The organism is Catenuloplanes indicus (genome assembly GCF_030813715.1).
GTDB lineage: Bacteria > Actinomycetota > Actinomycetes > Mycobacteriales > Micromonosporaceae > Catenuloplanes > Catenuloplanes indicus.
In genome coordinates, this window is the sequence record NZ_JAUSUZ010000001.1 from 3,480,387 (window position 1) to 3,537,055 (window position 56,669).

Genomic DNA, 56,669 nt, shown 5'->3' on the forward strand with positions numbered 1-56,669 from the left:
TGCTCAACCAGATCGTGGTCTGGTTCGGTGGCGAGCCGAAGCAGTGGCTGCTGGAGGAGGGCTTCAAGCTCAACACCCTGCTGCTGATCGTCATCATGATCTGGATCCAGGCCGGTTTCGCCATGGTGATCCTGTCCGCGGCGATCAAGGCGATTCCGGCCGAGATCGTGGAGGCGGCGAGGATCGACGGCACGAACGCGTGGCAGATGTTCTGGCGGATCACGTTGCCGGCGATCCGGCCCGCGCTGATCGTCGTGGTCGTCACGATCACGATCGCCACGCTGAAGGTCTTCGACATCGTCCGCACGATGACGAACGGCAACTACGACACCAGCGTCATCGCGAACGAGATGTACAACCAGTCCTTCAGGTACGGCGAGACCGGTCACGGCTCCGCGCTGGCCGTCTTCCTCTTCGTCCTGGTGATCCCGATCGTGATCTTCCAGATCCGGAACATCCGCAAGCAGCGGTCGGAGGCCTGACATGACGACTACCAATCCTCCCGCCGCAGCGGTCCCGGTCACGAAGGGCGGCGGTGACCGGCCGGGCACGCCCGCCGGGCGCGTCCGGAAGAAGCTGTCCAGCCCGCTGGCGACCGGCATCGCGATCCTCATCGCGGCGTTCTGGAGCGTGCCGACGTTCGGCCTGCTGATCAGCTCCTTCCGCCCGGAGGACGAGATCAAGACCAGCGGCTGGTGGTCGTTCTTCACCGACCCGCAGCTGACCCTGGACAACTACAGCGAGGTGCTGTTCGGCGGCAGCGCCAGTTCCGGGCAGCTGGCCGGCTACTTCATCAACTCGCTGGTGATCACGATCCCGGCCGTGCTGTTCCCGATGGCGATCTGCGCGCTGGCCGCGTACGCGCTGGCCTGGATCGACTTCCGTGGCCGTGACTGGATCTACATCCTGATCTTCGCGCTGCAGATCGTGCCGCTGCAGATGGCGCTGGTCCCGCTGCTGCGCTTCTTCTCCCAGGGCGTGGAGCTGTTCGGTGTGCAGCTGCTGCCGGCCTGGGGGCTGAGCGGCGAGGAGCTGTTCATCCAGGTGTGGTTCGCGCACACCTGCTTCGCCATCCCGTTCGGTGTCTACCTGCTGCACAACTTCATCTCGGAGCTGCCGAAAGACGTGATGGAGGCGGCGCGGGTGGACGGCGCGAACCACCCGAAGATCTTCCGGACCATCGTGCTGCCGCTGATCACGCCGGTGCTCGCCTCGTTCGGCATCTTCCAGTTCCTCTGGGTCTGGAACGACCTGCTGGTCGCGCTGATCTTCGCCAGCGGCGGCGGCCGGGACACCAACCCGATGACGGTACGGCTGGCCGAGCTGGCCGGTACCCGCGGCAACGAGTGGCAGCGGCTCACCTCCGGCGCGTTCGTGTCGATGATCGTCCCCCTGATCGTCTTCCTCTCGCTCCAGCGGTACTTCGTCCGCGGTCTCCTGGCGGGCAGCGTCAAGGGATAGCGTTTCCGTACACGACAAAAGCGACAGGACGGCCGGCCGCGGGCAGAAGCGGCCGGCCGTCGTCCGCAACGCGCCTCGTGAGGGTGGCGACGTGACCAGGATCGATGATGTGGCCCGGGCGGCCGGTGTCTCCACCGCCACCGTCTCCCGGGCGTTACGTGGCTTGCCGATGGTGTCCGAGACGACCCGCCGGCGGGTGCTCGAGGCGGCGACCCGGCTGGGCTACATCGCCTCGCCGAGCGCGTCCCGGCTGGCCGGTGGCCGTACCGGCTGCGTGGGGGTGGTGGTCCCGAGGATCACCCGCTGGTTCTTCTCGACCGTGGTCGAGGCGGCCGAGGAGAGCCTGCACGAGGCCGGGTACGACGTGCTGCTGTTCAACCTCGGCGGCAGCGAGCAGGCGCGGCTGAAACTGCTGCACACCGGCGCGCTGCGGCAGCGGGTTGACGCGGTCATGATGATCTCGATGCCGCTGCTCGCCGAGGACTTCGCGGCCGTCAGCCAGCTGGAACTGCCCGGCGTGACGGTCAGCTCCGGCACGCCGGTGCCCGGCTGGCCGAGCGTCCGGATAGACGACGTGGCCGCGGCGCGGGACGCGGTCGAGCACCTGATCGGGCTCGGCCACACCCGGATAGCGCGGGTGTGCGGCAAGTCCTCGGACGAGCTGGCGTTCACCACGCACGTGGACCGGCAGGACGGCTACCACGCGGCGCTGCGCCGGGCCGGGATCCCGCCGGACCCGGCGCTGGAGGTGGAGGGCCCGCTGGACCTGGCCGGTGGCGTGGCCGCGACCGAGGAGCTGCTGCGCCGCGGCGTACCGTTCTCGGCGATCTACGCCATCTGCGACGAGGCCGCGATGGGCGCGCTCACCGCGTTGCGCCGGCACGGTCTGCGGGTACCCGAGGACGTGAGCCTGATCGGCATCGACGACCACGACCTGGCGCCGGCGATCGGGCTGACCACGGTGGCGCAACCGGCTGCGGAACAGGGCCGGCGCGCGGTCGAGACGCTGCTGTCACCGACCGCGCCGGAGGGCGATGTGCTGCTACCGACACGCCTGATCATTCGCGAGTCGACGGCCGCACCGCGCAGCACACTTGGATGAGCACGGAACAACTCTTCACGGGACGGAGAAGACCCTGAACACGCACAAGGGCAGCGAGTGGTGGCGGCACGCCGTGATCTACCAGGTCTACCCACGGTCCTGGGCGGACAGCGACGGCGACGGCCTCGGTGATCTGCCCGGCATCACCGGCCGGCTGGACCACCTGGTGGAGCTGGGCGTGGACGCGCTCTGGCTGTCTCCGTTCTACCCGTCCCCGCAGGCGGATGCCGGGTACGACGTGGCCGACTACCGCAACGTCGACCCGATCTTCGGGCAGCTGGAGGACGCGGACAAGCTGATCGCCGAGGCGCACGCGCGCGGCCTGAAGCTGATCGTCGACCTGGTGCCGAACCACACGTCCAGTGCGCACGAGTGGTTCCAGGAGGCGCTGGCGTCGGAGCCGGGCAGCCCGGCCCGCGACCGGTACGTCTTCCGGGACGGCAAGGGCGCGAACGGCGACGAGCCGCCGAACGACTGGAGCGCGGTCTTCGGCGGTTCGGCGTGGCAGCGGATCACCGAGCTGGACGGCACGCCCGGCCAGTGGTACCTGCACCTGTTCGATCCCGCTCAGCCGGACCTGAACTGGGACAACCCGGAGATCCGGGCGGACTTCGTGAAGACGCTGCGGTTCTGGCTCGACCGCGGCGTGGACGGGTTCCGGGTGGACGTGGCGCACGGCCTGATCAAGCAGCGCGACCTGGCGAACTGGCACTACCCGATCGGCGGTGCGACCGGCGACGGCGTCGAGGGGCGCCGGGCGCCGATGTGGGACCAGGACGAGGTGCACGAGGTCTACCGCGAGTGGCGTCAGGTGCTCGACTCGTACGAGGGTGAGCGGATCCTGGTCGCGGAGGCGTGGGTGCAGCCGGCCGAGCGGCTCGCCGCCTACGTGCGCCCGGACGAGATGCACCAGGCATTCAACTTCGAGTACCTGGAGGCGCACTGGTCCGCGGACGCGCAGCGATCGGTGATCAGCCGCTCGCTGGCCGCGAACGGCGCGGTGGGCGCGCCGACCACCTGGGTGCTCTCCAACCACGACGTGCTGCGGCACGCGTCCCGGCTGGGCCTGCCGATCGGCACGCCGCGGCCGGACGGCATCGGCATCGGCGACCCGCAGCCGGACCCGGTGCTCGGCCTGCGCCGCGGCCGGGCGGCCACGCTGCTGATGCTGAGCCTGCCCGGCGGCGCCTACCTCTACCAGGGTGAGGAGCTGGGCCTGCCGGAGCACATGACGATGCCGGACGAGGCGCGGCAGGACCCGACGTGGGAGCGGTCCGGGCACGAGCGCCGCGGCCGGGACGGCTGCCGGGTGCCGATCCCGTGGGAGGCGGACGCGCCGTCGTACGGCTTCGGGCCGTCGGACGCCAGCTGGCTGCCGCAGCCGGAGCTGTGGGCGGAGTACGCGCTGGATCGGCAGCGCGACGTGCCGGGGAGCACCTACGAGCTGTACCGGGAGGCGCTGCGCCGACGTCGCGAACTCGGCCTGGGCAGCGGCGACCTGACCTGGGACGCGGACGCGGGCGACGCGGTGCTGTCGTTCGTCAACGGCGGCGTACGGGTGCTGACCAACTTCGGGCCGGACGACGCGGTACTGCCGGACGGCGCGGAGGTCATCCTGACCAGCCATCCGCTGGAGACGCCGGGCCGGGTGCCGTCCGACGTGACGGTCTGGCTGCGCGCGTAACACGCGGACGATGATCGGGGCGCCGGGCATGGCGCCCCGATCATCCGGCCGTGGCGGGACAGCGGGGGCTCAGGCCGAGGCGGCGGCCGTACCCTCGGACGGTTGTTGATCTTTCGGTGTCGCGGCCCGGGCGAGCAGCGTGGCGTGCACGTCCGCGATGTCCCCCGGCGCGGTGCGTGAGGCCAGGTAGTACATGACACCGGTGGGCACGAAGAACAGCTGGAACAGCGCGAGCCCGGCCGCGTAGTTCAGCGGCGGCGGGAACGCGCCGGCCAGCGCCCTCGCGGCCACGCCGATCAGCGCGTTGCCGCCGGCCCGGCCGAGGCTGTTGACCAGGTTGCCGATCGAGTACACCGTGCCCCGGTGCTCCGGCAGGTTGACGTCGCCGATCAACGCGAACCAGTTCGGCGAGTTCGCGGACGTGAACGCGAGCGCGGTGAACGCGGTGACCAGGCTCAGCGCGACGGTCGGCTCGGTGACCACGCTGGACAGCACCGCCGCGACCACCTCGCCGCTGGAGCCGCCGTGCGGCACGGTGATCCGCATCGGTACGTAGAACAGGATCGCGTAGAACGGCAGCGCGCCGAGCACACCCACGGCCGCGACCAGCGCCCGGCCCCGCGGGGTGCGCCGCTGAAGGCGGTCGCCGATCACGCCGCCGATGATCGACAGCGCGCCGCCGAGCTGGAACAGCGTGGTGAAGATCGTGCCGACCACGACCGCGGTGGAGTCGTCGTACCCCTGGTTCCGGGCCCGCTCGGTGAACAGCACCGGCAGCCAGACCAGCGAGCCGAACGCGACCTGCGCGGTGAGCCCCTGCGCGACCAGCCAGACGTTGGACCGGTTGCGCCAGATGCGCGGCAGGTCGGCGCGGGAGATCCGGTAGTCGTAGTCCGCGGTGCCGGCCAGTTCCGGCTCCGACTCGCCGCGCCGGATGTCGTAGGTGAACAGGTACGCCACGGTGGCGACCAGCCCGGCCACGGTCAGCACCGCGAACGGGCGGCGCCAGTCCGCGTTGCCGAGCAGGCCGCCGAGCAGCGTGCCGGTGAGCGAGCCGACGCCCTGGGCCAGCCCGAAGAACGCCATCACCAGGCCGCGGCGGCGCGGCGTGATCAGGTCGGTGACCACGGAGAAGCCGACCGAGGAGACCGCGCCGAGCCCGGCCGCCGCGATCAGCTGGGCGATCACGAACATCGGGAAGTTGCCGGACAGCGCGGAGCCGGCGGTCCCGGCGGCCCAGACCAGCGTGCCGGACATCAGCAGCCGCTTGCGGTCGGTGCGGTCCCCGCTGTACGCCCAGGCGACCGACGCGACCGCGCTGACCAGATAGGTCACCGAGATGACGCCGGCGATCGCGCCGCGGCTGACCTCGAGCCCGTCGCCGATCCGCCCGTAGAGCGGCGGCGCGACGCCGATGACCACGTTGTCCAGCGAGGCGAGCACGACGAAGACCACCACGCTGTACGAGCGGTGCACCCGCCCGCCGCCGCCCCTCATGACACGGGAGGGTAGCTCAGGCGCGGGCCCCGGCGCTGTGGCTCGGCCGCCACATCGGCCAGAACGCGGCGCCGTCCGGCAGCAGGATCGGCGCGGACGACCGGTAGCCGTGCCGGGCGTAGAGGTCGCGCGCGGCGGGATTGCCGGAGACCAGGTAGGCGGGGATGCCGGCCGCGTCCAGCCGTGCGTGGTGCGCGTGGAGCAGCGCGCTGCCCAGTCCCTCACCGCGCCGGTTCGGCTCCACGGCCATGAACAGCAGGTGGTGGTGCGGCTCGGCCGGGTGATGCGCGGCGAGCAGCGTGGCGAGCTGGTGGAAGCGGGCGCCGAACTCCGCGGTGACCGCGTCCATCCGGGCGTCGTACCGCGCCGGCAGCGCGGGCCACGGGTCGCCGTGATGCGGCAGCCAGACCGCGACGCCGGTCCGGTCCGGTGTGCACAGCACCTCGCCGAGCGCCAGCGCCGCGTCCAGCGAGGCGCGGATCGCGGTGGAGAGGACCGCGTGGCGGCGGGCGCGCGGCGGGACCAGCCACACCGCGGGCGCCTGGCTCTCCAGCGAATGGGTTATCAGGTCGGTCGCCCAGAGCACGTCGGACGTATCGGCCTTCGTGACTGTCGGATGCACGCCGACCCCCCTCGTGAGACGCGCCGCTAGCAGATTGGCATCTGTGCACGCGTCCTGCAACTCCCACTATGGAGCAACTTCCAAGGCTGGAACTTCTCCAGAATTCGTGGAGCCGGTTACCCGCTCATGACCTGTATCGGCGACACTCTGCGCTATGGGAACCCATCCGACGGTGCGGCGGCGCCGGCTCGCATCCGAGCTGCGGCGGCTGCGGGAGGCGGCGGACCTGACCATAGAGCAGGCCGCTGCCGAGGCGAAGGTCAGCAAGTCCACGCTGTCCCGGATCGAGACGGCACAGATCCGGGTCCAGCCGCGCACGGTCGGCACGCTGCTGCGCGTCTACGGCGTCTCGTCGGAGGTGCGCGGCGCGCTGATGCAACTGGCCCGGGACGCGCGCGAGCACGGCTGGTGGGTGGACTACTCCGGTTCGATGCCGCCGTGGTTCGCGGGGTACGTGGCGTTCGAGGACGAGGCGTCCGGCTTCCAGATCGTCGACATCCAGCTGGTGACCGGCCTGCTGCAGACGCCGGACTACGCGCGGGCCGTGATAGCGGCGGAGTTCCCGGAGGACTCGCCGGAACGCATCGACGAGCGGGTGGAGTTGCGGCTGGCGCGTCAAGCCGTGCTGCGCCGGGAGACGCCGCCGAAACTGTGGCTGATCCTGGACGAGTCCGTGACGGAGCGCGTCATCGGCGGGCCGGACGTGATGGCGGCCCAGCTTCGGCATCTGGTGGACACCAGCCAGTTACCGAACGTCACCATCCAGGTCCTACCGTTCGGGCAGGGGCCTTATGCCGGGATGGGGGTGGGTTTTACCATTATGGAATTCGCCAACCCCGGCGATCCCACCGTGGTCTACCTGGAAAATCTCTCCGGGGCGTTGCTTTTGGACAGTCCTGAGCACGTGGCCACGCATGCCACCGCATATGACCATATGCGGGCGATTGCGCTCTCCCCGGTGGACAGCGTTAAACTACTAAGCGTGAAGGCGGACGCGTTCGCTCCCAGGTGAAGACTGCCTGGGTTCGGACGACCTCTGTTGATCTCTGTCCGTCCTCACAGCACAACGTCGGCGAGATCAACAGAGTAGGAGGGCGCACTATGGTTGCGCCGAATCCGTCCGAGGTCACGTGGCGCAAGAGCAGCCGCAGTAATGGCCAGGGACAGTGCGTGGAGTTCGCCCGGCTCGGCGACGCCGTCGTCGGGGTGCGCGACTCCAAGGACGTGCAGGGACCGACGCTGACGTTCGCCCCGGCAAGCTGGCGGACCTTCCTGTCCAGCGACCTCATCCAGCGATAACGACTTGCAAGCGGGCCCGCCGTCCATGCTCCGGACGGCGGGCCCTTTTGCTGCCTAGTGACGGTCGACGGTCAGCTCGCGGGCCGCGGCGTACTGCTCGCGGATCGCCGGGACGGGCGTGCCGCCGTACTCCTGGGTGTCCGTGACCGCCCACTCCGGAGCGCGGCCGGTCGCGACCCAGGCGGCCTGGCGGGCGGCGCCGTCCGCGACGTACTCCCCCGGCGGCGGGACCACGACCGGCAGCCCGAAGACCGCGGGCGCGATCCGGCGGACCGCCTCGGACCGGGCACCGCCGCCGACCAGGATCACCCGGTTGACCGTGGCGCCCTGCGCGACCAGCGCGTCCAGCCCGTCCGCGAGCGCGCAGAGCATGCCCTCGACCGCGGCGCGGGCCAGGTGCCCGGGCGTGCCGGTGCGCAGCGTCAGGCCGTGCACCGCGCCGGACGCGTGCGGCTTGTTCGGCGTGCGCTCACCCTCCAGGTAGGGCACCAGCACCAGGCCGTCCGCACCGGCCGGTGCGCCGAGTGCCAGGTCGGAGAGCTTGTCCACGTCGACGCCGAGCATGGTCGCGGCCGTGGTGAGCACCCGGGCCGCGTTCAGCGTGCAGACCAGCGGCAGGAACCGGCCGGTCACGTCCGCGAAGCCGGCGACGATGCCGCTCGGGTCGTTCGCCGGCACGTCCGCCACCGAGAAGACGGTGCCGGACGTGCCGATCGAGACGATCACGTCGCCGGGCTGCGCACCGGCGCCGAACGCCGCCGCCGCGTTGTCCCCGGCGCCGGGTCCGAGCAGCGCGTCCCCCCGGTGGCCGGCCGTTCCGGTGGGGCCAAGGACGGCCGGGACGATCGCCGGCTTGCCGAGCGCGCGCTCCAGCAGGTCCAGCCGGTACTCGTTCGTGGCCGCCGACCAGTAACCGGTGCCGCTGGCGTCGCTGCGGTCGGTGTACAGCGCGTCCAGGCCGGGCGCACCGGCCAGTTTCCAGGTGAGCCAGTCGTGCGGCAGGCAGACCGCGGCGGTGCGGACCGCGTTCTCCGGCTCGTGGCGGGCCAGCCAGCGCACCTTGGTGACGGTGAACGAGGCGACCGGCACCAGGCCGACCGCGTCCGTCCACTGTTGCGCGCCGCCCAGCTCGTCGATCAGGTCGACCGCGGCCTGCGCGGACCGGGTGTCGTTCCAGAGCAGCGCGGGACGGACCACCTCCCCGTGCTCGTCGAGCGCGACCATGCCGTGCTGCTGGCCGCCGACGCTGATGGCCGTGACATCGTCCAGGCCACCGGCCTGCTCCGCCGCCTCGTTCAGCGCGCTCCACCACGCGTCCGGGTGCACCTCGGTGCCGTCCGGGTGGGCCGCACGGCCCTCCCGGACGAGCGCGCCGGTGTCCGCGTCCCGGATCACGACCTTGCATGACTGGGTCGAGGAGTCGACCCCGGCGACGAGAGGCATGGGCTATCGGGCCCCGAGCACGTGCTCGACCGCGAGCTGGTTGAGGCGGACGAAGCCGAAGCCGCGCTGGGCGGCCGCGTCCACGTCGTACTCCTCGAAGCTGCCCCGGTCGGCGAGCAGGTCGGCGAGCGTCTCGCCCTGGCCCAGCGTGGACTGGTTCAGCTCGGCGACGCCGCTGGCCGCGAGCGCCTCCTGCACCTCCGGATCCGCGCGGAACGCGGCGGCACGCTCCTTGAGCAGCAGGTACGTCCGCATGTTCGCGGCCGCGGACGCCCAGACACCGTCGTAGTCCTCGGTGCGGGACGGCTTGTAGTCGAAGTGCCGCGGGCCGGAGTAGGCCTCGCCGCCGCCGGGCGCGCCGTTCTCCAGCAGGTCGACCAGCGCGAACGCGTTGAGCAGGTCGCCGTGACCGAAGACCAGGTCCTGGTCGTACTTGATGCCGCGCTGGCCGTTGAGGTCGATGTGGAACAGCTTGCCGTGCCAGAGCGCCTGCGCGATGCCGTGCGCGAAGTTGAGGCCGGCCATCTGCTCGTGGCCCACCTCGGGGTTGAGGCCGACCAGCTCCGGCTTGTCCAGCTCGCCGATGAACGCGATCGCGTGGCCGACGGTGGGGAGCAGGATGTCGCCGCGGGGCTCGTTCGGCTTCGGCTCGATCGCGAAGCGGATGTCGTAGCCCTTCTCCGTGACGTACTGCGTGAGGAGGTTCAGGCCCTCCTTGTAGCGCTCGAGCGCGGCGCGCACGTCCTTGGCCAGGTCGTACTCCGCACCCTCGCGGCCGCCCCACAGCACGTAGGTGTTCGCGCCCAGCTCGGCGGCGAGGTCGATGTTGCGCAGCACCTTGCGCAGCGCGTAGCGCCGGACCGAGCGGTCGTTGCTGGTGAAGCCGCCGTCCTTGAACACCGGATGGGTGAACAGGTTCGTGGTCACCATGGGGACCTTGAGGCCGGTCTCGTCCAGCGCCTTCTTGAACCGGCTGATCTGCTCGTCGCGCGCCACGGTCTCGGCGCCGAACGGGATCAGATCGTCGTCGTGGAACGTCATGCCGTAGGCACCGAGCTCGGCCAGCTTGTGCACGGCCTCGACCGCGTCGAGCGGGGCCCGGGTGGCGTCGCCGAACGGGTCACGGGCCGTCCAGCCGACCGTCCAGAGGCCGAACGTGAACCTGTCCGCGGGAGTGGGCTGAGCGGCCATGCGATACCTCCACGTAACATCCGCGATTTGTTTATTGGTTGAATTATTTGAGCGACGTGTGGCATTGTCAACCCCGTGATTTCCGGGATCTCCGCGGCCGGCACGCCGGTGCGGCAGGCGAGTCTGCGACAGCACAACCTTCGGCTGGTGCTGGCCCAGATCGCGCTGTCGAGCCCACAGTCGCGCGCCGACGTCGCCGCCGCCACCGGCCTCACTCGCGCCACGGTCTCCACTCTCGTCGACGATCTCGTCTCCGGCAGGCTGTTGCGCGAGGTCTCGCCGGCTCCGCGCAGCGGCGCCGGCCGGCCCGGCGTCGGGCTGGTGCTCAACGACGCGGACGGACCGGCCGGGCTCGGTCTGGAGATCAACGTCGACTACCTGGCCGCGTGCGTACTGGACCTGGCCGGTGCGGTCCGGCACCGGGAGATCCAGCCCGGCGACCGGCGCGGCGACTCGCCCGCCCGGGTGCTGGCCGCGGCCGCCACGCTGGCCGAGCGCGCCCGCCTGGCGGCGGAGGATCAAGGACTGACCATCGCCGGTACGGCCGTGGCCGTGCCCGGCCTGGTCTCGCCGGACGGCACGATCCGCCTCGCGCCGAACCTGGGCTGGCGGGACGTGGACGCGTCCGGCTTCACCCCGGGTCCACTGACCGTGGAGAACGAGGCGAACCTGGCCGCGATCGGCGAGCTGCACCACGGCTCGCCGGCCGGTTCGGCGAGCTTCCTCTACGTCTCCGGCGAGATCGGCATCGGCGCCGGCATCGTGCTGCACGGCAGCCTGTTCCGCGGCGCCCGCGGCTGGAGCGGCGAACTCGGCCACGTCGCGGTCGACCCGGACGGCCCCGCCTGCCGGTGCGGCGCGCACGGCTGCCTGGAGCAGTACGCGGGCCAGGAGGCGCTGCTCCCACCGGGCAGCACGGTCGGCGACCTCGCGGCCCGCGCGTCGTCCGGCGACGCCGCCGCGCTCGACCGGCTGTCGGCCGCCGCGTCCGCGCTCGGCGTCACCATCGCCGGCGTGATCAACCTGCTGGACGTGGACACGGTGGTGCTCGGCGGGATCTACGCACCGCTCGCGCCGTGGCTCTCCCCCGGCATCGAGGCGCAGATCGCGTCCAGGGTGCTGACCGCGGGCTGGTCACCGGTGCACGTCCGGCCCGCCGGGCTCGGCAGCGACGCGGCCGTCGTCGGCGCGGCCGGTGCCATCATCCGCGCCGTGCACGAGGAGCCCGCCGCCTGGCTCGTCGAGACCTCACCCGGTACGCCATAGAGACACGACACACATCGCGGGGGTACTCTCGGCGGACGATGGCCGTACAGCACGGGCCAAACCGGCCGGATCCCATCCTCGCCCCAGCGTCGGCGGTCCCAGCAGCGACCGCCGTCTCGGCCGACGCCGCCGCGATCGACGAGGCAGCCGAGGCACTGCTGGGTGTCTGGGACACCGCCCGGGAAAAGGCCACCAATCGCCTCTCGGGCTCGCAGTTGCGGGCCCTGCTGGTCGTTGAGCAGGACGAGGGCATCAACCTGGGCCGCCTCGCCGGAAGCCTCGGCATGATCCTCTCTTCTGCCAGCCGCCTCTGCGACCGCCTGGTCGCGGCCGGCATGCTGGAGCGCGAGCCGGGCCGCGCGGACCGGCGGGAGATCGCGCTGATCCTCACCTCGGCCGGGCGCGCGCTGCTGGACGAGGTCCGCGCCGAGCGCCGTGCCCAGCTCTCCGGCGTCCTGGCGCGGATGTCGCCGTCCTCGCGCGCCGCGCTGGTGACCGGGCTGCAGGCGTTCAGCGCCGCGACCCGGCCGGCCGCCGAGGAGTCCGCCACCGCTGCGCGCACCGCCTGACCGCGCCGGGTCAGTAGGCTCCGCGCGAGCGCACCACCGCGCCGACCGTCTTCCACAGGATGGTGAGGTCGGCGGCCAGCGACCAGTTCTCGACGTAGAAGAGGTCGAGCCGGACGCCGTCCTCCCAGGACAGGTCGGAGCGGCCACTGACCTGCCAGAGCCCGGTCATGCCGGGCTTGACCAGGAGGCGCCGGGCGAGATCGCCGTCGTACCGGGCCACCTCGGAGGGCAGCGGCGGACGCGGGCCGACCAGGCTCATGTGGCCGAGCAGCACGTTGAACAGCTGCGGCAGCTCGTCCAGCGACCACTTGCGCAGGAACCGGCCGACGCGGGTGACCCGCGGATCATTGCGCATCTTGAACATCAGGCCGTCGGTCTCGTTCTTGGCCGTCAGCTCGGCGAGCAGCGCGTCCGCGTTGGTGACCATGGTGCGGAACTTGTAGACGCCGAACTCGCGCGAGTCCAGGCCGACGCGGGTCTGGCGGAAGATGACCGGGCCGTGGCTGTCGATCTTGATGGCGATCGCGATGGCGGTCATCACCGGTAGCGCGACCAGCGTGAGCACCAGCGCGATGCTGCGGTCGAGCAGCTCCTTGATGAGCTTGCGGCCGCCGCGGAACTCCGGCGACTCGACGTGGATGAGCGGGAGACCGGCGACCGGGCGGGTGTGGATGCGCGGGCCGGCCACGTCGGTCAGCGCGGGCGCCAGCACCAGGTCGACGTCCGTGCCCTCCAGCTGCCAGCCGAGGCGGCGGAGACGGCCGGCGGTCAGTTCGCCGGACGCGGTGACCGCGACCGTGTCCACGCCGGTGGCGGCGACCGCGTCCAGGATGCCACGGAACGACCCGACCACCGGCACGTCGCCGAGACGCTGCGGTACCGGAGCGAGCAGCGCGTCCGGGATGCAGGCGCCGACCACCTGGTATCCGGCGTACGGCTCGCGGCGCAGCGTGTGTACCAGCTCCAGCACGTGCGGGGCGTCGCCGACGACCAGCACCCGGCGGGCCCAGCCGCGGCCGGTGCGGCGCTGGCGGTGCAGGTGCTGGCGGGCCGCCCACCGCGCGGCGATCAGCAGGACCGTGCCGAGCGCGAACGAGATGGCCAGGAAGCCACGGGCGACGCCGATGTCGATGATGTAGCCGGTGATCGCGACGCCGGCGGCCATCCGCCCGCTGGCCGCGAAGATCCGGCGGTACTCGTCCGCGCCGTAGCCGAGCACCCGGTCGTCGTAGCAGTGCGCGGCCTTCAGCGACAGCAGCCAGACCACCGCGAGGACCGGCAGGATCACGTAGTACGGCACGTCCACGCCGATGACCGGGGTGTCGTAGAACCGCCCGACGTAACCGGCCAGGACGGCAAGCGCGACCACGGCAGCGTCGATCACCACGAGGGTACGGACGTAGCGGTGCTGCCGGCGACGGAGCGTGGCCACCGAGGCGTCCCGCTGGGTGTCGTCCGGCTGCGTCGCGGACGACGGCGCGAGCGTCACTGACGTCATCGGACCTCCACACCCGTTGTGCCCGCGGAAGGCGGGAAGCCCATGATCGCTCAGTGGGGCCGGTCGCAGAATATCCGCGACTGATTACCGTCAGTTCCGCCGTACGGTGGAATTTCCGCTGGCCGGACGGGTTGGCGCCGGTAGCCGAGCGTTGGCTCAGCCGACCGGCGCCGGTGCCGTCGCTCAGCCGACCGTCGCGGCGCGGGAGGCGATCGCCTGCAGGAAGATCTCGTCGATCTTCGCCGGGTCCTGCGCGACGAACGCGCCACCGCCACCGGCCGCCGCGATGCTCTCCAGCTCTTCCTTGTTGACCTCGTTGCCGATGCCGATCAGGATCACCCGGACCGGGCGCTTGGCGTCCGACTTCTCCTTCAGCTGCGCGATCAGTTCGTCGCGGCTGATGCTGTTCGCGTCCTCGTTCTGGCCGTCGGTGAAGAGCACCACCGAGTTGACCTTGTCGGCCTGGTAGCCCTCCTGGACCGCGAGGTAGGACGCGAGCACGGTGTCGTAGAGACCGGTGGCGCCGCCCTCGACCGGCTGGACTTCGCCGAGCGAGGCCTGCAACGCGTCCCGCTGCTTGCTGAGCTGGCCGATCGGGACCAGCTCGCGGTAGTCCCGGGAGCCCTGCAACTCGGTGGAGAACACCCAGACGCCGAGCCACCACTCGTTGTCGAGCAGGCCCAGGCCGCGGCCGGCCGCCTCGACCATCACCTCGTTGCGTGTCTTGTCCGCGGCCGTGGGCACCGGGCTGAGCATCGAGCCGGAGACGTCGAAGACCACGAGCATGCGGCCGGGCGACGTGATCGCGGTCCAGCTGGCCAGCGCGCGGCCGATCGCGGCCGCGTCCAGCCCGTTCGCCGCGCCGCCGCCGGTGGCGGGCGCCGACGCGGCGATCGCCTCCGGGCTGGGCGCGCCGGTCGGCGCCGTGAACCCGCCGCCCGCACTGCCGTCGGCGCCGCGCAGGCCGGCCTTGGCCAGCGAGTCACGGTACGCCGGGCTGGACGCCAGCTCCCCGAAGAGCAGGTCTGCCGCGTTGCCCTTGGTCGCGTCCGCCTCCGGCATCACGGCGAACGGGTAGTCCAGCGCGACCGCGGCCGGTTCGACGTAGAGCGCGGCCAGCGAGACCGGGGGCTGCGTCGCGTTGTACGCGATCACGTCCTCCTCGGAGAGCGCGGCCAGGCCGACACCGTTCGCCAGCGCGGCCGGGTCCTCCGACTTCGGGAATTTCGCCATCAGGTCGGCGCGCAGGTTGGACCGGTTCAGCGCGAGCGTGCGCAGCACACCCACGCGGGCCGCGTCGTTGCCGTTGCCGGCCGAGGCCTGCCCGAGCGCGAGCAGACCGGACAGGCCGGACGCGTCCCGCGCCGGGTCGACGATGCCGGCCTTCAGCGGGGAGTCGCTGCTGGTCATCTGCCCGAGCAGCTCGGACCACTGGAGCTTCTTCTCCGGCCAGCCGACCATGGTCTTGGCCAGCGGCTCCGGCATGGCCACGACGACCGGGCTGGTCGCGACGGAGGCGCCGTTCAGCGGCTGGAAGCCGGGCGCGGCCTGCTCGAGGCGCTGCAGCCAGGTCGACGAGTCCGGCACCCAGACGTCGGGCAGCACGGTCGCGCCGCTGCCCTGGCCGACGCCGGTCAGCGTGGTGGCGTGCTTGGTGGCGATCGCGGCCGCGATCTCGACCGGCTCGGCGGCCTGCACGGTCACCTCGAGACAACGGCCGTCCACCCCGGCACCGGCCACGACCTTGGCATCGGCGGCGGCCTTGATCGGCTCGACGATCTCCGGCGACGCCGCGACGACCAGCGGCACCGATCCGGTGCAACTGGGCTGCGATAACTGTCGGTAACCGAGGTAGGAGCCGGAAACGACGGCGACCAGTGCCATCGCCGCGGCGATGGCACCGGCTCCGCGAAAGCTGCTGTTCATTCGATGGCGGCCTGGCACACGCCAATACTCCGCACGATCGTGGCCGAACGCCACAGACGTTCGGACGAAAGTTACGGAGACGAAACCGATCTATACCAGCAGAATCACTGTTAGTAATTGATCAGTTTCCGCGCGTCGGCACATTGGGGAGGACCGGCACAGTAGTTTAGGAAAGCTTTAAGGTTGCCGTCCAGCCCCCATCTCGGTGCTCACCCACCAAATCGGACGTAACGCCGGCGAAATATGTCGTTCAAGCGCGAAGAATGCACGTCGGGGTGCCGAGCTCCAGCACAGGGCCGCCGGCGGCCGGAATTCCGGTCTCCGGGTCCAGGCGGAACGTGATCACGGTGTCCGATCTCTCGTTCGCCACGTACAGGAACTCCGATCCGCCGGGCTCGATGCTCGTCATGATCGAGAAATGGCGCGGCCAGGCGCCGCCGGACGGCACCTCACCGATCAGTGCGGGAATGCCGGAAGTCCCGGGCAACGCGAAAACGGCGATCGTGTCCGGGCCGCGGTTGGCGACATATCCGAATCGTCCGTCCGCGCCGAGACCGATCTCGGACGGCTGCACCGGCCCGTCCGCCTCGCTGGTCCGCGCCCGGCCGCGCTCACTCAGCGTGCCGTCCGCGGCCACGTCGTAACCGGTGATCGAGCCGTCCAGCTCGCCCACCAGATAGAGACGGCCGTCCCCGCGGGCCAGGTGCCGCGGGCCGGTGCCGGGACGGACGTGGAACGGCGCCGGCGGTGGCTCCAGCCGGCCGCTCTCCGGATCGAGCCGGTACGGGAAGAGCCCGTCCACGCCGAGGTCGATCACCCACACCCGGTCGCCGTCCGGGTCCGGCGTGGCCATGTGGGCGTGCGGCCCCTCCTGCCGGTCCTCGACCGGGCCGGCCCCGGCGTGCCGCCGCAGGTCGGTCCGCTCGCCCGGCACGCCGAGCAGGTCCAGCGGGTGCACCGAGACGCTGCCGCTGCCGTAGTTCGCGGTGACCAGGTGCCGGCCGTCCGCGGTGACGGCCAGGTGGCACGGGTGCTCGCCGCCGGTGGGCTGCTCGCCGAGCAGCGTCAGGTCGCCGTCCGCCGCGATCGCCCACGCGGTGACCCGGCCCTCGGCCAGCTCACCGGCCGCGTACAGCACGGGCAGCCGCGGGTGCCGGGCCAGGAACGACGGGGACGGCGTGGTCGCGACCAGGCGCGGCGCGGAGAGCTCGCCGGTGCGCGGGTCGCGGCGGGCCACGGAGATGCCGTCACCGCGGCCGCCCGACTCGGAGGTGTAGCAGCCGATGAATACGAGTTCGCCGTCACTCATGATCCGATGAAACCAGAGTTGCCGGTGGTGCGCGCGGTCAGGTCGGCGTGGGCACGTGGGCGGGCAGCAGACCCTCGGTCCGCAGCGCGGTCCAGAGCTCGGCCGGGATCGGCAGCGCGGTCAGGTCCACGTTGTCGTCGACCTCGGCCGGGGTGCGCGCGCCGCAGACAACGGCCGCCACCGCCGGGTGGCCGAAGGCGAACTGGAGCGCGGCGGCGCGCAGCGGAATCCCGTACCCCCGGCAGATGTCCTTGATCTTGAGGGCCCGGTCGAGCAGCTCGCGCCGGGCCGGTGCGTAGTCGAAGCGGGAGCCGGGTCGCGGGTCGGCCAGCAGGCCGGAGTTGTACGGCGCCGCGGCCAGCACGGAGATGCCGCGGCGGGCGGCGAGCGGCAGCAGGTCGTCCAGGGCGGACTGGTCGAGCAGCGTGTAGCGGCCGGCGACCATGACCGCGTCCGGGCCGGGCGCGCCCATCGCGCGGATGAACGCGGCCGGCATCGACGCCTGGTTCATCCCGATGCTGATCGCGCCGACCGCGCCGGACCTGCGCAGCTCGGCCAGGGCCGGCAGCGCCTCGTGCAGCGCGGGCAGATAGTGGTCGTCCGGGTCGTGCAGGTGCAGCAGATCCACCCGGTCCAGGCCGAGCCGGTCCAGGCTCTCCTCCACCGAGCGGCGGATCCCGGCGGCGGAGAAGTCGAAGACCGCGCGCGACGTCGACTCGGCCCACAGCGGGTCGCGCGCGCCGCCCGGGACGATCAGCCGGCCGGCCTTGGTGGAGAGCACGAGCTGGTGGCGCGGCCGGTCGCGGAGCGCGGCGCCGGCCCGCCGCTCGGAGAGCCCGTGACCGTAGAGCGGCGCGGTGCCGAACAGCCGGATCCCGCGCTCCCAGGCACGGTCGACGACGGCCGTGGCGGTCTCGTCGCCGACCGGGGCATAGAGGCCACCGATCGGGGCAAGACCGAGGCCGAGCCGGGTGACCAGCACGTCGCTGCCGCCGAGCCGGATGCGTGCCGCCGGGTCCATGGCCTTCTCCTTCGCACCGTAGATCCTATAGGATCCGTCTTCCGTGGTCCGCCTCACACAGATTAGGTCCCGATGCGCCCGGTACGGAGACTCACGCTCACCGATGACGTCTACACGTCCGTGCAGACACTGATCATGGATCACGCGGTCGCGCCGGGCGAGAAGATCAACATCGACGCGCTGGCACGCCGTCTGCAGGTCTCCCCCACGCCGGTACGGGAGGCGCTGGCCCGGCTGGAGTCCGACGGGCTGGTCCGCAAGCGCGCGCTGGTCGGCTACACCGCGTCGCCGCTGCTCAGCCGCGCGGAGTTCGAGGATCTGATCGAGATGCGGCTGCTGCTGGAACCGGCCGCGGCGGCGAAGGCGGTCCACGCCGAAGACCTGCGCGCCGAGGCGGACCTGCCGGTGCAGCCGGACGCGCCGGGCTTCCAGGGCATCGCCGGGTTCACCGCGCAGGACGCCCGGTTCCACCACCGGGTCGCGGAGCTGTCCGGCAACGGCATGCTGCACGACGCGATCGTCCGGCTCCGCTCGCACCTGCACCTGTTCCGGCTCAACTTCCCGCAGAGCCACTACGGGACCAGCGCGGCCGAGCACCACCGGATCGTCGACGCGATCGCGGCCGGGGACGGCGCCGCGGCCGGTGCGGCGATGCACGACCACATCACCGCCGCCCGCGAGCGGCACCTGTCCTACTTCGGGAGCTGATGCCGTGCGGATAGCGCTCTTCATCACCTGCGTGAACGACCTGATGTACCCGGACACCGGCAGGGCCGTGGTATCCATTCTGGAGCGCCTCGGGCACACCGTCGACTTCCCGGAGGCGCAGACCTGCTGCGGCCAGATGCACGCGAACAGCGGCTACCGCGCGGAGGCGATGCCGATGGTGCGCGGGTTCGTGGGCACGTTCCGGCGCTACGACGCGGTGGTGGCCCCGTCCGGCTCCTGCGTGGCGATGGTGCGCGACTCGTACCCCCGGCTGGCCCTCGGCGATCCCGATCTGGAGCGGGGTGTGGCGGAGGTGGCGCCGCGCACGTACGAACTCGCGGAACTGCTGGTCGACGTGCTGGGCGTGACGGACCTGGGCGCGGTCTTCCCGCACACGGTGACGTATCACCCGACCTGTCACGGGCTGCGCATGCTGCGCCTCGGCGACAAGCCGCTGGCGCTGCTGCGCGCGGTGCGCGGTCTCCAGCTGCGCGAGCTGGCCGGCGCGGCGGAGTGCTGCGGGTTCGGCGGCACGTTCGCGGTGAAGAACGCCGGGGTCTCGGCCGCGATGCTGGCCGACAAGTGCGGCGCGGTCGACGACACCGGCGCCGAGTACGTCGTCGCGGCGGACAACTCGTGCCTGACGCACATCGGCGGCGGGCTGTCCCGCCGTGCCACGTCGACCGCGAGACCGATCCACTACGCCGAGATCCTCGCCAGCACCGGGAGTGCATCGTGAACGGGACCGGGAACATCGTCGCGCTGAAACCGTTCCCGGACGCGGCGCGGCTGGAGCTGGACGACGCGCAACTGCGGGCGAACCTGCGACGCGCCACGCACACGATCCGGGACAAGCGGCTGCGCGTGGTCGGCGAGGTCGACGACTGGGAGGCACTGCGCCGGGCCGGTGCCGCGATCAAGGACGACGTGCTGGCCCGCCTGCCCGAGCTGCTGGAACAGTTCGAGGCGTCGGTGACCCGGGCCGGCGCGGTGGTGCACTGGGCCCGGGACGCGGACGAGGCGTGCGAGATCGTCACCCGGCTGGTCCAGGAGACCGCGGCGCGCGAGGTGGTCAAGGTCAAGTCGATGGCCACCCAGGAGATCGGGCTCAACGAGGCGCTGGAGGCGGTCGGCATCGAGGCCACCGAGACCGACCTCGCGGAGCTCATCGTGCAGCTCGCCGACGACACGCCGTCACACATCCTGGTCCCGGCGATCCACTACAACCGCAGCCAGATCCGGGACATCTTCCGGTCCCGCATGCCCGGCGCCGCGGCCGACCTGACCGACGACCCGCCCGCGCTGGCCGAGGCCGCGCGCAAGCACCTGCGGGCCAAGTTCCTCAGCGCCACGGTCGGCGTCTCCGGCGCGAACTTCGCGATCGCGGACACCGGCACGCTGGTCGTGGTCGAGTCCGAGGGCAACGGGCGGATGTGCCTGACGCTGCCGCAGACGCTGATCTCCGTGGTCGGCATCGAGAAGATCCTGCCGACGTTCGCCGAGCTGGAGGTGTTCCTGCAGCTGCTGCCGCGCTCGTCGACCGGGGAGCGGATGAACCCGTACACGTCGATGTGGACCGGGGTCACGCCCGGCGACGGGCCGCAGGCCACGCACGTCGTGCTGATCGACAACGGGCGAACCGCGACGCTGGGTGACGAGGTCGGGCGGCAGGCGCTGCGGTGCATCCGCTGTTCCGCGTGCCTGAACGTGTGCCCGGTCTACGAGCGGGTGGGCGGGCACGCGTACGGGTCGGTCTATCCCGGGCCGATCGGCGCGATCCTGTCGCCGCAGATGACCGGCGAGGGTGCGAACAAGACGCTGCCGTACGCGTCGTCGCTCTGCGGCGCCTGTTTCGACGCCTGCCCGGTGCGGATCGACATCCCCCAGGTGCTGGTGCACCTGCGGCAGAAAGGGCCGAAACCCCCGGCGGAACGGGCCGCGTTCCGGTCGCTCGCCTGGATCATGCGGGACCGGCGCCGGTACGCCGCCGCGCTGCGTGCCGCCCGCCGGGGCAGCGCGCCGCTGCGCGGGTTCGGGCGCCTGCGCCGGCTGCCGTGGCCGGCCTCCGCGTGGACGGACAGCCGGGACGTGCCGCTGCCGCCGAAGCAGACCTTCCGGGAATGGTGGGCCAAGCGATGAGCGACGCGCGTACGGAGATCCTGGCCCGGGTCCGGGCCCGCCGCCCAGCCTCGGCGCCGCCGGTGCCCCGCGACTACCGGCGCGACGTGCCCGGCATCGACGTGGTCGAGGTGCTGGTGGACCGGCTGGCCGACTACAAGGCCGGTGTGCACCGGGCGTCCGCGGTGTCGCTGGCGGACGTGCTCGGCGGCCTGCTGACGGCCTCGTCCACCGTGGTGGTGCCGCCCGGTCTGCCGGCCTCGTGGATCCCCGGCCCGGTCCTGCGGGACTCGCCCGGCGCACCGGTCCCGGTCGCCGCGCTCGACGCACCCGGCGTCACCGTGGTCACCGGCGTCGCGGTCGCGATCGCGGTCACCGGCACGCTGATCCTGGACGCCGCTCCGGACCAGGGCCGGCGGGTACTCAGCCTGGTGCCGGACCACCACGTCTGCGTGGTCTGGATGGACCAGATCTGCGGCGGCGTACCGGCCGCGCTCGGCCGGCTCACCGACCCGGCGCGGCCGCTCACGCTCATCTCCGGGCCGTCCGCGACCAGCGACATCGAACTCAACCGGGTGGAGGGCGTGCACGGCCCTCGCCGGCTGGACGTCGTCATCGCCACGCGCTGAAGGGGGCCGCGCGCCCCCGCGGCGCGACCCCCGGCTCATCAGGCGTTGAACAGCTCGTAGAGGATCTCGGGTGTCTCCGCGGTCTCGGCCGCGGCCGGCGGTGCGACCGCGGTGGCGCCGCCGTACGCGTAGGTGACCTCGTAGGAGTACGCCGGCACGGCACCGATCGCCGGGATCTCGACGGTGAGCGCGGTCAGCTGACCGGCCGGGTCCACGGTGGCGGTGAACGGGACGGCCTCGACCGTGTCACCGGCCTTCGCCACGTCGATCTGCTCCCACCCGGTGACGCCGGTCAGGTCGAGCGTGCCGGCGTACGTACCGGTGCCGGTCCCGGTGACGCCGGACGCGGTGGCGAGCAGCGCACCGGCGTTGCCCGGGTCGACGTCGGCCGGCGTGAACGACGTGGGCAGCGCGTCGGCGTCGCCGCCGGTGCGGGCCGGGTCGACCTTCAGCCACCTGTCCGGCAGCTCCGGCAGACCCGGCAGGTCCCGGTCCGCGTCGAACGTGATGCGCACCCAGGACTCCGCGCCGACGACCCGGAACCGCATGTTCATCGTGAATCCGGCCTCCTTCTCCTCGTACGACGTGGCCAGGTCGTAGCTCTTCGCGACCGGACTGGAGACACCCGTCATGTGCTGGGGCGTCCCCTCGGCGTCCAGGCCGGCGACGGTGTAGCCGAACGGTGCCGCGCCCGGGCCCGGCGCGGACGCGGTCAGCACCTCCTCGGGGGTCTTCGCGGCCACGGCCGCGACCTCCTCGGTGAGGCCGCAGCCGGACAGACCCGCGACCATGAGGAGCGCGAGACCGGCGGCACGGGACGCTACTGCAGCAGACATGTCACATAGCTCTCTGTCGAAACGAAGGACGTGCCGGGAACCGTCGCGGACGCCGCTGCCGGATCGCTGCCGAGCCACTGCCGGATCCTGCCGATCGACTGCCACACCAGGGAAATGTGCTGCTAGAGTCGCCCCCGCGAGCCTTGGGGGGAGGAGACGCAGGTGCCGGTCCGCTATGGAATTCTCGGCCCGTTGCGGGCGACGGCCGGCGGCGGCGAGGTCGACCTCGGGCCGGCGAAACAGCGCGCGGTGCTCGCGCTGCTGCTCCTCGAAGCGAACCGCCCGGTCCCGGCCGCCGCGATCGTGGACGCGGTGTGGGCCGACGACCCACCGGAGAACGGCGCGAACGTGGTGCAGAAGCACATCGCCGGGCTGCGCCGGGCGCTGGAGCCGGACCGGTCGCCCCGCGCGCCCAGCAGCGTGCTCACCCTGGACGGTGCCGGCTACCGGCTGCTCGTCGAGCCGGGCGCGCTGGACACCGACACCTTCGACTCGTCGGTACGCGGTGCCCGCGCGCTGCTGGCCGACGGTGACCCGGGTGCCGCTGCCACCGCGCTGCGGTCCGCGCTGCTGCTCTGGCGCGGCCAGGCGCTGGCCGGGTTCGGCGGTCGCGTCTTCGACACCGCGCGCCGGCGGCTGGACGACACCCGCGGCGCGGCCTGGGAGCTGCTGGCCGAGGCGGAGCTGGCGCTGGGCCGGCACGCGTCGCTCGGCGCGGAGCTGGCCCGGGTGGTCGAGGAGTTCCCGGCGCGGGAGGAACTGCGCGGTGCGCTGCTGCTGGCGCTCTACCGGCAGGGGCGGCAGGCCGAGGCGCTGACCGCGTTCCGCGAGGCGCGCGACTATCTGCACGACGAGTTCGGGGTGGAGCCGGGCGAGCGGCTGCAGGACCTGCACCGGCGGATCCTCCGCTCGGACGCGTCGCTGGCGCTCCCGGCGGCGGCGCCCGCGCCCGCGGTGTCACCGGCACCGGCGGTCGTCGTGCCGGTGCCCGCGCAGCCGGCCGCCGTGCCGCCGGTCGTCGTGCACCTGTCCGCTCCGGCCGCCCGGCGGGTGGACCTGTCCGGCCGGGCCTGGATGAAGGCCGTCCTGTTCGGCGGCATCGCGTTCGGGTCGCTCGGCTGGCTGACCTGGCTGGTCATCGGCATCGTGGCCTGGGTGCGGCGCAGCTGGGGGCACGGCGCCGCCGCCGTCCTCTACGCGATGTGCCTGGTCGGCATGATCGTGCTCATCGAGAGCGGCAAGCTCGACCCGGAGAGCGACCTGGTCTCCGTCTGGGACGTCTACATGGCGATCTGCGTGGTGGTCCCGATGCTGGCCGGCGCGCTGCACGGAGTGCTGCTGGCGTTCGTCCCGCGGCCGGCCGGCGGCGCGACCGGCGAGGTCCTCGCGGACGAGGTGCGGGAGGCCAACCGGCAGCAGGCCCGGCAGATCCTCACCTACCGGCCGGACATCGCGGCCGAGCTGGGCATCGGCCGGCCGGACCTGATCCGCTGGTACGACGACGGTGGCCTGCTCGACGTGAACGCCGTGCCGGAGGCGCTGCTGGTGACGCTGCCCGGGGTGACCGCCGAGATGGCCCACGACCTGGCCGCGGAACGCGCGCGCGGCGGGCCGTTCGGCTCACCGGAGGACCTGGTGGCCCGCGGCGCGCTACCCCGGCGCCGCGCCGACGCGCTGCGGCCGTTGCTGATCTTCGGCGCCGGAACGCCTACGACGGCGCTCCGGCGAGACTGAGGCCGCGGCGCTCGGCCACGTACTCCACCAGCGCGATCAGCACGCTCTTGCCGGACCGGCGGTCCCGGGCGTCGCACAGCACGATCGGCACCTCCGGGTCGAGGTCGAGCGCGGTCCGCAGCGCGGCCTCGGTGATCTGCTTGTGCCCCTCGAACATGTTGACCGCGACCACGAACGGCGTGCCGCGCTGCTCGAAGTAGTCGACGGACGGGAAGCAGTCCGCGAGCCGCCGGGTGTCGGCCAGCACGACCGCGCCGAGCGCGCCGAACGCCAGCTCGTCCCAGAGGAACCAGAACCGGTCCTGGCCGGGCGTGCCGAACAGGTAGATCTGCAGGTCCTCGCTGATCGTGATGCGCCCGAAGTCCATCGCGACCGTGGTGGTGCCCTTCTGCTCGACGCCGAACGTGTCGTCCACGTCCAGCCCGAGGCCGGTCAGCACCTCCTCGGTCTGCAGTGGCCGGACCTCGCTGACGGAGCCGACCAGCGTGGTCTTCCCGGCGCCGAAGCCACCCGCGATCAAGATCTTGAGAGCCGTCGGTACGGTGACCGACTGCTCGTCATAGCGCACGGAGCCCATTAACAACCGCCTTGAGGATGTCTTCGTCATGCCGGCGAGCCGCGGGCGGCTCGTACATGGAGATCAGGTCGGCGGCCAGCAGGTCGCCGAGGAGGACCCGGATCACGCCGAGCGCCAGGTTCAGTTTCGCGGCCACCTCGGCCACCGAGAGCGGCTCCCGCGAGGCTGCGAGGATCGCGCGCTGCTCCGGGCTCAGGTGGGCCGGCCACGCGTTCTCCCCGCCCCGGGAGACGACGAACGCCACCAGGTCGAACCCGCCGGCTACCGGGCGCACCCGGCCGCCGGTCACCGCGTAGGCGCGGACGACCGGGCCGGCGTCGTCGTCCATCCAGTGCGTCTCCGGCTCGTCCGGCCGCCGCGGCATGTCCGGTGGTCTATCCCGCATCAGTGTGCACCCCCGGGGTTCGCTGGGTGGCGCTCATGGTCTGCCCCACCCGGGTGACGAGCATGGCCATCTCGTACGCGATCAGCCCGATGTCGGAGTCCGACGCGGCGAGCACGGCGAGGCACGCACCCGCCCCGGCCGCGGTCACGAACAGGTACGCGGACTCCATCTCGACCACGGTCTGCCGAACCGGACCGGCGCCGAAGTGGCGGCTGGCGCCCTTGGCGAGGCTCTGGAAGCCGGCCGCCATCGCGGACATGTGCTCCGCGTCCTCCCGGCTCAGACTCCGCGACGAGCCCATCAGCAGGCCGTCGGAGGAGAGCACCACCGCCTGGTGCGCCGTCGGGACCCGGTCGATCAGGTCGTCGAGCAGCCAGTTGAGGTTGGCGGAGGAGGTCATCTGCTGTGCCACTTATGCGTCCCTGTCTGTCACCTGGTGCGTGCTGTGCTCTGCCGCGTCGTTCTCCACGGCCGCGCTGGACTGCACGGTCGTCGGCGTGCCGACCGTGGGGATCTCGGCGTCCGGGGCCGGCGTCAGCACCGCGCCGGGCGGCGGCGTCGCGGTGGCGCGCACGGCCTCGCTCCGCTGCTGCGGTACCGCCTGGCCGGCGGTCATCGCCTCGGCCGCGCGCCGGCCGCGCTTCGTGCCCGCCTGGAGCGCGGACATCAAACTGCGGACCTGATCAGGGGTACGCGGTGCGGCCTCCGCCGGCGCGGGGGGCGCCGCGGCACGCCCCGGGCGGAGCTGCGGTGCCAGGTTCGCCTGGCGCACGCGCTTGGGCAGGCCGTCCATCGTGGTGGTCTCCTCCGGGTCGTCCCCCGGGTTCGCGTCCGTCGTCTCCCGCCCCGGCTGCGGCATGGCGAGCGTCGGCGCGTCCTCGCCGTCCTCTGTCGTCCTATTCTCCGTGTCCGATGTGATGGCTGCGATCGGGGCCGCCTTGCGGCGTTTCGTCGACCGGCGCCCGGGGAGTTCCATCCCATCGACCACGACCGTGCCGATCGTCTCACCCACCGGCCGGGCGCTGCGCGCGGGTTCGATCTCACGCGGCTGCGCCGGGCGGGCGTCGACCGCCGTGCGGCCGTTCTGCGGCGGGGTGACCGGCTGCGCCACGGCGAACCGGGGCAGCGCCGGCTCGACGACGGTCACCAGCTCGCTCGGGACGAGCACGACCGCGGACACACCGCCGTAGGGCGAGGCGCGCAGGCTGACCTGGATCTGGTGGCGCGCGGCCAGCTGGGCGACCACGAACAGGCCGAGGCGGGCGCTGTTCGCCGGGTCGAACTCCGGTGGCTCGGCGAGCCGGCGGTTCGCGTCGGCCAGTTCCTCGGGTGTCATGCCGAGGCCGCGGTCCTCCACCTCGATCGCGTACCCGTTCGGCACCGGCTGGCCGCCGACCCGGACCCGGGTGTGCGGCGGCGAGAACGACGTCCCGTTCTCGATCAGCTCGGCCAGCAGGTGGATCACGTCGCCGACCGCGCGGCCGACCACCGCGACGTCGTCCGCCACGCCGATGTCGACGCGCGCGTAGTCCTCGACCTCGGAGACCGCGCCACGGACCACGTCGATCATCGGGACCGGGTTGCGCCAGCCCCGGCCCGGGACCGCGCCCGCGAGGATCACCAGGTCCTCCGCGTGGCGCCGCATGCGGGTCGCCATGTGGTCGACGCGGAACAGGTCGGCCAGCTCGTCCGGGTCGGTGACCCGGCGCTCCATCCGGTCCAGCAGCGCGAGCTGGCGGTGCAGCAGCGTCTGGCTGCGCCGCGCGATGTTGAGGAAGACGTCGTTGAGGCCGCGGCGCAGCGCCGCCTCGTCCACCGCTGCCTGCACCGCGGTGCGCTGGACCTCGGTGAACGCGTTGCCGAGCTGGCCGATCTCGTCGGTGCCGAACTCCAGGCTGCGCGTCTCCGCGGTCACGTCGACCTCGTCGCCGCGCCGCAGCCGGGTGACCACCTCGGGCAGCCGGTGACCGGCCAGGTCGGTGGCGGCGGCGCGCAGCTCGGACAGGCGCTTGATCAGGGACCGGCCGACCTTGACGGAGATCACCAGGGACAGCACGATCGCGGCCAGGCCGAGCAGACCGGCGACGGCGAGCAGCCCGAGCGTACGGACCGCGAGCGGGACCGCGTCCTCGGCCGCGCGGTCCGCGGTGAACTGCTCGAAGCCGCGCAGCTGCAACGCGACCTGGTCGTAGGTGCGGGTCCACTGGGTCAGCCCGATCGGCACCGCCTTGCCGTCCGCGCCGGACGTGATGAGCGCGTTCTCCATGTTGTTCATGCGCTCGAAGACCGGCGATTGGATCAACAGGTTGTAGCGCTGCCGCGTCTCCGCGTCGAGATCGGCCACCGCGGTGTCGTACAGGTACCGATACGTACCGATTATCTGCACCATTTGACCGTGCTCGCTGATCTGGAACCGGCCGGCCGTGGAGGCGCCGGCGACCAGCGCGTCCACCTGGCCGAGCACCTCACGGGCCTGGCCGAGCTGCGCCATCGCGTTCGCCCGGCGGCTGAGTACCGGGTCGTCGTACTGGCTGACCAGGTCGAAGACCTTGAACATGTCGCCGATCACCGCACTGTAGAACCGCAGCGCGCCCGGCTTGTCCACCTCGCGCGAGTCGACGAACGCGCGCTGCCGCGGGACCGCGTCCAGCGACGTGTACGCGGTCTCCAGCCGGCGGCCCAGTTCCTCAGCGGCGTCCGCGTGCTCCGCGGACAGCTCCCGGAACGAGGCCATCGCGGCGTCCGTACGCTCCCGCTGCTCGGTCAGCGCCACGCTGTCCTGCCGCGCGGTGGGCGTGCTCGCGGTGCCGGCCAGATAGACCAGGGACAGCCGGCGCTCCTGCTGCAGCTCCGCCACCAGCTCCTCGCCGGGACGGCCCACCCCGTCGAGCACGTCCTGCGACGCCAGCAGGCGCAGCGCCGGGTCGACGGTCAGCACGGTGGCGAAGACCCAGAGGGCCAGCAGCGCCACGAGCGGCACCGACACCAGCGAGATGATCTTCGATCGGATCGACCAGTTCCGGATGTTCATCAGACCTCGTCCGCTGAGGGGTTCGGCAGGGCCGACGCGGCGCCTTCCCCGCTGGGCAGGATACGTAATCGACGGCGCCCGCACTACCTTGCCGGTGGTGCAAGTAGACGGACAGGGAATGCGACACCGCACGCTGACCGGGAGTGAACAGGCATTGATCAATCTTTCGGTCAGGTCACCGCCGGGCGCGGCGAACAAACCCGCGGAAGGTGGATTGGGGATCACGTTCCGCCGGGCATTAGCCCGGGGAAGGAGGAAACCATGTCCGGTACGCAGATCGCCGTCCTCATCGTCGTCGCCGTCATCGTGCTCGCCGTCGCGGCCGCCGCCGTCTTCCTCGGCCGCAACCGCTCCCGCCGGCGGCTCCAGGAACGCTTCGGGCCCGAGTACGACCGCACCGTGGAAGAGTCCGGCAGCCGCGAGGCCGCCGAGAAGGAACTGCTCGAACGCGAGCGCCGGCACGCCGAGCTGACGCTGACGCCACTGAGCGCGGAATCCCGCACCCGGTACACCACCGAGTGGGAACGGGTCCAGGCCATGTTCATCGACTCGCCGGTCGAGGCAGTGGCCGAAGCTGATGAACTTGTGACCCAGTTGATTGCCGAGCGCGGATATCCTACGGAGAACTACGAACAGCAGCTCAGCCACCTCTCGGTCGAGCACGCGAACACGCTCGGCCACTATCGGGACGCGCACGGGATCAGCGTCGCCAGCGCCCGTGGTGAGGCAAGCACCGAGCAGCTGCGCAAGGCCCTCGTTCACTACCGCGCACTCTTCGGCGAGCTGCTCGAAGCCGATCCGGTGCCGCCGGTTTCTCCCGCCAGTTCTACCGAGAACACCCACACCAGCCACCGGTGAGGAGATCCTTCGATGCGTTTCTTCCAGAGCGAGTCCCACTCCAGGCCTGACGACGACAAGAACGACGACACCGCGACCGACGACGGCGCCGCCGGCACCGTCCGCTCCGAGCCGGTGCCGGTCCCGCGCAGCTCCGGCGAGAACGACGTGACCGACCGCGTACCGGACACCGACCGGGACGGTCACGACGACGACAGCGCGCGCCGGACCGGCGAGCCGGTCGACGTAGACGTGATACCGGACCGCCGGGACGACGAGGAGCCGGTGTTCGTCGAGCCGGTGCCGCAGGAGACCGCGTTCGGCGCGGCCACGGTGGGCGGCGCGGTGGCGGCGTCGGAGCTGGCCGCACGCCGCGAGACGGACGACCCGGACACGACGGCGACGGTACGGCCGGCCTCGTCCGACGCGTTCGGCACGCCGGTCACGACGGGCGACCCGGCGGGATTCGACGGCGACGCCCAGGCCCCGCACGACTTCGGCCGCACGGCCGACGCCACCGATGACGACACGACGCCGTCGCCGGACGACACCGGCCACGAGCACGCGGCGCAGTCGCCCCACGAGTACGGGCGGACCGGCGACGACCCGGCGTTCGCGACGGACGACTCCGGCGATACCACCGACGGCGCGGCGCAGTCGCCGCACGAATTCGGCCGCGCCGGTGAGCCGGCCGGCAGCCCGTCGGAGTTCGGCCGCGTCCACGACGACGGCACCGACGCCGACCGGGAGGGCTTCGGCCCCGCGGACGGTCGTGACACGGAGCCGGTCGAGGGCTTCGGCCCGGCCACCGGCGAGGCCGGGACGGACAAGCCGCTCCGGGCCGAGGGCGTGACCGCCGCCGAGGGCCTCGGCACCGCGGACGATCCGAACCGCTCCTCCGAGCGCCTCGCCGACGAGGACCGGCCCGAGGAGGAGCAGACGCGGTCGCACGCCGCGGAGACCGCGGCGCTCGGCGTCGCGGCCGGTGCCGCCGCGGGTGCCGCCGTGGCCGGTGCCGCGATCAGGGACCGGTCGGCCGGGCACCGCGACGGCGACGACCACACCGGCGCCGCGCCCACCGCGAAGGACCGGGACGGCGACGGCTGGCCCGACGCGGAGCCGATCTCGAACGATCGGGACGGCGACGGCCGGATCGACGGGGAGTCTGCCGGTGCGGCCGGGACAGCGGCGGTGCCGATCGAGCCGATCCCGGTGCCGGCCGACGCGCGGGAGACGCCGGCCACCGTGGACGAGCCGGTCGAGTTGCTTCCCGGTGACGTGCCGGAGCAGCCGGCGCTGGCCGCGTTCTTCAGTGCGGGCACGGCCGGCGACTTCCGCGACCGGTGGCGGGAGGTCCAGCTCCGCTTCGTGGACGACCCGGCGCAGGCCGCGTCGGACGCGGGCACGCTGATCGACGAGGTCGTGGCCGCGCTGAACGCGGCGATCACCCAGCAGCGCGAGGCGCTCGGCGGCTCGGCCACCGGTCAGGGCGACACCGAGCAGCTCCGGGTCCTGGTCCGCCGCCAGCGCGACTTCCTGGACCGCATTCTCGGTCTCTGACCGCCCCCGTGCGCGGCCGCCCCGGATCCGGGGCGGCCGCTTCGCATTCCAGGATCACGGCGGGACCGGTGCCCGCGGGAGCACCGAAACGCCACCACGCCGGAAGCGGGCACAGCAGCTTGAAAGGTTTTCGTTCCGCGCCGTCCGGGCCCGATGTCGTCAGTGGCGTGGGCGGCGACGGTCGCGGAGGCCGAGAAGCGCGCCGACCTGGGCGCCGACCACGGCGGCCGCGGCCAGCACCGCGGAGACCGCGAGCGGAAGCGGACCGCGGTCGTTGCCGTCCAGGCCCTTGGCGCCGTTGAGACCGCCGAGCGGGTCCTCGCCGTGATGCGCCGGCGGCGCCGGTGTGGTGTGACCGCCGGGCGCCGGTGTGGTCGCGTTCGACCCGGGAGCCGGCGTGGTGGCGGCCGGGCCGGGCGCCGGCTTTCCGGGCGTGGCGGTGCCGGACGCGGCCGGCTCGGGTGCGGGCGCCGGCTTCTCCGGCGCGGGTTCCGGCTTCTCCGGCGCGGGCCCGCCGGGGCCGGCCACGCCGCCGGGCGCCGGGGCGGTGACCGGTGGCGGCGCGTCGACCAGGCCGGTCGCGTGCTCGCGTACGCCGCGGTCCCGGGCGTTCTCCGGCAGGCGCAGGAAGTCGCCGGCCTCGATCCGGTCCGGGTCGGCGATGCCGTTGAGCTGCGCCAGCTCCGGGTAGCGCTCGAAGTCGCCGAGGTAGCGGTCCGCGATCGTACCCAGGTAGTCGTCCTGCTCGACCCGGTACATCGGGTCGCCCGGCTGTGCCTCCTTGGCCGGTGCCCGATAGGCCTGGCCGCCGCCGGCCTCCCCCGCGGTGCTGTTCCCGGCCGCCGCGTGCATCGGGCCGGCCCCCGGCGTGCCGCTCCAGGGGCCCCGTTCCCACCCGTCCGGGGCGCTGAAACCGGCGCCGGACAGGTCCGGTGTGGCCGGTGCGGGGCCGAACCCGGCGGTGTACGCCGGTGCCGCGCTCTGGTAGCCGACGTGCAGCGGCGTGTCGCCCGGGATGCCGATGCTGGGCGCCGCCGCGGGCGCGAAGCCGGTGGCCGGTGCGTGCGTGGCGCCGAGGCCGAGCGCGGACGCGGAGGCGGCGGCGCCGGTGGAGACGATCAGCGTGACGGACGCCAGCAGCGCGGTCGCCATCCGCTGCTGGGTGCGCAAGCCGGGCAGGTGCGGCGCCGGCACGCGCAGGATCATCGCCACCAGTTCGACCAGCACGGACAGCGCGAACGTGAGCCAGCCGAGCCAGCCGACCAGCGCGAGCGCGCGGAGGAAGAGCTGCCCGTCGTCCGGGCTGGTCAGCGTATTGATCGCCTGGTCGAGCGTGGGCAGCTGGTCCGGGATCGGGTTGCCCGCGACCGCGTAGAGCGCGACCGGCGCGCCGCCCAGCAGGCCGACGAGCAGCACGAGCCCGGCCAGTCCGGTCGCGATCCGCCCGATCCTCCGCGGTACGGAGATCTGTGTGCTGGTCATGCCCCGTCGCCTTCTCTCGTGGGTCAGATGTCCTCGTCGGTCAGGAGTTCCGCGGTGGCGCTGCCGTTGACGGTGACCGTCTCCGGGAAGCCGAAGACCGGCAACATCACCATCTGGTACGTCATCCGCACGTCCACCCGCAGGCAGCGCGCGGTGTCGGCGCAGCCGGCCCCCCGGGTGATCCAGGTGGCGCTGCCGACCACGCCGGCCCGGTCCAGGTAGGCGCGTGCGGCCACCGCGGCCGCGTTCATGTCGACGACCTTCTGGCCGCCGCTCATCGCCGCCTCGACGTCGATCTGCTGGCCGCCGGCGCGGGCCGCCTCCGCCGCCAGGTTGTTGGCGCGTTGCAGCGTGCGCAGCCGCCCGGACGCGTCGAACGACAGGCCGATGATCACGAGTACGGCGAAGAGCGTGATCGCCAGGAAGATGCTCACCCGGCCGCGATCTCGATGATCAAAAATCATGACCGGCTCCGGTACGTGTCCAGCACCGACTCATAGCGGGCCTGCTGCGTCCGGTTACCGGGTACGCCCGGGAAGCCGAGATCCGCGAACGAGATCACGCACGTCACGGTCACCACCACGGACGCGGGCTGGCCGACCGGCGTACCGAACGCGCGGGTCAGCGAGTTCGGCGTACCGTAGTCGATGACGTTGGAATTCACGCAGGTCAGGCCCTGCTGGGCCAGTGCCGCCTGCACCGCGGCCCGGGCGGCCGCGTCCGCGTCGGTCACGTTCCGGGAGATGGACGCGGCCCGGGCCGCGTCGTGCGCGGCGAGGTCCACCGCGTTCGCCGCGGTGGCGGTCCGGCCGACCACGAACGCGGTCACGATCAGCGCGATGAACGCGGGCGTGAGGATCGCGACCTCGACCGAGACCGACCCGCGGTCGGCGCGGCGGATCACGGTGCACCGCCCGGCGCGGTGACGCGCTCGATCGGCCCGCTCGCCGACTGGGTGACCGTGATCGTCCAGCCCGGGACGACGGTGAGCGCGTTGCCGGTGACGTCGCAGCTGACCACGCCGTTCACGTCGTCGACGACGACGGTGACCGTGGGCTTGGTGAGCCAGTCGCCGGCGGTCTGGATGAAGGCGAGCGCGCGGGTCCGGCCGGAGCCCTCGTCCGCGTCGTACAGCCGCTGGGTACCGACCGCGGTCTGGGCGGCGGAGAGCGCGGTCGCCCGGGCCATGTACACCGCGGCGATCTGGATGGCCCCGAACAGCATGAAGAGGATGACCGGCATCAGGATGGCGAGCTCGATCGGAGAGGCGCCGCGCTGCGACCGGAGCCGCTCCCGGGCACGCACCGGCCGCGCGCGGTCCCGAATGGACCGCACGCGGCGGGCAGTGATGCGCCTTGTCATCAGCAGGCGATCAACCGGCTCCGCCCGCCGGCACGGGCGGGATGACACCGGTGTTGTGGTCCATGTAGTCCCTGGCCTTGAGGCCTGCCCAGGTGAGCACGCCGATGGCGAGAACCGCGAGGCCGGCGATGATGATCACTGTGGAGACCGGGCTCTCGCCGCGGTCTCGTTTCTCGGGGCTGTTGAGCTGCGCGAGCCGGGTGGTTACGGCGACGTATGCCTGAATGAGCAGAGGCATTGCGGGCCCTCCCTTCGGGGGTTGTGGTCAGACCCTGGCCATGAACGGGAACAGGACGAAACCGAGCAGGATAAAGACGAGCAGGGCACCGGGGATGTCGAGCCGGCTGGTCACGCCCTCGGCCCGGGCGAGCGCCTCGGTCCGGATCTGGTCACGCAGAGCGTCGGCGCGACTGCGCAAGGTGTCGTGCACCTGAGCGCCCTCGGTGCCGGAGGACTGCATGATCGCGCCGACGTCACCCAGCTCGGGCACGCCGATGCGCTCGGACAGCTCACGCAGTTCCTCCCAGGGAGAGCGCATCTGCAGCTGTGCGATGTGCAGCGCCTCCCGGATGCGTTCGAACACCCAGCCGTCGCAGATCTCGGCGGCCTGTTCGAGGGACTGGACCGGGCCGTGCGCCGCGGAGATCTGCAGCGCGACCAAGTCCAGGTAGGTGCAGACGGCCCGGCTGAACTCGCGGCGTGCGCGTTCGGCCTTGGTCAGCACGTCCTGGTGGGCCAGCCAGGCCGCCGCGGCCGCGCACAGCAGCCCGGCGAAGACCGGCACCACGAACGGCAGCCGGATCCCGGCCGCGGCCATGAAGGTCAGCGAGACGACCGGCGCGACCAGACCGACCAGCGCGGAGACCAGGATGGACAGCGCGTACTGCTCCGGTGTGCGGCCCAGCAGTTCCAGTTCCTGCTGCGGCGGGCGCAGCCAGCGGGCCAGGCCGCCGAGCCAGTCCAGGCGCCGGCGACGACGGATCTCCGCGGCCGGCGCGCGCGTCTCCCGGTGCAGGCGCCGGAGCGCGGGCGCGAGCGCGGGCGTCGCCGGGAGCAGCTCGCGGACTAACAGGAACACGCCGGCGCCGACGGCCGCACCGCCGCTGACCGCGATCGCCAGGTCGGTGTTGAGCACGAGGCCGAACGGGGCGATCATCGGAGCGCCTCCTCGGTCCGCGGTGCGTTCAGGAACCGGGGCACGACCGGCGGCATGCTCATTCCGCGGACCCAGGCCAGCAGCGCCACGAACGCGGCGCCGAGCGAGCCCATGATGACCTGACCGACCACGGTTCCGTACGGCCGCATGTACTCGGGGTTGAGCAGGCCGATCACGAGCACGAGCAGCGTCACGCCGGTCAGGAAGCGGACCGCGAACCGTGGCTGCGTGCGCTTCGCCTCCACCTCGCGCCGGGTGGCGACGTCGGCGGCAGCTCCGGCGGCGATCGAGCTCAGCACGTCGCTGAGGCGCTCGCCGCGGTCCGTCAGGTGCAGGATAAGCGCGGCCACCACCTGGTCCGCGACCGGATCGCCCATCTCGTCCGCGAACAGCAGCAGCGCGTCCCTCGGGTTCTCACCGGCGCGGAGCCGGGCGGCGAGCGTGCGCACCTCGTTGTTGATCGTGTCCGGTGCGGTCGCCGCCGTGCTCACGATCGCCTGCTGGAGGCCCTGGCCGATGTTGGAGACGTCCTTCAGCCGGCGGGTCCACTCGCCGAGCGCCTCGACGCGCGCGATGTTGCGCCGCTCCGCCCGGCCCACGGTGAACAGCCAGGGCGCTCCGGGGATCGCGATGCCGACCAGCACGCCGGCCACCGGCAGCCCGGTGAGCAGCCAGGCCAGCGCACCACCGGCGAACGCGGCCACGATGATCGCGTGATGCCGCCGCCGGCCGGACGCGCTCGGGTCGGCGCCGTTCCACAGCTGCCGCACCCGGACCGTCAGCGGCGAGTCCGGGCCGCGCGGGCCGGGCCGGCCGAAGAGCGCCACCCCGGCCAGGATCAGGCCGCCGACGATCGCGGCACCGGCCAGCGCCGCGATCAGCGAAAGGCTCGCCGTCTGGTTCATGACGCCGGCCTCAGCAGGCTCACCCGGGGGCGGCGCCAGGCGCCGGTCTTCGCGTCGATGTAGCGGCTGAGCAGGCGCGGGTCGTAACCGATCCGCAGCAGCTGGTCACGGACCCGCTCGGGCAGGTGCATCGGGATCGCGCGGCCGTCCCGGCCCGGGCCGAAGACCGTGGTGGTGGAGAGCCGGCCGCCCTCGCCCATGCCGATGACCTCCTCGACGTGCGAGACGAAGCGGTGCTTGCGGCCACCGATCGCGGTCTCGTCCTCGACCGTGACGTAGACGATCAGGTCGAGCGCGTTGCCGGCCATCCGGCGGGCCATCTCGACCGTCATCTCGCGGCCGTGCGACAGCGCCAGCTCGATGATGCGTTCCAGCACGCCGCTCGACGTACGCGCGTGGATCGTGCACATCGAGCCGCGGCTGGTGGTCATCGCCTGCAGCATCGGGACGATCTCCCGGGACCGGACCTCGCCGACGATGATCCGCAGCACGCCCATCCGCAGCGACAGCGGGATCAGGTCGGCGATCGTCACCTCACCGGCCGGGCGGCCGTCCGGGCCGCGCTCGCCGTGACCCTCCCGCGCCTCGAAGCTCATCACGGCCCGGTGGTAGCCGTTCTCGTCCCGCGCGGGCAGCAGCTCGCGGCTCTCCTCCAGCAGCACGAACGGCTCGTCCGGCGCGATCTCCCGCATCAGCGCGCGGATCACCGTGGTCTTACCGGCACCGGCCAGGCCGGCGACCATGATGTTCAGGCCGGCGTGCATGGAGGCGCGGAGGAAGTCGCGCAGCAGCGGGTCGAGCATCTCGTCCAGGTCGGCGCGGCTGCCCGCGATGTCGTCCAGCGTCACGTCCAGCGTGTTGTGCCGCCGGATCACCGCGTACGGGCGGCGGCTGACCAGGTAGACCGCGGCGAGCCGGCTGCCGTCCGGCAGTTGCAGGTCGAGCGTGGGCTTGGAGGTGGACAGCGACCGCTCGGTGGCGCCGGCCCGGCGCGCGGCGGCCTGGATCGTCTCGATCATCTCCTCGTCGCTGTCCGCGATCGGCTCGCCCCAGTCGACGCCGCCACCGCGCCGGGTGATCCGCACCCGGTCGCAGCCGAGCACGTGCACCTCCTCGATGGACGGGTCGGTGAGCAGCCGCTGGAGCCGGCCGAGACCGACCATCTCCGCGGTGACCAGGTCGAGCAGCACGCGCTCCTCGGCCGCGGAGATCGGCGTGCCGGTGCGGCGCTGGCCGTCCGCGTACTCGGCGACGATCCCGATCGCGAGCCGTTCCCGCTCCCGCCGTTCCTCCTCGGGCGTGAGGTTCTGGCCGCGCTCCAGGACGGTGATCCGCTCGCTCAGCCGCCGGCGCAGCTCCTTGACCACGGACCAGTCCCGGCGAGGCGTGCCGGCCGGGGCGGGCGAGACCGGCGGCGCCATGGTGGCACCGGCCGGCTGCGGCGCGATGTTGAACGCCTGCGCCGGGAACGCCGGGTGCCCGCCGTTGGCCGGCGGGTTCCCGTTCGCCGGTGGCGGGACCGGCCGGGGGTCCTGGGACAGTGGCTCAAACCGCACGCGGCAGCTCCTCCGTGATCGGGCCGTCCGGGGCGGGGTGCGACCCGTTCGGGCTTCCGTTCCTGGTGGGCGGCGGCACCGGTTGATCCGGCCGCCGCTGCGTGTGCGGTGTCCGCTGCGCCTGCTGCGGGACCGCCGGCCCCTGCCACAGACTCGACGCCGGCGCCGGTGTGGCTCCTTCCTGCGGCGCGTCCGGAGCCGGTCGCATGCCCGGCACCTGCGGCGACGCCGAGGACGCCGGTGCCGTGGCCTGCGCGGAGGCCGCTGCCGGGGCCGCGGCGGACGGACCTGGCTGCGCCGGGATGCCGGTCCCATGCGCGGGATCTGCGGTCTGATCGGCCGGGTTCGCCGTCTGATAGGCCGGGATCGCCGTCTGGTGGGCCGGCGTCGCGACCTGCTGAGCCGGCGTCGCGGCCTGCTGAGCCGGCGTCGCGGCCTGCTGAGCCGGCGTCGCGACCTGCTGAGCCGGCGTCGCGGCCTGGGGTGCGGGAGCCGGCTCCTGGTGCGTAGCGGCCGGAGGCTGCCGCACCGGCAGCGACGCCGTCGGACCCTGATGCGCCGCCGATTGCGCGTGCGGCGTGTGGTGCGCCGAGGGCTGCGCCTGCGGCGTCTGGTGCGCAGCGGCCTGAGCCGTGAACGCCGGATGAGCCGGGTGCGTCGCCGTCGGCTGCGTCTGGTGTGTCGCCGGGGCGTGCGGTGCCGCCGACTGGGCCGGCTGGGGCATCGATGGCATCGGCGCGACCATGGTGTTCCACGTGGAGCGCGCCCGCCGCCGGTCCACCATGGACCGGACCGGCATCTCAAGCGCCGCCGCCGCGCGCATCAGCGGCCGCCGCCCCCGGACCGTACCGCCGTAGCTGAGCACCTGCGCGGTCTGCCGGTCGATCGGCAGGTGCGCCGCGACCGGCACGCCCAGCGCCCGGCTGATCTCACCCTTGCCGTGTCCGCCGCCGACCACCACGAGCCGCACCGTCCCCGGCGGTACGCCGTTGTCGCGCAGGTCGCGGCCGATCGCCTCGAGCGTGGCCGCCGCGTTCGACAGGTCCGGCAGCCGGGCCGACGTGACCACCAGCACCGCGGACGCGGCGCGCAGAACCGGCCACGGCGGGTTCGCCACGTGCAGCCGGCCGCAGTCGGCCAGCACGTCGAAGCCCGGGTTCTCGTACTCGAGCCGGGTGAAGAAGTCCGCGAACCGGCCCCAGAGCGGCGTCAGGCTGCCGGCCTGTGCCGGGTTCGCCAGGCCGGGCAGCAGCAGGCGCTGCCGCTTCGGCGCGTCCAGGTCGACCAGCTGACCCCAGAAGTCCTGCTCCAGACGGCCGTCCCGCAGCTCGGAGACGGCCAGCTCGCCGATGCCGCGCGGCCCTTCCAGCGCGCCGCCCAGGTATCCCGCCATCAGCGAGCCACCGGCCGGGTCGCACTCGGCCAGCACAACTCGGCTGTGCCAGGAGAGCGTGCAGGCCAGGGCCGTGGTGGTCACGCCGGGCGAGCCCTTCGGCGAGACGAACGCGATGATCGCCACGATCAGGACCCGCTCTGCAGCACGACCGAGATGCGCCGCTGCGCATGCAGCAGCACCACGGCGGCCGCGTCCTTCTCGGCGACGGACACGTAGACCACGGTCATGTTGCCGGAGCCCGGGTTGTTCGCGTCCGGCCGCACGGTGTCGACCACGACGCCCTGGAACCGGGTGGCCTCGGCCGGTGCCGCGTTCTGGTTCGCGGGCGCGCCGACCAGCAGGATCTTGTCGCCGGGCCGCAGCGAGCGGGCCGGCACCTCCTGCGGGGACAGGCCCAGCGCGATCTGCTGCTGACCGGGGCCGAGCAGCTGCTTGTCGGTGATCTGGTCGGGGGTGAGCAGGCTGCCGGGCGAGAGCGCCACGGCGGCCCGTTTGCCGACCACGTTGACCGCGTCCGACGCGGCGATCGGGGTGAGGCCCTGACCGCCGCCGAGCTGCACGATCATCAGGTCCTCCGGCGCGATCTGCGCGCCGACCGCGACCGGCCGGGCGACCCCGAGGTACTCACCGGTCGCCCGCACCGAGTTCACCGCGTACGCGGCGGCGAGACCGCCCAGCGCCACCAGCAGAAGAGCAAGGCCGAGCAGACCCGGACGGGTACGCCGCTGCCGCACCACCTTCGGCGGAGCGATCGGCGCGTCGGCCTGACCTGGGGCGGGACGCGTCTGCGCCATCGTCATCGATTCACCACCTGGAGCTCGTTCACGGTGTAGTCCACGGTCGTGGCCGGGCTCGCGACATCGGCCAGTTCGCCGCTGTCCGACGAGGTGGACCACCTGATGTCGAAGAACGTCTGGACCGTCACCTGGTAGTCACCCGCCTTCTGATAACCGGCCAGACTCGCACCGGCCATCGGGTATCCACAGGTCGTCGAGCGGGCGGTGCCGTTGCCGCTGGTCCAGGCGTCGCCCCGGTGGGTGCAGACGACGGTGGAGCCGTCGCCCATCGTCCAGCGCGCCTCGCTCGGCGTCGCGACCAGCGTCACGGTCAGACCCGCTTCCGTCACCGACGGCGGCGTCTGCGCGGTGAACGCGTCGTTGGTGATCTGCATCCACACCGGCAGCCCCAGCACGCCGGGACTGGCCGGCGAGATCTTCACCGCGGGTGGCGCGATGGTCAGGCCGGCCCGGATGCGGTTGGCGATCTCCACCGGGTCCGGCGGCACCAGAGCCGGCGGATCCGCCAGAAACTCGGAGTCCTGCAGCATGTTGTTGTCGATGCACGACTTCCAGTAGTGCGTCATACCCTCGGGCGTGGCGTTCGACTGCGGATCGGCGACCCGGTAGTAGCAGCCGTCGTTCGCGTTGAACGACCCGGCGCCCTCGATGTAACAGGCGACCGGCTTGTCGCGCCACGAGCAGCCGCCCCCGCCGCCACCGCCGCCGCCGGGGTTGCCGGCGGGGCCTCCGGGCTGCGTGGTGCTGTTGCCGTCGCCGAGGCCGCAGTCCGTGGAATCCGGCGTGTTCTCACAGGTGGGCGGCGCGGCGAGCACCTCGGGACCGCGGATCGTCATGACGCCGGTGGCCGCGAGCACGCCGGCCAGCAGCGTGGCGAGCGCCAGGCGGATGCGGGTCCGGCGGGTCAGCACGGCTGGTCCTCGTGCGACAGGCCCTGGGTGACCAGCCAGCCCTCGTCGAACAGCGTCACGGTGGCGGTGGCGACGTAGCGGACGTTCCGCTTGTCGGGTACCGGCGAACGCGTCGTTTGGTAGACCATTTTGTAATCCGTCCCGTCGACACAGTCCTGGATCTGAACCGTCTTCGGTGTGCTTTCTAGATCAACAACGGTGACCGTCGGATTGATCTTCAACCGCCCCTCCCGAACCGCGCCTTCCCGCTCCAGGAGGCCGATTCCGGCCTGTACCCGCGCATATAGCGGATCGCCCAGGTATTTGCGCAGATCGGGATGACGCGGATCCGGGATCGCCGATGCCTTTTGGGCGGCCTGCATATAACCGTTGTAGGCGGCGAGTGCGGCGTCGGCCGCCTTCGACCGTTCGGTGTCGGCGGTCGCGGCCGGGGACGGCGGGGCGCCGACCGGAACCGGCCGGGGACCCTCCATGCCGCCGCCGCAAGCGCTCGCGGCAGCCAGGATCGCCAGGCTCACAAGGATCGCGAGGACCCTTCTCGTGGTGTGCTGCGGCACCCGGTGCATCGATGAAGGCCCTCCTCCCGTTCATCACAAGCGCGGATGGACGGACATGCTCAGACCGCGCCCGATTTGCGCAAGGCGCGCGTTTTCTTACCTGATCCCGATATCCGGTTGAGTGACTTCGCGCTCCCGTTCCCGCGCGGCCCTCCCCATGGGCCGTTGATCTCCGCACCCCGGCTGCCGGGGCGGGCCGCCGGTGGAGTTGCACCGACAAAGGGGGAGCATAGGCTCAGCGACGCCGATAGAACAGAGGCAATCCAAGTCCGTACTAAGAGTGACGATCTCCAGCTCACGGCCCCGATCTTCCGCTCTCAGTGCCGTCAATGTGCCGGACATCTCGCGCCCGGGTGCGCGTCATTCGCCCGGGGCGGCGCCGAGTACGGCGGGATTCCCGATGGCAGCGCGAAAACGCTGCGGAAGTGCCGGCGCCGACACCCACCGGCAGGCGGGCACGACGACCGCAATCGATCTACCGTCCGACCCGGACCCCGCGTCGCACCGGGCACCGCACCAGCCTCATGGATCACTTCCGCAACATGAAAAATACTCTGCGTAATTAGAACAGCAGACAGGTTCCGTACCCCTTATGGGGTCTTTGTCGGTTTGCCGCCTCAAGTTTCGCTTAAGTGGCGGGTGACCGTCTTTCCATGCCGCGACAAGATCGGCATCATGACAGCCGATCAACCCGAGGCTCGCCTTCACGCGTCGAGCGGGGTCGGCTGCCACCGACTCCGCTCCGCAGCCGTTCACACGGAAACCCGCAGCCAGGAGCCCGGACGGTAAGGGGCGTCCAGTCGTTTGGCGATGACCGCGGGAAGCTCGTGCGCACGCGCCGCGTCCACCGCGTAGGCGCCGCCACCGGAGAAGTACGGCGGCGTCTGCCACGATTCGCCGGACACGTCCAGATCGGCCAGTAGCGAGCGCCGGTCCGCATAGCCCAGGCCCTCCGTGGACCGCCCCTCCAGCCACAGCAGATCGAAGACCAGCAACTGTACGGGCGCCCGCCCGGCCCGCCGCCGTGCCGCGCCCTCGAGCCTGGACCGCAGCGCCGCCCGGCTCACGTGCCCCTCCCGGTCGAACGCGACCACCACGCCGTCCAGCACGCACTCGGTCGGGGCCAGCGCCTCCGCCAGCCCGCGCAGCTCGCCGAACGCGCCGCCGAGGTCGTGCCCGTCCGCGTCCAGCAGGCGCAGCCGGCCACCCTCCACACAGGCCAGCACGCGGGCGCCGTCCCACTCCATCTCGTAGGCCCAATCGGCGTCACCGGCCGGCAGCCGGGCGGCCGGGATCGGGCGGACCGGCAGCAGATGCTCGGGCATCGGCGTCCAGCCCGGGTCCGCCGGGTCCATCCGGTGAATCATCCAGTCCCGGTCCCGGGTCCGGAAGAGCGCGTACCGCCCGTGCACGCGATCGCCGCGGAGCAGCACGACGACCTCGTCGTCACCCCACTTCTGCACCTCGTACCGGCCACGGTCGAAGATCTTCATGGTGCCGCCGCCGTACTCGCCCGGGGGGATCTCGCCGGCGAACGTGGCGTACTCCAGGGGATGATCCTCGGTGTGCACCGCGAGGTGGTTGCGGTGCGGGTCGCGCGGCAGGCCACGCGGCACCGCCCAGCTGACCAGCACGCCGTCCCGCTCCAGCCGCAGATCCCAGTGCAGGCGGCGGGCATGGTGCTGGTGGATCACGAACGAGTCGCCGGCCCCGAACCGGACCCGCCCCGGCATCGGTTCCGGGGTCCGCCGGGCGTCCCGCTTGCCACGATAAGCGTCGAGTCGGTCACCCATAGCCACATTGTGCGGCCGTTTCACCCAGATCGCCCTGTGATGGACGTGAATGAAAGGCTATCGTTACGGCCTCACCAGCGGAAGTGACCGGCGACCTGCACCAGCTCCGCAGCGACCTCGGTCAGCCGGTCCGCCTCCTCGCGGGTCGCCGCCGACTCCTCCAGCGTCACCCGCACCGACCTGGACATCTCGGCCATCGTGCCCGCGATCTCGTCGCCCCGCCCGGACGCCTCCGACATGTTCCGGTTCATCTCGCCGGTCGTCGCGGACTGCTCGTCCACCGCGCCCGCGATCGTGGTCTGGAACTCGTTGATCCGCTCGATGATGCCGGTGATCTGCGCGATCGCCTCGCGCGCGGCCAGCGTGTCCGCCTGGATCTCCTGCACCTGCCCGACGATGCCCTCGGTGGCCCGGGCCGTCTCCTGGGCGAGGTCCTTGACCTCACCGGCCACCACCGCGAAGCCCTTGCCGGCCGCACCGGCCCGGGCCGCCTCGATCGTCGCGTTCAGCGCCAGCAGGTTCGTCTGCGCCGCGATGGCGGTGATGCTGCGGACCACGTTGTCGATCTCCGCGCTGGACGCGCTCAGCTGCGCCATCGTGTCGTTCGTCCGGGCCGCCGCGGTCGCCGCCTCCGCGGCCACCCGGACCGCCTCGTTCGCGCTCTGCGAGATCTCCCGGATCGACGCGCCCATCTCCGTGCTGCCCTGCGCGATCGTGCCGATGTTGGCCGACATCAGCGCGGACGCCTCGGTGGCGGTGCCGGCCCGAGTGCTCGCGCCCTCGGCCGCGGCGGTGATCCGGCCGGACGCGTCCGCCATCCGCCGCGCGGTCTCGCCCACCCGCTGGGCCGAACCGGCCAGCGCCGCGACCGCGGTCCGCACGCTCTCGATCGCGTCGTTCACCGCACCGGCCATCCGGCCGAGCTCGTCCCGGGAGGACACGGTGGCACGACGGGTCAGATCGCCACCGGCGAGCGCGCCGAGCACGTCGCAGACCTCCGCCAGCGGGCGCCGGATCGCCCGCAGCACGAACCAGGCGAGCACGGCCAGCAGCACCGCGCACGCCGCCTGGGACAGCGCGACCCGCCACAGCGCCGCGGACCGCTGGCTCCGGACCGCCGCGGACGCGGCCGCGGCGTCCGCAGCCAGCGCGTCGCTGACCGTCGGCAGCCCGTCCTCCACCGCGCCGAAGCTCTCCAGGAACGCGGCGTAGCCGGGCGGCACCTGACCCGGCGCCGTGATCTCACCGAGCGTCCGGGTCGCCAGGGCCGTGTAGTTCTCGATCTCCGGGAGTACGGCCGCCGCCGCCGTGTGCACGGCGGCGCTCTCCTCCGTTCCGGTCACGAAGTCCGAGACGGCCTGGGTGATGATTTCGATGTGCTCCGCGAGGTCGGTGGCCGCCTCCTGCCGTTCCGCCTCGGTGCCGGCGAGCAGCGCGCGCTGCACGTCGCCGCGGATGGCGTCGTGGGCCATGTCCGCCTCGAGCGCCTGCCGGGTGGAGACGGAGGCCTGTTCCAGCTCTCGGGCCCGCTCCGCCACGCCGTCCAGCGCGGACATCGCCATCCCGCCCGTCACCAGCAGCGCGACGAGTGCGAACGCCACGATAGACCCGATCTTGGTCCCCACCGACCGGTCCCTGATCCCCATAGCCCCATCGTGCTGGGCGATCAGTGCATATCCGGGAAAATCGGCAAATCGGAATCCCGGTCGGTGCGGGCGCGGTCAGGTGAGCGGGACCGAGGCCACCACCGTGTCCGCCATCGCCTGCATGCCGGCGTCGGTCAGGTGCAGGTGATCGGTGTGCGCGTAGGCGGGCAGCAGCGCGGTGGGGTCCGCCGGATCACGCATCGCCGCGTCGAAGTCGATCACCGCATCGAACGCGCCCGAGGTACGGATCCAGCCGTTCAGCGCCGCGCGGGTCGCCTCCCGGGCCGGCGTGTGTATCGCCACGCCGTCGACGGTGAAGCCGGCGTACGGCAAGATCGTCCCGCCGTACACCGCGATGCCGCGGGCATGCGCCTGGTTGATCAGCGTCTGATAGGCCGCCCGCAGGTCCCACGAGGTGACCGGCAGCCCGTTGATCGTGCCGTTGATGTCGTTGACCCCCTCCAGCAGGATCACCGCGCGCACGTTCGGGTGAGCCGACAGCGCGTCGTGCGCGAAGCGGTTGAGCGCGCTGAGCCCACTGCCGGACCCGGAGTCCTGCAGCACCCGGTTGCCCGCGATGCCGGCGTTGACCACGCCGAACCGGGGCGCGCCACCGGTGTCCGCGTGCAGGCGGCGGGCCAGGTAGTCGGGGTACCGGCGGTTGGTCAGCGGGGTCGACGAGAAGCCGTCGGTGAGCGAGTCGCCGAACGCCACGATCGTCCCGGTCGCGCTCGCGCTGGTCACCTCGACACCGGCCAGGTAGTACCACCGGAAGTGCCGCGTGTCATCCTGCGTCGCCGGTGGCGGGAACGCCGTGCTGTCATCGTCGGCGGCGTGATCGCCGGTGGTCGAGATGTACGTCCGCGTCAGCCCGGCCGGATGCCACACCGACGGACCGGGTGCGTTCGCCACGTACATGCTGACCAGCAGGTTGACGCCGGCGGTGACGGTCATGAAGACCGGGTCGCTGAGGATCTCCGCACCGGCCGGCACCACCGCCCGGAACACCCCGCCGAACGTGACCCGGTGATGGGTGCCGGGCTTGGCGGTGCCACCGAGGTTCTGCTCGGCCAGATCCACGTGTCCAAGCACCAGCGTCTCGGTGCCGAACCGGTTGGAGATGCGCAGCCGCGGCCCGGTGCCCCCGCTGGACGCGTAGACGACGTGGCGGATGGTCTGGTTCGCGAAGCTCGGGCCGCCGCCGACGAGCGACGCGCCCCAGATGCCGACGGTGGCCGGTTCCGCGGCGGACGCGGCGAGCGGTGCCGTCACCGTCGCGGCGGCGACCGCCGGGACAGCCGTGAGAAGCGTGCGCCTGGTAATGGATCGAGAGCCCCGGATCATCGGCAGATGATCTCATATCCGCCGATGTCCCGGGGCCCCGTGAGATGATCAGGCAGCCGGTGCCGGGCGCTGGCCGTAGACGTTCTGGTACCGGTCGTAGAGCGAGTCGATGTGGTGCTGCGGCAGCGGCTGGACCGGGCCGCGGAGCGTGGCGAAGTGCACCGTACGCGCCACGTCCTCGCACATCACCGCGGCCTTGACCGCGGCCTTCGCGTTCTTGCCGATGGTGAACGGCCCGTGGCTGCGCATCAGCACGGCCGGCGAGCGATGGCCGGACAGCGTCTCGACGATGCCCTTGCCGATGTCGTCGCTGCCGATCAGCGCGAACGGGCCGATCGGGATCGGGCCGCCGAACTCGTCGGCCATCGCGGTGATCACGCAGGGGATCTCCTCGCCGCGTGCGGCCCAGGCCGTCGCGTACGGGCTGTGCGTGTGCACCACGCCACCGACCTCGGGCATCGCGCGGTAGACGTACGCGTGCGAGTCCGTGTCGCTGGACGGGCCGTGCGTGCCGTCCACCACGGTGCCGTCCAGGTCGCAGACGACCATCGACTCCGGCGTCAGGTCGTCGTAGGACAGGCCGCTCGGCTTGATCACCATAAGGTCGGCACCGGGCACCCGGGCCGAGACGTTGCCGCTGGTCCACGTGACGAGGCCCCAGCGGGTCAGCTCGGAGTGCAGCAGGCACACCTCGGCCCGCAGCTTGGCCACGGTCTCGGTCAGCGAGGTCGGGATGGTCATGAGTTCACCGCCTGGTTACGGATGGCGCGAAGCCGGTGGAGGGACTTGCTGCTCCGGCCGAATTGCTCGTGCAGCTCGGTGTAGATCTCGTAGAGCGCGTCGTACGCGTCCGCGCGCGCGGGGTCCGGCGTGTAGACGTTCCGGCGGATCTTGCCCATCGCGGCGGCCGCGGCGCGGATGTCCGGGTACGCGCCGGCGGCGACCGCGGCGTGGATCGCGGAGCCGAGCGCCGGGCCCTGGTCGGAGTCGATCAGGTGCAGCGGCCGGCGCAGCACGTCGGAGTAGATCTGCATCAGGAACTCGTTCTTCAGCAGCCCGCCCGCCACGATGAACTCGTTCACCGGTACGCCGGAAGCCTCGAACGCGTCGACGATGGTCCGGGTACCGAACGCGGTCGCCTCGATCAGCGCGCGGTAGACGTCCTCCGGCCGGGTGGCCAGCGTCTCGCCGATGATCACGCCGGAGAGGTTGTGGTCGACCAGCACAGACCGGTTGCCGTTGTGCCAGTCCAGCGCGACCAGCCCGTGCTGGCCCACGGCCTGCTGGGAGGCGAGCGACGTCAGGTAGGTGTGCAGCGAGACGCCCTGGGTGGCCGCCTCGGCCGCATAGGACGCGGGCACGAAGTTGTCGACGAACCAGCCGAAGATGTCGCCGACGCCGCTCTGCCCTGCCTCGTAGCCGTACAGGCCGGGGATGATCCCGTCCTGCACCACGCCGCACATACCGGGTACCTCGGCGAGCTGGTCCGAGCTCATGATGTGGCAGGTGCTGGTGCCCATCACGGCGAGCATCTGACCGGGTTCGACCGCGGCGGCGGCCGGCGCGGTGACGTGCGCGTCGACGTTGCCGACCGCGACCGCGATGCCCTCGGGCAGCCCGGTCCAGGCCGCGGCCTCGGCGGAGAGCGTGCCGGCCAGCCCGCCGAGCGGCGACAGGTCCAGCCGGAGCTTGTCCACGAAGCCGGCGAAGCCGGGGTTGAGAGCGGCGAGGAAGGCGGTCGACGGCCACTCGCCGTCCTGGTAGATGCCCTTGTATCCGGCGGTGCAGATGTTGCGCGACTCGACGCCGGTCAGCTGCCAGACGATCCAGTCCGCGGCCTCGATCCAGCGGTCGGCGCGCGCGTAGACCTCCGGGTCCTCCTCCAGCACCTGCAGGCCCTTGGCGAACTCCCACTCCGAGGAGATCTTACCGCCGTACCGGTTGATCCAAGGCTCCTTGCGCTCGTGCGCGAGCGCGTTGATCCGGTCCGCCTGCGGCTGGGCCGCATGGTGCTTCCACAGCTTGACGTACGCGTGCGGCCGGTCGGCGAACCCGTCCACCTCGTTGAGCGGCGTGCCGTCCGCGAGCGTGGGCAGCACGGTGCAGGCGGTGAAGTCGGTGGCGATGCCGATCACCGAGGACGCGGGCACACCGGCCGCGGCCAGCGCCGCCGGCACGGTCACGCGCAGCACCTCGCGGTAGTCCTCCGGCACCTGCAGCGCGGTGTCCGGCGCGAGCCGCACGGCCGAGCCGGGCAGCGTGCGCTCGACGACCGCGTGCGGGTATTCGTGGACGGCGCTGGCCAACTCGGCGCCGTCGGAGACGCGGACCACGACGGCGCGCCCGGATAGCGTGCCGTAGTCGACACCGATCACCACGCGATCGCTGTTAGCGCTCACAACAAGTCCTTCACTGGTCGATGAAACGGGCGGTGCTGGATCGGATCGCCAGCCGCGCGGGCACGATGTCGCGCAGCGCGTCCGGCGGGTGGTCCGGCCGGGCGGAGTCGAGCTGCGCCAGCAGCATACGCATGCTGCGCCGCCCGACCTCGGTGAAATCCTGGGTGACCGTGGTCAGCGGCGGCGGGAAGAACTCCGCCTCCGGTATGTCGTCGAAGCCGACCACGCTGACGTCCTCCGGCACCCGGATGTCGGCCTCGCGCAACGCCCGAAGCGCGCCGAGCGCCATCTGGTCGTTGCCGACGAAGATCGCGGTGATCCGGCCCGGCTCGGTGCGCGCGAGCGTGGCCAGCTCGGCGCCGGCCTGGTAGCCGGAGCGCGGGCTCCAGTCGCCGCGGATCGGCGGCGGCACCGGCCTACCGGCCCCGGTCAGTTCGGACTCCCACCCGCGCACCCGGGCGTCCGCCTCCAGCCAGTCGGCCGGGCCGCCGATGTGCCAGACCGTGCGGTGGCCGAGGTCGAGCAGGTACCGGGTGGCGAGTGCGCCGCCGCCGGCCTGGTCGACCGCGACGATCGGCACGTCGCCCGCGTTCGGCCCCTCGACCGCGACGACCGGCAGCCCGAGCGGCAGGTCGGTGATCGCCTCGATCGCGGCCTGCTGCGGCGCCAGCACGATGTACCCGTCGACGGACTGGGCGGCCAGGTAGTCCAGCGCCTTCCGCACCGTCTCACGGGTGATGCTCTTGAGACTCACGATCGAGACGAAGTATCCGGCCTCGCGCGCCGCCTGCTCGATGCCGTAGAGCGTGCTGGCCGGGCCGAACAGCGTGGTGTCGAACGCGACCACGCCGAGCGTCTGGGTGCGGCTGGTGACCAGCGCGCGGGCCGAGAAGTTGCGCCGGTAGGCCAGCTCCTCGATCGCGGCCAGCACCCGGTCGCGCGTCTCCGGCCGCACGTTCGGGTGCTCGTTGAGCACCCGGGAGACCGTCTGGTGGGAGACACCGGCCAGGCGGGCCACGTCGGCCATGATGGGCGGGCCGGATGTCCGTCTGCGCGGCATGCGCGGCTCACCGCCTCCCGAAATCCGCCGTTCACAGCGCCGTGATGTGGGGAACATTGTTAGCGTTAACATCCGAGGTCGTCAAGGGCTGGTTTTTCCGCCCGGCACCCGCACCCCGGGAAACCAATTCATCAAAAGCCGCCGATGGTACGCACGACGGCCCCCGGCCCGGCTCAGCGCCGGGCCGGGGGCACAACCCCAGCGGAAGGACTACAGGGCCGGGTAGGCGTTGTTCATCAGCTCGGTCAGCTGCGCCGGGAAGAACGCGCCGGAGATCGGGGCGTCCGGCAGCGCGCCGCTCATGCTGTTGCCGTTCCGGGCGTTACCGGTGTAGGTCGGGTCGCACATCCGGTCGAAGCCCTTGCCCTCGGTGTTCGGGATCAGCTCGCTGGAGCCGTCCGACTCACCCGGCGGCTTGACCCAGACGTACGCGTCGATGCCCGGCTCCGGGGCCGCCTTCGGCCGCTCGCCCAGGCCCGCACCGGACTGGTTGCACCAGTTGCCGGAGTGGATGCGACGGTCGACGCGGGACTGGTTGACCCAGGTGTTCACGTCGGTCGAGGTGCTGGCCGCGGTCGGCCGGTTCGGGCCACCCCAGCCGTTGCGGCTGGTGTCGATCAGCATGCCGATGTTCGACTGGAAGCCCTTGGCGATCAGCTCGTTGCGGAACGCCTGCGCGAACGACAGCTCATCGACGTAGAAGTTCCAGTCCACCCACTTCGACTGCCGCACGGACTGGCCGTTGACGGTGCTGCTGGCGGAGAAGAACGGCTCCTTCAGCGCGGAGTAGTTCGCGGTGTTGGTGATGAAGCCGTGTACGTTGGCCACGGTGCTGCCGGAGGCGTTGGCGGCCTGGGCGAACAGCGTCGCGGACGGGGCGAAGTTGGTGTCCCAGCCGATCCAGCCGTGGTGCGCCGCGTCCACGTAGTTGTAGACGTTGCCGATCGCGCCGAGCTTGGCCAGCGCGTAGCCGACACCATCGACGTACCCGTTGTTGGCCTTCATCGTGCGGCACATCTCGGTGCCGGCCGCGCCCTCGACGTTCGTCACCAGGTTCGGCAGCGAGTCGATCTCGACGATGTTGATGATCCGCAGGTTCTTGTACTTCGGGTCCGCCTGGATCGCCGCGATCGGGTCGATGTACTCCGTCTTGTACCGCGGCAGCTCCGTCGGGCCGAGCTCACCGTTGGAGGCGAGCGCGGCACAGTCCCGGCCGGGCAGGTTGTAGATGACGAACTGGATGTAGCCCGCGCCCTGCGCGAGCGCCGCGTCCAGGTGGTCCCGCACGCCCATCGAGCCGTTCGAGCTGCTGCCCTCGGTGCCCTCGATGGCCGCGATCCGGTCGATCCACACCGCGGTCGGGTTGCTGGAGATCCGGTTGCCGCCGGCGACCGACTCCGCCTTCGCCTTCCACTCCGGGTTCACGTAGCCCTGAGCGCCCACGTACGGGTTGTCGACCTTCTGGCCGGGCTGCGTGGACGGGCCGGGCGTGGTCGGGCCCGGCGTCGGCGTGCCGGGGCCACCGGTCGGCGAGGACGTGGGTGTGCCGCCGACCGAGCCGGTGCAGACCGTGCCGTTCAGCGAGAACGAGGTCGGCGCCGTGTTGGTGCCGGAGTAGGTGGCCTGGAAGCCGGGGTTCACCGACGCGTTCGTGCCGAGCGACGCGGCCCAGGACGGGTTCCGCACGGTCACCGACGTGCCGGACTGGCTGATCTCACCGTTCCAGCCCTGGGTGACCTGCTGGTTGCCGGCCCAGCTCCAGGTGACGTTCCACCCGTTGGTGATCGGGTCGCCGAGGTTGGTGACCGTCAGGTTGCCGGTGAAGCCGGTGCTCCACTGGTTCACCGAGTAGGTGACCCGGCAGCCCGCGGCCGCGCTGGCCTGCGAGGCGGCCACGACGATGCCGGTGGTGCCGAGCGCGAGCGCGGTGACGGCGGTCAGGCCGCGACGCCATCGCTGCGAAGAACTCGTCATGCTGATTTTCTCCTAGGTTGTCGCAGATAGCCGAGGGGCGCACTGGTTTCCGCTCGGCACGGCGTGCCGACCGCGGGGTGCGAGAGACCGCGGGAGAGACACCGGTTGACCTGCCCGACCGACCCGGACGGCGAGCAACACACGAAGAGAGGTCCGGCCCGCCTCGCGATCGGTGAAGACACCGCTCGCGTGCCCTTGGCGGCCGTGCGCATCGGCTCCGGATGCGACTGCGGTGAGTTTTGCATGGGAGGGCTCCCATGCACAAGGGATGACGAAACGATTACCGCATCGTTGCACGTCAGTGCATCGAAACAGACAGCTGTCGATTTCAACAGGTCGCGACGCCGTCATCACTGTGGACGGTGGATGTGCCAACCACCCGTGCGCGCTCTTGTGACACTGCGAAACCGTGCACTAGCTTCAATGTCGGCCGGATCGCCGGCACGGCCGCAAGGGAGTGACGTGCTTCCACTCGTGATACCGCCGGGCACCGTGCTGCGGCTGACCAGGGACGAGCAGCGCGCCGGCGTGTGGCCGATCTGGATCCGGATCGACCGGCTGGGCCTGCGGGACGACCGCTGGCAGCTCCTCGAGGGGCATCAGCTCGCGGACGACGGCACGCCGATGGGCAGCGTGCAGGTCTGGGCTGCCCTGGACGCACTCCGGAAGGGACTTGCATGACCACCACGCTGTACGGGCCCGTGTTCCGCGCCGACCCGCACGCCGTCTACCGGGCCATGCGCGAGGAAGGGCCGGTGCACCGCGTCGAACTCGCCGGCGACGTGGAGGCGTGGCTGATCACGCGGTACGACGACGCGAAGGCCGCGCTAACCGACCCGCGCCTGGTCAAGGGCGTGCTGCACCCGCCGAACCGGCTCGGCATCCCGAAGGACGTGCACTCCGCGATCACGCACCACATGCTCTCCGCGGATCCGCCGGACCACACCCGGCTGCGGCGGCTGGTCTCGGCCACGTTCACGCCCCGCCGGATCGAGGCGCTGCGGCCGCGGATCACCGAGCTGACCGTGCAGTTGCTGGACGCGATGCATGGGCTCGGCGAGGCGGACCTGATCGAGACGTTCGCGTTCCCGCTGCCCATCGCGGTGATTTCCGAGCTGCTCGGCGTGCCGGTGGAGGACCGGGACTCGTTCCGCGACTGGTCGAACCTGGTCACCTCGCCCGGCGACCGGCGTACGGAGTCGCCCGGGGCCGTGATCGCGCTGCACGGGTACGTACAGGAGCTGATCGCGCGGAAGCGGAGGGCACCCGGCGACGACCTGCTCTCCGGCATGCTCGCGGTCCGCGACGACGGCGACCGGCTGACCGAGGACGAGCTGGCCTCCACCGTGTTCCTGCTGCTCATCGCGGGGCACGAGACCACGGTCAACCTGATCGGGAACGGCGCCTACCGCCTGCTGGAGGAGCGGGAGCGCTGGGTGGAGCTGCGGGCGCGGCGCGAGCTGCTGCCGTCCGCGATCGAGGAGTTCCTGCGCTTCGACAGCCCGGTGCAGACCAGCACCACCCGGGTCAGCGCGGCACCGCTGACGGTCGGCGGCGTGGACATCCCGGCCGGCGCGATGGTGCTGATCAGCCTGCTCTCCGCGAACATGGACGGCGAGCGCTACCCGGACCCGGAACACCTCCGGCTGTCCCGGACCGGCACGCCGCACCTCGCGTTCGGCCACGGCATCCACTACTGCCTGGGCGCGCCGCTGGCCCGGCTGGAGGCGCAGATCGCGTTCACCGGCCTGCTCGACCGCTTCCCGGACCTGCGGATGGCGGTCTCCCCCGCCGACCTGACCTGGCGGCCCGGCTCGCTCATCCACGGCCTGGAGGCGCTGCCGGTGGCCGGCCTCACCCCGCGGCACAGCTGACCCGGCCGACCTTCGCCGAGTGGCTGGCCGGGCGAGACAAATGACCTAGGGTGGATACGCCGGGCGCGTAACAGGACGGCGACAACCGGTATATCGGGACGACACCTGCCCACGACAGCCTGAATCGCTCATTCCGTGGGCGGTGGGCGGACGGGAGCAGGTCAGGCGTGGATCTGAACACGATCTCCGAGGTCGTCACGGCGCGGGACGTGCCGGACCTCGCCGCGTGGCGCCCCGGCGACGCCTGGCTCGGCGGCGGCACGTGGCTGTTCTCCGAGCCGCAGCCGCACCTGCGCCGGCTGATCGACCTGCCCAGCCTGGGCTGGCCCGCGCTGACCGTCACGGACGAGGGCCTGGAGATCGCAGCGACCTGCACGCTGGCGGAGCTGCACGCGTTCGCCGCGCCGGACGGCTGGCCGGCCGCCCGGCTCTTCCCACGGGCCTGCCGCGCGCTGCTGGGCAGCTTCAAGATCTGGAACGCGGCCACGGTCGGTGGCAACCTGTGCCTGGCCCTGCCGGCCGGGCCGATGATCTCGCTGACCGCCGCGCTGGACGGCGTGTGCACGATCTGGGGTCCGGCCGGGCAGCGCACGCTGGACGTCCGCGAGTTCGTCACCGGCCCGCAGCAAAACGCGCTGCGGGCCGGTGAGCTGCTGCGCTCGGTGTGGTTGCCGGCCGCGGCGCTGCGCGCACCGGCCGCGTTCCGGCAGGTGGCGCTGAGCCCGGTGGGCCGCTCCGCCGCGCTGCTGATCGGGCGGCGCACCGCCGGGCTGGAGCTGACCGTGACCGCGTCCGTGGTCCGGCCGCTGCGTCTGTCGTTCCCGGCGCCACCGGCCGCGGCCGAGCTGCGCGACGCGGTGGCCGCGATCCCGGCCGGGACGTACCACGACGACGTGCACGGCTCGCCCGCCTGGCGGCGGCACATGACGTTCGAGCTGGCCGAGGAGATCCGTCATGAGCTATTCGATTGACGGCACGGGGACCACGGCGACGCCGCGCCCCGGTCAGTGCCTGCGTACGTTCCTGCGCGAGCAGGGCGCGTTCGGCGTGCGCAAGGGCTGCGACACGGGCGACTGCGGCGCCTGCACGGTGTGGCTGGACGGCACACCGGTGCACAGCTGCGTGACGCCCGCGTTCCGGGCCCGGGGCCGCGAGGTGACCACGGTGGCGGGCCTGGCCGACGGCGACGAGCTGCACCCGGTCCAGCGCGGGTTCCTGGCGGCGCAGGGCTTCCAGTGCGGGTTCTGCACCAGCGGCATGATCATGACAGCGGCCGCCCTGGACGACGCGCAGCGCGCGGACCTGCCGCATGCGCTCAAGGGCAACCTGTGCCGGTGCACCGGGTACCGCGCGATCGAGGACTCGATCAACGGCGTACCGCACGTGGCGGACCTGGAGCCGGGCCACGCCGCCGGGCACAACGCGCCGGCGCCGGGCGGGCGCGCGATCGTCACCGGGAAGGCGCTGTTCACCCTGGACCTGCCGCCGGCCGGGCTGCTGCACATGAAGCTGCTGCGTTCGCCGCACGCGCACGCGCGGATCGTGGCCATCGACACCAGCGCGGCGCTGGCCGTACCCGGGGTGCGCCTGGTCCTGACGCACGAGGACGCGCCGAAGCGGCTCTACTCCAGCGCGCGGCACGAGCACATGACGGACAACCCGGACGACACCCGCGTACTGGACGACGTGGTCCGGCACGTCGGGCAGCGAGTGGCGGCCGTGGTCGCGGAGACCGTGGCCGCGGCCGAGGCCGGCGTGCGCGCGCTGGTCGTCGACTACGAGCCGCTGGACGCGGTCTTCGACCCGGAGCTGGCGATGCGGCCGGGGGCGCCGGTGATCCACGACAAGCCGGCCGAGGAGTCGCGGATCGCCTTCCCGGAGCGGAACACGGTCGCGGAGATCCACGGCAACCTGGGTGACGTCGCGGCCGGGTTCGACGAGGCCGACGTGATCTACGAGCAGATCTTCCACACCCAGCGGGTGCAGCACGCGGCGCTGGAGACGCACGGCTGCGTGGCCTGGGTGGACGAGCACGGCGCGCTCACCGTGCGGACCAGCACGCAGGTGCCGTTCCTGACCCGGCAGGCGCTCTGTGCGGTGTTCAACCTGCCGCCGGAGCACGTGCGGGTGCTCACCGTGCGGGTCGGCGGCGGCTTCGGCGGCAAACAGGAGATGCTGGTCGAGGACGTCGCCGCGCTGGCCGCGCTGCGGCTGGGCCGGCCGGTGCAACTGGAGCTGACCCGCGAGGAGCAGTTCACCGGCACGACCAGCCGGCACCCGATGGCCATCTGGGTACGTGCCGGTGCACGCGAGGACGGCACGCTGACCGCGCTGCAGCTGCGCGTGGTGTCGGACACCGGGGCGTACGCGAACCACGCGGTGGGCGTGCTGCACCACGGCTGCGGCGAGTCGGTCGCGGTCTACCGCTGCCCGAACAAGAAGGTCGACGCGTACGCGGTCTACACCAACACGGTCCCGGCCGGTGCGTTCCGCGGGTACGGGCTGAGCCAGACCATCTTCGCGATCGAGTCCGCGATGGACGAGCTGGCCCGGCTGCTGCACCTGGACCCGATCGCGTTCCGGGAGCGCAACGTGGTCCGGCCCGGCGACCCGATGGTCTCGGTCAGCAACGAGCTGGACGACGTGGAGTACGGCAGCTACGGCCTCGACCAGTGCCTGACCCTGGTCCGCGACGCGCTGGCGGACGCGCCCGAACCCGCGCCCGGGCCGGGCTGGCTGACCGGCGACGGCGTGGCGCTCGCGCTGATCAACACGATCCCGCCGCGCGGGCACCACGCGGAGGCGGACCTGCGGCTGCTGGAGGACGGCACGTACCAGCTGATGGTCGGCACCACGGAGTTCGGCAACGGCACCTCGACCGTGCACGTCCAGCTCGCCGCGACCGCGCTGAACACCACGCCGGACCGGGTGGCGATCGCGCAGTCGGACACCGCGCTGGTCGCACACGACACCGGCGCGTACGGCTCGACCGGCATCGTGGTGGCCGGCAAGGCGACGCTGCTGGCCGCTGAGGCGCTGCGCGACCGGCTGCGGGCCGCGGCCGCGGTGCTGACCACGCTGGAGCCGGCGGAGTGCGAGCTGACCGCGGACGGCGTGGTCTGCGGCGACGGGACCATGCTGGGACTGCCGGAGCTGTACCGGCGCGCGGCGGAGGGCGGGCTGCCGGTCGCGGCGCACGCACGCTCCGACGGGACGCCGCGTTCGGTCGCGTTCAACGTGCACGGCTTCCGGGTCGCGGTGCACCCGCGTACCGGCGAGATCAAGATCTTGAAGAGCGTGCAGGCCGCGGACGCCGGCGTGGTGATGAACCCGATGCAACTGGTCGGGCAGATCGAGGGCGGCGTGGCGCAGGCGATCGGCGCGGCGGTCTACGAGGAGATGCGGATCGACGCGGGCGGGCACGTGGTCAACCCGGCGCTGCGCGGCTACCACGTGCCGCAGTTCGCGGACGTGCCGCACACCCAGGTGCTGGTGGCGAAGACCGAGGACGCGCTCGGCCCGCTGGGCGCGAAGTCGATGAGCGAGAGCCCGTTCAACCCGGTCGCGCCCGCGCTGGCGAACGCGCTCCGGGACGCGACCGGCGTACGGCTGACGTCGCTGCCGCTGGGCCGGGACCGGGTGTGGGAGGCGCTCGCGCTGGCCGGCGTGACCGCGGACGACCCGGCCGGTGGACCCGCACACGCGGTCTCGGTACTGGCCGGGCTGCCCGAGGAGACGGCGGTGGAGCGACGATGACGGACCGGCGGTTCCTGGACCAGGCGGTGGCGGCCGCGGTGGCGAACGTCGGCACCGGCGGCGGCCCGTTCGGCGCGCTGGTGGTGCGCGGCGGCGAGGTGGTCGCGACCGGCGTCAACCAGGTCACCATCACGCTCGACCCGACCGCGCACGCGGAGGTGGTGGCGATCCGGGCCGCCTGCCGCGCGCTCGGCACGTTCAAGCTGGACGGGTGCGTGCTGGTCAGCTCGTGCGAGCCGTGCCCGCTGTGCCTGGCCGCCGCGCTGTGGGCCCGGGTGGACCGGGTGGTCTACGCGGCGGACCGGCACGACGCGGCGGACGCGGGCTTCGACGACCGCGCGTTCTACGACCTGTTCGCCCGGCCGCGCGCGGAGTGGCAGGTGCCGGTGGTCCAGGCG

General features: G+C 72.2%; 51 protein-coding genes and 1 pseudogene (2 of these 52 cut by a window edge). 20 read left to right on the forward strand and 32 right to left on the reverse strand.

The window, feature by feature from the left end:
- The 4 genes from J2S42_RS15620 to J2S42_RS15635 all read left to right on the forward strand — a co-directional run.
- Positions 1-482, forward strand: partial view of a carbohydrate ABC transporter permease gene (locus tag J2S42_RS15620; protein WP_307248787.1) — the final stretch only. The gene continues 580 nt to the left of window position 1, outside the view; the window shows 482 of its 1,062 coding nt (coding positions 581-1,062); its start codon lies off the left edge, out of view; its stop codon occupies positions 480-482.
- A gap of 1 nt (position 483) precedes the next feature.
- Complete coding sequence (locus J2S42_RS15625; protein WP_307239828.1) at positions 484-1,461, forward strand: carbohydrate ABC transporter permease; 978 nt, start codon at positions 484-486, stop codon at positions 1,459-1,461.
- Positions 1,462-1,552: 91 nt separating this feature from the next.
- A complete protein-coding gene (locus J2S42_RS15630) occupies positions 1,553-2,563 on the forward strand; it encodes a LacI family DNA-binding transcriptional regulator (RefSeq protein ID WP_307239830.1) in 1,011 nt (336 codons plus the stop codon).
- Between the two features lie 34 nt (positions 2,564-2,597).
- On the forward strand, positions 2,598-4,247 hold the full coding sequence (locus tag J2S42_RS15635; protein WP_307248789.1) for a glycoside hydrolase family 13 protein: 1,650 nt from the start codon (positions 2,598-2,600) through the stop codon (positions 4,245-4,247).
- A 69-nt stretch (positions 4,248-4,316) separates the two neighbouring features.
- Here the strand turns inward: J2S42_RS15635 and J2S42_RS15640 are convergent, their stop codons facing one another.
- Together J2S42_RS15640 and J2S42_RS15645 are read right to left on the reverse strand one after the other, a co-directional pair.
- On the reverse strand, positions 4,317-5,744 hold the full coding sequence (locus J2S42_RS15640; RefSeq protein WP_307239832.1) for an MFS transporter: 1,428 nt from the start codon (positions 5,742-5,744) through the stop codon (positions 4,317-4,319).
- A gap of 16 nt (positions 5,745-5,760) precedes the next feature.
- Positions 5,761-6,366, reverse strand: coding sequence for a GNAT family N-acetyltransferase (locus tag J2S42_RS15645; protein WP_307239834.1), 606 nt, complete (start codon positions 6,364-6,366; stop codon positions 5,761-5,763).
- A gap of 154 nt (positions 6,367-6,520) precedes the next feature.
- Between J2S42_RS15645 and J2S42_RS15650 the strand changes: the two genes are divergently transcribed.
- Both J2S42_RS15650 and J2S42_RS15655 read left to right on the forward strand, forming a co-directional pair.
- Positions 6,521-7,378: a helix-turn-helix domain-containing protein gene (locus J2S42_RS15650; RefSeq protein ID WP_307239836.1), complete on the forward strand. Its 858-nt coding sequence runs from the start codon at positions 6,521-6,523 to the stop codon at positions 7,376-7,378.
- A gap of 89 nt (positions 7,379-7,467) precedes the next feature.
- Positions 7,468-7,665, forward strand: a complete 198-nt coding sequence (locus tag J2S42_RS15655) for a DUF397 domain-containing protein (RefSeq protein ID WP_307239838.1) — start codon at positions 7,468-7,470, stop codon at positions 7,663-7,665.
- 54 nt (positions 7,666-7,719) lie between these two features.
- Here the strand turns inward: J2S42_RS15655 and xylB are convergent, their stop codons facing one another.
- Positions 7,720-9,108: a xylulokinase gene (xylB, locus tag J2S42_RS15660; protein ID WP_307239840.1), complete on the reverse strand. Its 1,389-nt coding sequence runs from the start codon at positions 9,106-9,108 to the stop codon at positions 7,720-7,722.
- A gap of 3 nt (positions 9,109-9,111) precedes the next feature.
- Positions 9,112-10,299 (reverse strand): xylose isomerase, encoded by a 1,188-nt coding sequence (gene xylA / locus J2S42_RS15665; RefSeq protein WP_307239842.1) that lies wholly within the window; start codon positions 10,297-10,299, stop codon positions 9,112-9,114.
- A 75-nt stretch (positions 10,300-10,374) separates the two neighbouring features.
- Between xylA and J2S42_RS15670 the strand changes: the two genes are divergently transcribed.
- Together J2S42_RS15670 and J2S42_RS15675 are read left to right on the forward strand one after the other, a co-directional pair.
- Positions 10,375-11,565, forward strand: coding sequence for an ROK family transcriptional regulator (locus J2S42_RS15670; RefSeq protein WP_307239845.1), 1,191 nt, complete (start codon positions 10,375-10,377; stop codon positions 11,563-11,565).
- A 38-nt stretch (positions 11,566-11,603) separates the two neighbouring features.
- Entirely contained in the window at positions 11,604-12,134 is a 531-nt protein-coding gene (locus J2S42_RS15675; protein ID WP_307239847.1) for a MarR family winged helix-turn-helix transcriptional regulator, read from the forward strand.
- Between the two features lie 10 nt (positions 12,135-12,144).
- On the opposite strand, the gene J2S42_RS15680 is transcribed toward J2S42_RS15675, so the two are convergent.
- From J2S42_RS15680 to J2S42_RS15695, 4 genes are all read right to left on the reverse strand, one after another.
- Positions 12,145-13,632, reverse strand: coding sequence for a sugar transferase (locus J2S42_RS15680; protein ID WP_307239849.1), 1,488 nt, complete (start codon positions 13,630-13,632; stop codon positions 12,145-12,147).
- A 183-nt stretch (positions 13,633-13,815) separates the two neighbouring features.
- Complete coding sequence (locus J2S42_RS15685; RefSeq protein WP_307239851.1) at positions 13,816-15,516, reverse strand: substrate-binding domain-containing protein; 1,701 nt, start codon at positions 15,514-15,516, stop codon at positions 13,816-13,818.
- 292 nt (positions 15,517-15,808) lie between these two features.
- The gene (locus J2S42_RS15690) at positions 15,809-16,867 is read right to left on the reverse strand and encodes a lactonase family protein (protein ID WP_307239853.1); all 1,059 of its coding nucleotides are present in this window, start codon (positions 16,865-16,867) and stop codon (positions 15,809-15,811) included.
- Positions 16,868-16,904: 37 nt separating this feature from the next.
- Entirely contained in the window at positions 16,905-17,888 is a 984-nt protein-coding gene (locus J2S42_RS15695; protein ID WP_307239855.1) for an aldo/keto reductase, read from the reverse strand.
- A 72-nt stretch (positions 17,889-17,960) separates the two neighbouring features.
- Here J2S42_RS15695 and J2S42_RS15700 point away from each other — a divergent pair, with 72 nt between their 5' ends.
- From J2S42_RS15700 to J2S42_RS15715, 4 genes are read left to right on the forward strand one after another with little or no spacing between them, the layout of a single operon-like run.
- The gene (locus J2S42_RS15700; RefSeq protein WP_307239857.1) at positions 17,961-18,596 is read left to right on the forward strand and encodes a GntR family transcriptional regulator; all 636 of its coding nucleotides are present in this window, start codon (positions 17,961-17,963) and stop codon (positions 18,594-18,596) included.
- Positions 18,597-18,600: 4 nt separating this feature from the next.
- Positions 18,601-19,335, forward strand: a complete 735-nt coding sequence (locus tag J2S42_RS15705) for a (Fe-S)-binding protein (protein ID WP_307239859.1) — start codon at positions 18,601-18,603, stop codon at positions 19,333-19,335.
- Positions 19,332-20,735, forward strand: a complete 1,404-nt coding sequence (locus J2S42_RS15710; RefSeq protein WP_307239861.1) for a LutB/LldF family L-lactate oxidation iron-sulfur protein — start codon at positions 19,332-19,334, stop codon at positions 20,733-20,735. The genes J2S42_RS15705 and J2S42_RS15710 overlap by 4 nt, the downstream gene beginning before the upstream one ends.
- On the forward strand, positions 20,732-21,343 hold the full coding sequence (locus J2S42_RS15715; protein ID WP_307239863.1) for a LutC/YkgG family protein: 612 nt from the start codon (positions 20,732-20,734) through the stop codon (positions 21,341-21,343). The genes J2S42_RS15710 and J2S42_RS15715 overlap by 4 nt, the downstream gene beginning before the upstream one ends.
- A gap of 38 nt (positions 21,344-21,381) precedes the next feature.
- Here the strand turns inward: J2S42_RS15715 and J2S42_RS15720 are convergent, their stop codons facing one another.
- Positions 21,382-22,179 carry a hypothetical protein gene (locus J2S42_RS15720; RefSeq protein ID WP_307239865.1) on the reverse strand — a complete coding sequence of 266 codons (798 nt, stop codon included), beginning with the start codon at positions 22,177-22,179 and terminating at the stop codon, positions 21,382-21,384.
- 162 nt (positions 22,180-22,341) lie between these two features.
- Here J2S42_RS15720 and J2S42_RS15725 point away from each other — a divergent pair, with 162 nt between their 5' ends.
- Entirely contained in the window at positions 22,342-23,913 is a 1,572-nt protein-coding gene (locus J2S42_RS15725; RefSeq protein ID WP_307239867.1) for an AfsR/SARP family transcriptional regulator, read from the forward strand.
- On the opposite strand, the gene J2S42_RS15730 is transcribed toward J2S42_RS15725, so the two are convergent.
- From J2S42_RS15730 to J2S42_RS15745, 4 genes are read right to left on the reverse strand one after another with little or no spacing between them, the layout of a single operon-like run.
- On the reverse strand, positions 23,888-24,490 hold the full coding sequence (locus J2S42_RS15730; protein ID WP_307239870.1) for a GTP-binding protein: 603 nt from the start codon (positions 24,488-24,490) through the stop codon (positions 23,888-23,890). The two genes, J2S42_RS15725 and J2S42_RS15730, sit on opposite strands and share 26 nt — an antisense overlap.
- Positions 24,471-24,875, reverse strand: a complete 405-nt coding sequence (locus J2S42_RS15735; protein WP_307239872.1) for a DUF742 domain-containing protein — start codon at positions 24,873-24,875, stop codon at positions 24,471-24,473. The genes J2S42_RS15730 and J2S42_RS15735 overlap by 20 nt, the downstream gene beginning before the upstream one ends.
- Positions 24,865-25,275: a roadblock/LC7 domain-containing protein gene (locus J2S42_RS15740; protein WP_307248791.1), complete on the reverse strand. Its 411-nt coding sequence runs from the start codon at positions 25,273-25,275 to the stop codon at positions 24,865-24,867. The genes J2S42_RS15735 and J2S42_RS15740 overlap by 11 nt, the downstream gene beginning before the upstream one ends.
- Before the next feature lie 12 nt (positions 25,276-25,287).
- The gene (locus tag J2S42_RS15745) at positions 25,288-27,906 is read right to left on the reverse strand and encodes a nitrate- and nitrite sensing domain-containing protein (protein ID WP_307239874.1); all 2,619 of its coding nucleotides are present in this window, start codon (positions 27,904-27,906) and stop codon (positions 25,288-25,290) included.
- A gap of 261 nt (positions 27,907-28,167) precedes the next feature.
- On the opposite strand from J2S42_RS15745, the gene J2S42_RS15750 reads away from it, so the two are divergent.
- Both J2S42_RS15750 and J2S42_RS15755 read left to right on the forward strand, forming a co-directional pair.
- Positions 28,168-28,764, forward strand: coding sequence for a hypothetical protein (locus J2S42_RS15750; RefSeq protein ID WP_307239876.1), 597 nt, complete (start codon positions 28,168-28,170; stop codon positions 28,762-28,764).
- A 12-nt stretch (positions 28,765-28,776) separates the two neighbouring features.
- Positions 28,777-30,303 carry a hypothetical protein gene (locus tag J2S42_RS15755; RefSeq protein WP_307239879.1) on the forward strand — a complete coding sequence of 509 codons (1,527 nt, stop codon included), beginning with the start codon at positions 28,777-28,779 and terminating at the stop codon, positions 30,301-30,303.
- 159 nt (positions 30,304-30,462) lie between these two features.
- On the opposite strand, the gene J2S42_RS15760 is transcribed toward J2S42_RS15755, so the two are convergent.
- The 19 genes and pseudogenes from J2S42_RS15760 to J2S42_RS15850 all read right to left on the reverse strand — a co-directional run bounded on the left by J2S42_RS15760 (position 30,463) and on the right by J2S42_RS15850 (position 50,641).
- Positions 30,463-31,785: a LysM peptidoglycan-binding domain-containing protein gene (locus J2S42_RS15760; RefSeq protein ID WP_307239881.1), complete on the reverse strand. Its 1,323-nt coding sequence runs from the start codon at positions 31,783-31,785 to the stop codon at positions 30,463-30,465.
- A 23-nt stretch (positions 31,786-31,808) separates the two neighbouring features.
- Complete coding sequence (locus J2S42_RS15765; protein WP_307239883.1) at positions 31,809-32,219, reverse strand: pilus assembly protein TadG-related protein; 411 nt, start codon at positions 32,217-32,219, stop codon at positions 31,809-31,811.
- A 26-nt stretch (positions 32,220-32,245) separates the two neighbouring features.
- Positions 32,246-32,689 (reverse strand): TadE/TadG family type IV pilus assembly protein, encoded by a 444-nt coding sequence (locus J2S42_RS15770; protein ID WP_307239885.1) that lies wholly within the window; start codon positions 32,687-32,689, stop codon positions 32,246-32,248.
- A complete protein-coding gene (locus tag J2S42_RS15775) occupies positions 32,686-33,120 on the reverse strand; it encodes a TadE family protein (RefSeq protein ID WP_307239887.1) in 435 nt (144 codons plus the stop codon). Before J2S42_RS15775 ends, J2S42_RS15770 begins: the two co-directional genes overlap by 4 nt.
- A gap of 37 nt (positions 33,121-33,157) precedes the next feature.
- Positions 33,158-33,385: a hypothetical protein gene (locus J2S42_RS15780; RefSeq protein ID WP_307239889.1), complete on the reverse strand. Its 228-nt coding sequence runs from the start codon at positions 33,383-33,385 to the stop codon at positions 33,158-33,160.
- A 27-nt stretch (positions 33,386-33,412) separates the two neighbouring features.
- Entirely contained in the window at positions 33,413-34,303 is an 891-nt protein-coding gene (locus J2S42_RS15785; protein WP_370879192.1) for a type II secretion system F family protein, read from the reverse strand.
- Positions 34,300-35,247: a type II secretion system F family protein gene (locus tag J2S42_RS15790; protein ID WP_370879397.1), complete on the reverse strand. Its 948-nt coding sequence runs from the start codon at positions 35,245-35,247 to the stop codon at positions 34,300-34,302. Before J2S42_RS15790 ends, J2S42_RS15785 begins: the two co-directional genes overlap by 4 nt.
- On the reverse strand, positions 35,205-36,764 hold the full coding sequence (locus J2S42_RS15795) for a TadA family conjugal transfer-associated ATPase (RefSeq protein ID WP_307239892.1): 1,560 nt from the start codon (positions 36,762-36,764) through the stop codon (positions 35,205-35,207). Before J2S42_RS15795 ends, J2S42_RS15790 begins: the two co-directional genes overlap by 43 nt.
- 751 nt (positions 36,765-37,515) lie before the next feature.
- A pseudogene (locus J2S42_RS15800) lies at positions 37,516-38,283 on the reverse strand (CpaE/TadZ family protein); the annotation flags it as partial.
- Between the two features lie 2 nt (positions 38,284-38,285).
- The gene (locus J2S42_RS15805; RefSeq protein ID WP_307239894.1) at positions 38,286-38,960 is read right to left on the reverse strand and encodes an SAF domain-containing protein; all 675 of its coding nucleotides are present in this window, start codon (positions 38,958-38,960) and stop codon (positions 38,286-38,288) included.
- On the reverse strand, positions 38,957-39,868 hold the full coding sequence (locus J2S42_RS15810) for a hypothetical protein (RefSeq protein ID WP_307239896.1): 912 nt from the start codon (positions 39,866-39,868) through the stop codon (positions 38,957-38,959). The genes J2S42_RS15805 and J2S42_RS15810 overlap by 4 nt, the downstream gene beginning before the upstream one ends.
- Positions 39,862-40,434: a hypothetical protein gene (locus J2S42_RS15815; protein ID WP_307239898.1), complete on the reverse strand. Its 573-nt coding sequence runs from the start codon at positions 40,432-40,434 to the stop codon at positions 39,862-39,864. The genes J2S42_RS15810 and J2S42_RS15815 overlap by 7 nt, the downstream gene beginning before the upstream one ends.
- A 743-nt stretch (positions 40,435-41,177) precedes the next feature.
- Complete coding sequence (locus J2S42_RS15820) at positions 41,178-42,218, reverse strand: DNA polymerase ligase N-terminal domain-containing protein (RefSeq protein ID WP_307239900.1); 1,041 nt, start codon at positions 42,216-42,218, stop codon at positions 41,178-41,180.
- Positions 42,219-42,289: 71 nt separating this feature from the next.
- Positions 42,290-43,864 (reverse strand): methyl-accepting chemotaxis protein, encoded by a 1,575-nt coding sequence (locus J2S42_RS15825; RefSeq protein ID WP_307239902.1) that lies wholly within the window; start codon positions 43,862-43,864, stop codon positions 42,290-42,292.
- Positions 43,865-43,939: 75 nt separating this feature from the next.
- A complete protein-coding gene (locus tag J2S42_RS15830) occupies positions 43,940-45,136 on the reverse strand; it encodes an SGNH/GDSL hydrolase family protein (RefSeq protein ID WP_307239903.1) in 1,197 nt (398 codons plus the stop codon).
- Positions 45,137-45,256: 120 nt separating this feature from the next.
- The gene (locus J2S42_RS15835) at positions 45,257-45,949 is read right to left on the reverse strand and encodes an L-ribulose-5-phosphate 4-epimerase (protein ID WP_307239905.1); all 693 of its coding nucleotides are present in this window, start codon (positions 45,947-45,949) and stop codon (positions 45,257-45,259) included.
- Positions 45,946-47,607 (reverse strand): ribulokinase, encoded by a 1,662-nt coding sequence (araB, locus tag J2S42_RS15840; RefSeq protein ID WP_307239907.1) that lies wholly within the window; start codon positions 47,605-47,607, stop codon positions 45,946-45,948. The genes J2S42_RS15835 and araB overlap by 4 nt, the downstream gene beginning before the upstream one ends.
- A gap of 10 nt (positions 47,608-47,617) precedes the next feature.
- Positions 47,618-48,667 (reverse strand): LacI family DNA-binding transcriptional regulator, encoded by a 1,050-nt coding sequence (locus J2S42_RS15845; protein WP_307239909.1) that lies wholly within the window; start codon positions 48,665-48,667, stop codon positions 47,618-47,620.
- Positions 48,668-48,877: 210 nt separating this feature from the next.
- The gene (locus J2S42_RS15850) at positions 48,878-50,641 is read right to left on the reverse strand and encodes a glycoside hydrolase family 6 protein (RefSeq protein WP_307239911.1); all 1,764 of its coding nucleotides are present in this window, start codon (positions 50,639-50,641) and stop codon (positions 48,878-48,880) included.
- Positions 50,642-51,103: 462 nt separating this feature from the next.
- On the opposite strand from J2S42_RS15850, the gene J2S42_RS15855 reads away from it, so the two are divergent.
- The 5 genes from J2S42_RS15855 to J2S42_RS15875 all read left to right on the forward strand — a co-directional run.
- Positions 51,104-51,322: a hypothetical protein gene (locus J2S42_RS15855; RefSeq protein ID WP_307239913.1), complete on the forward strand. Its 219-nt coding sequence runs from the start codon at positions 51,104-51,106 to the stop codon at positions 51,320-51,322.
- Positions 51,319-52,515 carry a cytochrome P450 family protein gene (locus J2S42_RS15860; RefSeq protein WP_307239915.1) on the forward strand — a complete coding sequence of 399 codons (1,197 nt, stop codon included), beginning with the start codon at positions 51,319-51,321 and terminating at the stop codon, positions 52,513-52,515. Before J2S42_RS15855 ends, J2S42_RS15860 begins: the two co-directional genes overlap by 4 nt.
- Before the next feature lie 167 nt (positions 52,516-52,682).
- On the forward strand, positions 52,683-53,486 hold the full coding sequence (locus tag J2S42_RS15865) for an FAD binding domain-containing protein (RefSeq protein WP_307239917.1): 804 nt from the start codon (positions 52,683-52,685) through the stop codon (positions 53,484-53,486).
- Complete coding sequence (locus tag J2S42_RS15870) at positions 53,470-56,271, forward strand: molybdopterin-dependent oxidoreductase (RefSeq protein WP_307239919.1); 2,802 nt, start codon at positions 53,470-53,472, stop codon at positions 56,269-56,271. The genes J2S42_RS15865 and J2S42_RS15870 overlap by 17 nt, the downstream gene beginning before the upstream one ends.
- Positions 56,268-56,669, forward strand: partial view of a nucleoside deaminase gene (locus J2S42_RS15875; RefSeq protein WP_307239922.1) — the 5' portion only. The gene runs 66 nt beyond the window's last position; only the first 402 of its 468 coding nucleotides appear in the window; the start codon lies at positions 56,268-56,270; its stop codon lies beyond the right edge, outside the window. Before J2S42_RS15870 ends, J2S42_RS15875 begins: the two co-directional genes overlap by 4 nt.

What these genes read in the sequence shown, in the direction of transcription:
- J2S42_RS15625 (WP_307239828.1), top strand. Translation starts at nt 484, where the DNA reads ATGACGACTACCAATCCTCCCGCCGCAGCGGTCCCGGTCACGAAGGGC.
- J2S42_RS15640 (WP_307239832.1), bottom strand. Translation starts at nt 5,744, where the DNA reads ATGAGGGGCGGCGGCGGGCGGGTGCACCGCTCGTACAGCGTGGTGGTC.
- J2S42_RS15650 (WP_307239836.1), top strand. Translation starts at nt 6,521, where the DNA reads ATGGGAACCCATCCGACGGTGCGGCGGCGCCGGCTCGCATCCGAGCTG.
- J2S42_RS15655 (WP_307239838.1), top strand. Translation starts at nt 7,468, where the DNA reads ATGGTTGCGCCGAATCCGTCCGAGGTCACGTGGCGCAAGAGCAGCCGC.
- xylB (WP_307239840.1), bottom strand. Translation starts at nt 9,108, where the DNA reads ATGCCTCTCGTCGCCGGGGTCGACTCCTCGACCCAGTCATGCAAGGTC.
- xylA (WP_307239842.1), bottom strand. Translation starts at nt 10,299, where the DNA reads ATGGCCGCTCAGCCCACTCCCGCGGACAGGTTCACGTTCGGCCTCTGG.
- J2S42_RS15675 (WP_307239847.1), top strand. Translation starts at nt 11,604, where the DNA reads ATGGCCGTACAGCACGGGCCAAACCGGCCGGATCCCATCCTCGCCCCA.
- J2S42_RS15680 (WP_307239849.1), bottom strand. Translation starts at nt 13,632, where the DNA reads ATGACGTCAGTGACGCTCGCGCCGTCGTCCGCGACGCAGCCGGACGAC.
- J2S42_RS15685 (WP_307239851.1), bottom strand. Translation starts at nt 15,516, where the DNA reads ATGGCACTGGTCGCCGTCGTTTCCGGCTCCTACCTCGGTTACCGACAG.
- J2S42_RS15690 (WP_307239853.1), bottom strand. Translation starts at nt 16,867, where the DNA reads ATGAGTGACGGCGAACTCGTATTCATCGGCTGCTACACCTCCGAGTCG.
- J2S42_RS15695 (WP_307239855.1), bottom strand. Translation starts at nt 17,888, where the DNA reads ATGGACCCGGCGGCACGCATCCGGCTCGGCGGCAGCGACGTGCTGGTC.
- J2S42_RS15700 (WP_307239857.1), top strand. Translation starts at nt 17,961, where the DNA reads ATGCGCCCGGTACGGAGACTCACGCTCACCGATGACGTCTACACGTCC.
- J2S42_RS15715 (WP_307239863.1), top strand. Translation starts at nt 20,732, where the DNA reads ATGAGCGACGCGCGTACGGAGATCCTGGCCCGGGTCCGGGCCCGCCGC.
- J2S42_RS15720 (WP_307239865.1), bottom strand. Translation starts at nt 22,179, where the DNA reads ATGTCTGCTGCAGTAGCGTCCCGTGCCGCCGGTCTCGCGCTCCTCATG.
- J2S42_RS15730 (WP_307239870.1), bottom strand. Translation starts at nt 24,490, where the DNA reads ATGGGCTCCGTGCGCTATGACGAGCAGTCGGTCACCGTACCGACGGCT.
- J2S42_RS15735 (WP_307239872.1), bottom strand. Translation starts at nt 24,875, where the DNA reads ATGCGGGATAGACCACCGGACATGCCGCGGCGGCCGGACGAGCCGGAG.
- J2S42_RS15740 (WP_307248791.1), bottom strand. Translation starts at nt 25,275, where the DNA reads ATGACCTCCTCCGCCAACCTCAACTGGCTGCTCGACGACCTGATCGAC.
- J2S42_RS15745 (WP_307239874.1), bottom strand. Translation starts at nt 27,906, where the DNA reads ATGAACATCCGGAACTGGTCGATCCGATCGAAGATCATCTCGCTGGTG.
- J2S42_RS15750 (WP_307239876.1), top strand. Translation starts at nt 28,168, where the DNA reads ATGTCCGGTACGCAGATCGCCGTCCTCATCGTCGTCGCCGTCATCGTG.
- J2S42_RS15755 (WP_307239879.1), top strand. Translation starts at nt 28,777, where the DNA reads ATGCGTTTCTTCCAGAGCGAGTCCCACTCCAGGCCTGACGACGACAAG.
- J2S42_RS15760 (WP_307239881.1), bottom strand. Translation starts at nt 31,785, where the DNA reads ATGACCAGCACACAGATCTCCGTACCGCGGAGGATCGGGCGGATCGCG.
- J2S42_RS15780 (WP_307239889.1), bottom strand. Translation starts at nt 33,385, where the DNA reads ATGCCTCTGCTCATTCAGGCATACGTCGCCGTAACCACCCGGCTCGCG.
- J2S42_RS15785 (WP_370879192.1), bottom strand. Translation starts at nt 34,303, where the DNA reads ATGATCGCCCCGTTCGGCCTCGTGCTCAACACCGACCTGGCGATCGCG.
- J2S42_RS15805 (WP_307239894.1), bottom strand. Translation starts at nt 38,960, where the DNA reads ATGACGATGGCGCAGACGCGTCCCGCCCCAGGTCAGGCCGACGCGCCG.
- J2S42_RS15815 (WP_307239898.1), bottom strand. Translation starts at nt 40,434, where the DNA reads ATGCACCGGGTGCCGCAGCACACCACGAGAAGGGTCCTCGCGATCCTT.
- J2S42_RS15820 (WP_307239900.1), bottom strand. Translation starts at nt 42,218, where the DNA reads ATGGGTGACCGACTCGACGCTTATCGTGGCAAGCGGGACGCCCGGCGG.
- J2S42_RS15825 (WP_307239902.1), bottom strand. Translation starts at nt 43,864, where the DNA reads ATGGGGATCAGGGACCGGTCGGTGGGGACCAAGATCGGGTCTATCGTG.
- J2S42_RS15835 (WP_307239905.1), bottom strand. Translation starts at nt 45,949, where the DNA reads ATGACCATCCCGACCTCGCTGACCGAGACCGTGGCCAAGCTGCGGGCC.
- J2S42_RS15845 (WP_307239909.1), bottom strand. Translation starts at nt 48,667, where the DNA reads ATGCCGCGCAGACGGACATCCGGCCCGCCCATCATGGCCGACGTGGCC.
- J2S42_RS15850 (WP_307239911.1), bottom strand. Translation starts at nt 50,641, where the DNA reads ATGACGAGTTCTTCGCAGCGATGGCGTCGCGGCCTGACCGCCGTCACC.
- J2S42_RS15860 (WP_307239915.1), top strand. Translation starts at nt 51,319, where the DNA reads ATGACCACCACGCTGTACGGGCCCGTGTTCCGCGCCGACCCGCACGCC.
- J2S42_RS15870 (WP_307239919.1), top strand. Translation starts at nt 53,470, where the DNA reads ATGAGCTATTCGATTGACGGCACGGGGACCACGGCGACGCCGCGCCCC.